This is a genomic window from Plantactinospora veratri, assembly GCF_036421995.1.
Lineage (GTDB): Bacteria > Actinomycetota > Actinomycetes > Mycobacteriales > Micromonosporaceae > Plantactinospora > Plantactinospora veratri.
Map to the genome: position 1 here is coordinate 513,627 of NZ_JAZGQL010000001.1, position 52,634 is coordinate 566,260.

At 71.9% G+C, this 52,634-nt stretch carries 56 protein-coding genes and 1 tRNA gene (1 of these 57 only partly in view); 33 read left to right on the top strand and 24 right to left on the bottom strand.

Annotated elements, in window-relative coordinates; all coding sequences use genetic code 11:
• Window positions 1–171 carry the 3' portion of a hypothetical protein gene (locus tag V1634_RS02305; RefSeq protein WP_331206029.1) on the top strand. Its footprint begins 264 nt before the window's first position, so only the last 171 of its 435 coding nucleotides appear in the window; its start codon lies beyond the left edge, outside the window; its stop codon occupies window positions 169–171.
• Window positions 172–226: 55 nt separating this feature from the next.
• On the opposite strand, the gene V1634_RS02310 is transcribed toward V1634_RS02305, so the two are convergent.
• Window positions 227–745, bottom strand: coding sequence for a GNAT family N-acetyltransferase (locus tag V1634_RS02310; RefSeq protein ID WP_331206030.1), 519 nt, complete (start codon window positions 743–745; stop codon window positions 227–229).
• A gap of 211 nt (window positions 746–956) precedes the next feature.
• Window positions 957–1,790, bottom strand: a complete 834-nt coding sequence (locus V1634_RS02315) for a hypothetical protein (RefSeq protein ID WP_331206031.1) — start codon at window positions 1,788–1,790, stop codon at window positions 957–959.
• Between the two features lie 264 nt (window positions 1,791–2,054).
• Here V1634_RS02315 and V1634_RS02320 point away from each other — a divergent pair, with 264 nt between their 5' ends.
• Complete coding sequence (locus V1634_RS02320; RefSeq protein ID WP_107257510.1) at window positions 2,055–2,267, top strand: hypothetical protein; 213 nt, start codon at window positions 2,055–2,057, stop codon at window positions 2,265–2,267.
• 13 nt (window positions 2,268–2,280) lie between these two features.
• Here the strand turns inward: V1634_RS02320 and V1634_RS02325 are convergent, their stop codons facing one another.
• The 4 genes from V1634_RS02325 to V1634_RS02340 all read right to left on the bottom strand — a co-directional run bounded on the left by V1634_RS02325 (window position 2,281) and on the right by V1634_RS02340 (window position 5,914).
• Window positions 2,281–2,655: a DUF3263 domain-containing protein gene (locus V1634_RS02325; RefSeq protein WP_331206032.1), complete on the bottom strand. Its 375-nt coding sequence runs from the start codon at window positions 2,653–2,655 to the stop codon at window positions 2,281–2,283.
• 234 nt (window positions 2,656–2,889) lie between these two features.
• Window positions 2,890–3,906 carry an ABC transporter permease subunit gene (locus V1634_RS02330; RefSeq protein ID WP_331206033.1) on the bottom strand — a complete coding sequence of 339 codons (1,017 nt, stop codon included), beginning with the start codon at window positions 3,904–3,906 and terminating at the stop codon, window positions 2,890–2,892.
• On the bottom strand, window positions 3,903–4,916 hold the full coding sequence (locus tag V1634_RS02335; protein ID WP_331206034.1) for an ATP-binding cassette domain-containing protein: 1,014 nt from the start codon (window positions 4,914–4,916) through the stop codon (window positions 3,903–3,905). Before V1634_RS02335 ends, V1634_RS02330 begins: the two co-directional genes overlap by 4 nt.
• 98 nt (window positions 4,917–5,014) lie before the next feature.
• Window positions 5,015–5,914, bottom strand: coding sequence for a hypothetical protein (locus V1634_RS02340; RefSeq protein ID WP_331206035.1), 900 nt, complete (start codon window positions 5,912–5,914; stop codon window positions 5,015–5,017).
• 153 nt (window positions 5,915–6,067) lie between these two features.
• On the opposite strand from V1634_RS02340, the gene V1634_RS02345 reads away from it, so the two are divergent.
• Window positions 6,068–7,258 carry a sensor histidine kinase gene (locus tag V1634_RS02345; RefSeq protein ID WP_331206036.1) on the top strand — a complete coding sequence of 397 codons (1,191 nt, stop codon included), beginning with the start codon at window positions 6,068–6,070 and terminating at the stop codon, window positions 7,256–7,258.
• The gene (locus tag V1634_RS02350; RefSeq protein ID WP_331206037.1) at window positions 7,255–7,905 is read left to right on the top strand and encodes a response regulator transcription factor; all 651 of its coding nucleotides are present in this window, start codon (window positions 7,255–7,257) and stop codon (window positions 7,903–7,905) included. The genes V1634_RS02345 and V1634_RS02350 overlap by 4 nt, the downstream gene beginning before the upstream one ends.
• Before the next feature lie 18 nt (window positions 7,906–7,923).
• On the opposite strand, the gene V1634_RS02355 is transcribed toward V1634_RS02350, so the two are convergent.
• The 3 genes from V1634_RS02355 to V1634_RS02365 all read right to left on the bottom strand — a co-directional run bounded on the left by V1634_RS02355 (window position 7,924) and on the right by V1634_RS02365 (window position 10,114).
• Window positions 7,924–8,439 (bottom strand): hypothetical protein, encoded by a 516-nt coding sequence (locus V1634_RS02355; RefSeq protein ID WP_331206038.1) that lies wholly within the window; start codon window positions 8,437–8,439, stop codon window positions 7,924–7,926.
• A gap of 142 nt (window positions 8,440–8,581) precedes the next feature.
• Window positions 8,582–9,259 carry a hypothetical protein gene (locus V1634_RS02360; RefSeq protein WP_331206039.1) on the bottom strand — a complete coding sequence of 226 codons (678 nt, stop codon included), beginning with the start codon at window positions 9,257–9,259 and terminating at the stop codon, window positions 8,582–8,584.
• A 69-nt stretch (window positions 9,260–9,328) separates the two neighbouring features.
• Window positions 9,329–10,114, bottom strand: a complete 786-nt coding sequence (locus tag V1634_RS02365) for a DeoR/GlpR family DNA-binding transcription regulator (RefSeq protein WP_101369278.1) — start codon at window positions 10,112–10,114, stop codon at window positions 9,329–9,331.
• 224 nt (window positions 10,115–10,338) lie between these two features.
• On the opposite strand from V1634_RS02365, the gene V1634_RS02370 reads away from it, so the two are divergent.
• Genes V1634_RS02370 through nagA form a run of 3 tightly spaced genes read left to right on the top strand, consistent with a single transcriptional unit; the run spans window position 10,339 to window position 13,378 of the window.
• Complete coding sequence (locus tag V1634_RS02370; protein ID WP_331206040.1) at window positions 10,339–11,268, top strand: SIS domain-containing protein; 930 nt, start codon at window positions 10,339–10,341, stop codon at window positions 11,266–11,268.
• A gap of 11 nt (window positions 11,269–11,279) precedes the next feature.
• Window positions 11,280–12,260, top strand: a complete 981-nt coding sequence (locus V1634_RS02375) for an ROK family protein (RefSeq protein ID WP_331206119.1) — start codon at window positions 11,280–11,282, stop codon at window positions 12,258–12,260.
• Window positions 12,257–13,378: an N-acetylglucosamine-6-phosphate deacetylase gene (gene nagA, locus V1634_RS02380; RefSeq protein ID WP_331206041.1), complete on the top strand. Its 1,122-nt coding sequence runs from the start codon at window positions 12,257–12,259 to the stop codon at window positions 13,376–13,378. Before V1634_RS02375 ends, nagA begins: the two co-directional genes overlap by 4 nt.
• A gap of 34 nt (window positions 13,379–13,412) precedes the next feature.
• Here nagA and V1634_RS02385 read toward each other — a convergent pair whose 3' ends face one another.
• Entirely contained in the window at window positions 13,413–14,834 is a 1,422-nt protein-coding gene (locus V1634_RS02385; RefSeq protein WP_331206042.1) for a WGR domain-containing protein, read from the bottom strand.
• A gap of 184 nt (window positions 14,835–15,018) precedes the next feature.
• The gene (locus V1634_RS02390; RefSeq protein WP_331206043.1) at window positions 15,019–16,230 is read right to left on the bottom strand and encodes an EI24 domain-containing protein; all 1,212 of its coding nucleotides are present in this window, start codon (window positions 16,228–16,230) and stop codon (window positions 15,019–15,021) included.
• Window positions 16,231–16,654: 424 nt separating this feature from the next.
• On the opposite strand from V1634_RS02390, the gene V1634_RS02395 reads away from it, so the two are divergent.
• Entirely contained in the window at window positions 16,655–18,064 is a 1,410-nt protein-coding gene (locus V1634_RS02395; RefSeq protein ID WP_331206120.1) for an FAD-dependent oxidoreductase, read from the top strand.
• A gap of 97 nt (window positions 18,065–18,161) precedes the next feature.
• Here V1634_RS02395 and V1634_RS02400 read toward each other — a convergent pair whose 3' ends face one another.
• The gene (locus tag V1634_RS02400; protein ID WP_331206045.1) at window positions 18,162–18,470 is read right to left on the bottom strand and encodes a DivIVA domain-containing protein; all 309 of its coding nucleotides are present in this window, start codon (window positions 18,468–18,470) and stop codon (window positions 18,162–18,164) included.
• A gap of 151 nt (window positions 18,471–18,621) precedes the next feature.
• The gene (locus V1634_RS02405) at window positions 18,622–19,236 is read right to left on the bottom strand and encodes a hypothetical protein (protein WP_331206046.1); all 615 of its coding nucleotides are present in this window, start codon (window positions 19,234–19,236) and stop codon (window positions 18,622–18,624) included.
• A gap of 135 nt (window positions 19,237–19,371) precedes the next feature.
• Here V1634_RS02405 and V1634_RS02410 point away from each other — a divergent pair, with 135 nt between their 5' ends.
• From V1634_RS02410 to V1634_RS02425, 4 genes are all read left to right on the top strand, one after another.
• A complete protein-coding gene (locus V1634_RS02410) occupies window positions 19,372–19,575 on the top strand; it encodes a helix-turn-helix transcriptional regulator (protein ID WP_331206047.1) in 204 nt (67 codons plus the stop codon).
• A gap of 215 nt (window positions 19,576–19,790) precedes the next feature.
• Window positions 19,791–20,756, top strand: a complete 966-nt coding sequence (locus tag V1634_RS02415) for a DUF3105 domain-containing protein (RefSeq protein ID WP_331206048.1) — start codon at window positions 19,791–19,793, stop codon at window positions 20,754–20,756.
• Window positions 20,757–20,823: 67 nt separating this feature from the next.
• Window positions 20,824–21,159: an ArsR/SmtB family transcription factor gene (locus V1634_RS02420; RefSeq protein WP_331206049.1), complete on the top strand. Its 336-nt coding sequence runs from the start codon at window positions 20,824–20,826 to the stop codon at window positions 21,157–21,159.
• Window positions 21,156–21,638 carry an SRPBCC domain-containing protein gene (locus tag V1634_RS02425; RefSeq protein WP_331206050.1) on the top strand — a complete coding sequence of 161 codons (483 nt, stop codon included), beginning with the start codon at window positions 21,156–21,158 and terminating at the stop codon, window positions 21,636–21,638. The genes V1634_RS02420 and V1634_RS02425 overlap by 4 nt, the downstream gene beginning before the upstream one ends.
• Window positions 21,639–21,698: 60 nt before the next feature.
• On the opposite strand, the gene V1634_RS02430 is transcribed toward V1634_RS02425, so the two are convergent.
• From V1634_RS02430 to V1634_RS02440, 3 genes are all read right to left on the bottom strand, one after another.
• Complete coding sequence (locus tag V1634_RS02430) at window positions 21,699–21,950, bottom strand: hypothetical protein (RefSeq protein WP_331206051.1); 252 nt, start codon at window positions 21,948–21,950, stop codon at window positions 21,699–21,701.
• Between the two features lie 89 nt (window positions 21,951–22,039).
• Entirely contained in the window at window positions 22,040–23,323 is a 1,284-nt protein-coding gene (locus tag V1634_RS02435; protein ID WP_331206052.1) for an APC family permease, read from the bottom strand.
• Window positions 23,324–23,333: 10 nt separating this feature from the next.
• Window positions 23,334–24,086, bottom strand: a complete 753-nt coding sequence (locus tag V1634_RS02440; RefSeq protein WP_331206053.1) for a phosphatase PAP2 family protein — start codon at window positions 24,084–24,086, stop codon at window positions 23,334–23,336.
• A 74-nt stretch (window positions 24,087–24,160) separates the two neighbouring features.
• On the opposite strand from V1634_RS02440, the gene V1634_RS02445 reads away from it, so the two are divergent.
• Window positions 24,161–25,417 carry a DUF4032 domain-containing protein gene (locus tag V1634_RS02445; protein ID WP_407951697.1) on the top strand — a complete coding sequence of 419 codons (1,257 nt, stop codon included), beginning with the start codon at window positions 24,161–24,163 and terminating at the stop codon, window positions 25,415–25,417.
• Between the two features lie 124 nt (window positions 25,418–25,541).
• Here the strand turns inward: V1634_RS02445 and V1634_RS02450 are convergent, their stop codons facing one another.
• Window positions 25,542–27,554, bottom strand: a complete 2,013-nt coding sequence (locus tag V1634_RS02450; RefSeq protein WP_331206055.1) for an NAD-binding protein — start codon at window positions 27,552–27,554, stop codon at window positions 25,542–25,544.
• A 114-nt stretch (window positions 27,555–27,668) separates the two neighbouring features.
• Between V1634_RS02450 and V1634_RS02455 the strand changes: the two genes are divergently transcribed.
• Both V1634_RS02455 and V1634_RS02460 read left to right on the top strand, forming a co-directional pair.
• Window positions 27,669–28,169, top strand: coding sequence for an MSMEG_6728 family protein (locus V1634_RS02455; protein ID WP_331206056.1), 501 nt, complete (start codon window positions 27,669–27,671; stop codon window positions 28,167–28,169).
• Complete coding sequence (locus tag V1634_RS02460) at window positions 28,169–29,647, top strand: hydroxysqualene dehydroxylase (protein ID WP_331206057.1); 1,479 nt, start codon at window positions 28,169–28,171, stop codon at window positions 29,645–29,647. The genes V1634_RS02455 and V1634_RS02460 overlap by 1 nt, the downstream gene beginning before the upstream one ends.
• 89 nt (window positions 29,648–29,736) lie before the next feature.
• Here V1634_RS02460 and V1634_RS02465 read toward each other — a convergent pair whose 3' ends face one another.
• Window positions 29,737–29,973 (bottom strand): hypothetical protein, encoded by a 237-nt coding sequence (locus V1634_RS02465; protein ID WP_331206058.1) that lies wholly within the window; start codon window positions 29,971–29,973, stop codon window positions 29,737–29,739.
• 80 nt (window positions 29,974–30,053) lie between these two features.
• Window positions 30,054–31,262 carry an L-2-hydroxyglutarate oxidase gene (gene lhgO / locus V1634_RS02470; RefSeq protein ID WP_331206059.1) on the bottom strand — a complete coding sequence of 403 codons (1,209 nt, stop codon included), beginning with the start codon at window positions 31,260–31,262 and terminating at the stop codon, window positions 30,054–30,056.
• 208 nt (window positions 31,263–31,470) lie between these two features.
• On the opposite strand from lhgO, the gene V1634_RS02475 reads away from it, so the two are divergent.
• From V1634_RS02475 to V1634_RS02515, 9 genes are all read left to right on the top strand, one after another.
• On the top strand, window positions 31,471–32,295 hold the full coding sequence (locus V1634_RS02475; protein WP_331206060.1) for a hypothetical protein: 825 nt from the start codon (window positions 31,471–31,473) through the stop codon (window positions 32,293–32,295).
• A gap of 69 nt (window positions 32,296–32,364) precedes the next feature.
• Window positions 32,365–32,607 carry a hypothetical protein gene (locus V1634_RS02480; RefSeq protein WP_331206061.1) on the top strand — a complete coding sequence of 81 codons (243 nt, stop codon included), beginning with the start codon at window positions 32,365–32,367 and terminating at the stop codon, window positions 32,605–32,607.
• Between the two features lie 71 nt (window positions 32,608–32,678).
• Window positions 32,679–33,290 (top strand): hypothetical protein, encoded by a 612-nt coding sequence (locus tag V1634_RS02485; protein ID WP_331206062.1) that lies wholly within the window; start codon window positions 32,679–32,681, stop codon window positions 33,288–33,290.
• 552 nt (window positions 33,291–33,842) lie between these two features.
• Window positions 33,843–34,526 (top strand): class I SAM-dependent DNA methyltransferase, encoded by a 684-nt coding sequence (locus V1634_RS02490; protein ID WP_331206121.1) that lies wholly within the window; start codon window positions 33,843–33,845, stop codon window positions 34,524–34,526.
• Window positions 34,523–35,164, top strand: coding sequence for a 2OG-Fe(II) oxygenase (locus V1634_RS02495; RefSeq protein ID WP_331206063.1), 642 nt, complete (start codon window positions 34,523–34,525; stop codon window positions 35,162–35,164). Before V1634_RS02490 ends, V1634_RS02495 begins: the two co-directional genes overlap by 4 nt.
• 1 nt (window position 35,165) lies before the next feature.
• Window positions 35,166–35,966: an SDR family NAD(P)-dependent oxidoreductase gene (locus V1634_RS02500; RefSeq protein WP_331206064.1), complete on the top strand. Its 801-nt coding sequence runs from the start codon at window positions 35,166–35,168 to the stop codon at window positions 35,964–35,966.
• 16 nt (window positions 35,967–35,982) lie between these two features.
• Window positions 35,983–36,747: a PAS domain-containing protein gene (locus V1634_RS02505; protein ID WP_331206065.1), complete on the top strand. Its 765-nt coding sequence runs from the start codon at window positions 35,983–35,985 to the stop codon at window positions 36,745–36,747.
• Between the two features lies 1 nt (window position 36,748).
• Window positions 36,749–37,141: a hypothetical protein gene (locus V1634_RS02510; protein ID WP_331206066.1), complete on the top strand. Its 393-nt coding sequence runs from the start codon at window positions 36,749–36,751 to the stop codon at window positions 37,139–37,141.
• A gap of 4 nt (window positions 37,142–37,145) precedes the next feature.
• Window positions 37,146–38,132 carry an agmatine deiminase family protein gene (locus V1634_RS02515; protein WP_331206067.1) on the top strand — a complete coding sequence of 329 codons (987 nt, stop codon included), beginning with the start codon at window positions 37,146–37,148 and terminating at the stop codon, window positions 38,130–38,132.
• 270 nt (window positions 38,133–38,402) lie between these two features.
• Here V1634_RS02515 and V1634_RS02520 read toward each other — a convergent pair.
• Window positions 38,403–38,479, bottom strand: a tRNA-Thr gene (locus V1634_RS02520).
• Between the two features lie 321 nt (window positions 38,480–38,800).
• Between V1634_RS02520 and V1634_RS02525 the strand changes: the two genes are divergently transcribed.
• Window positions 38,801–39,892: an ABC transporter ATP-binding protein gene (locus V1634_RS02525; protein ID WP_331206068.1), complete on the top strand. Its 1,092-nt coding sequence runs from the start codon at window positions 38,801–38,803 to the stop codon at window positions 39,890–39,892.
• Between the two features lie 180 nt (window positions 39,893–40,072).
• Here V1634_RS02525 and V1634_RS02530 read toward each other — a convergent pair whose 3' ends face one another.
• From V1634_RS02530 to V1634_RS02540, 3 genes are all read right to left on the bottom strand, one after another.
• Window positions 40,073–40,348, bottom strand: coding sequence for a hypothetical protein (locus tag V1634_RS02530; RefSeq protein ID WP_331206069.1), 276 nt, complete (start codon window positions 40,346–40,348; stop codon window positions 40,073–40,075).
• A 235-nt stretch (window positions 40,349–40,583) separates the two neighbouring features.
• Window positions 40,584–40,994: a Uma2 family endonuclease gene (locus V1634_RS02535; RefSeq protein WP_331206070.1), complete on the bottom strand. Its 411-nt coding sequence runs from the start codon at window positions 40,992–40,994 to the stop codon at window positions 40,584–40,586.
• Window positions 40,994–41,155 carry a hypothetical protein gene (locus V1634_RS02540; protein WP_331206071.1) on the bottom strand — a complete coding sequence of 54 codons (162 nt, stop codon included), beginning with the start codon at window positions 41,153–41,155 and terminating at the stop codon, window positions 40,994–40,996. The genes V1634_RS02535 and V1634_RS02540 overlap by 1 nt, the downstream gene beginning before the upstream one ends.
• 133 nt (window positions 41,156–41,288) lie before the next feature.
• Here V1634_RS02540 and V1634_RS02545 point away from each other — a divergent pair, with 133 nt between their 5' ends.
• The 8 genes from V1634_RS02545 to V1634_RS02580 all read left to right on the top strand — a co-directional run bounded on the left by V1634_RS02545 (window position 41,289) and on the right by V1634_RS02580 (window position 50,513).
• Window positions 41,289–41,948: a NuoI/complex I 23 kDa subunit family protein gene (locus V1634_RS02545; protein ID WP_331206072.1), complete on the top strand. Its 660-nt coding sequence runs from the start codon at window positions 41,289–41,291 to the stop codon at window positions 41,946–41,948.
• Window positions 41,945–42,448: an NADH-quinone oxidoreductase subunit J family protein gene (locus V1634_RS02550; RefSeq protein WP_331206073.1), complete on the top strand. Its 504-nt coding sequence runs from the start codon at window positions 41,945–41,947 to the stop codon at window positions 42,446–42,448. The genes V1634_RS02545 and V1634_RS02550 overlap by 4 nt, the downstream gene beginning before the upstream one ends.
• Window positions 42,445–42,909, top strand: a complete 465-nt coding sequence (gene nuoK / locus V1634_RS02555; protein WP_331206074.1) for an NADH-quinone oxidoreductase subunit NuoK — start codon at window positions 42,445–42,447, stop codon at window positions 42,907–42,909. Before V1634_RS02550 ends, nuoK begins: the two co-directional genes overlap by 4 nt.
• Entirely contained in the window at window positions 42,906–44,846 is a 1,941-nt protein-coding gene (locus V1634_RS02560) for an NADH-quinone oxidoreductase subunit 5 family protein (protein WP_331206075.1), read from the top strand. The genes nuoK and V1634_RS02560 overlap by 4 nt, the downstream gene beginning before the upstream one ends.
• A complete protein-coding gene (locus V1634_RS02565; protein WP_331206076.1) occupies window positions 44,843–46,366 on the top strand; it encodes a complex I subunit 4 family protein in 1,524 nt (507 codons plus the stop codon). The genes V1634_RS02560 and V1634_RS02565 overlap by 4 nt, the downstream gene beginning before the upstream one ends.
• A gap of 22 nt (window positions 46,367–46,388) precedes the next feature.
• Window positions 46,389–47,996: an NADH-quinone oxidoreductase subunit N gene (locus V1634_RS02570; RefSeq protein WP_331206077.1), complete on the top strand. Its 1,608-nt coding sequence runs from the start codon at window positions 46,389–46,391 to the stop codon at window positions 47,994–47,996.
• 130 nt (window positions 47,997–48,126) lie between these two features.
• Window positions 48,127–49,011: a zinc metalloprotease HtpX gene (gene htpX / locus V1634_RS02575; RefSeq protein WP_331206078.1), complete on the top strand. Its 885-nt coding sequence runs from the start codon at window positions 48,127–48,129 to the stop codon at window positions 49,009–49,011.
• Window positions 49,012–49,247: 236 nt separating this feature from the next.
• On the top strand, window positions 49,248–50,513 hold the full coding sequence (locus V1634_RS02580) for an MFS transporter (protein ID WP_331206079.1): 1,266 nt from the start codon (window positions 49,248–49,250) through the stop codon (window positions 50,511–50,513).
• 282 nt (window positions 50,514–50,795) lie between these two features.
• Here V1634_RS02580 and V1634_RS02585 read toward each other — a convergent pair whose 3' ends face one another.
• Window positions 50,796–52,295, bottom strand: coding sequence for an FAD-binding oxidoreductase (locus V1634_RS02585; RefSeq protein ID WP_331206080.1), 1,500 nt, complete (start codon window positions 52,293–52,295; stop codon window positions 50,796–50,798).
• Window positions 52,296–52,634: the final 339 nt, after the last annotated feature.

The following is a 52,634-nucleotide window of genomic DNA, read 5'->3' on the forward strand; positions in this document are numbered from 1 at the left end:
CGGCTGCTCGACGGTGCCGAGGCTCCCGACGTACGGCCGCTGGATATGGGCGTGGCGGAGTACCAGGACGAGGTGCCGGGATTCTGGCGTACCCTCGTCGCCCCGCACGTGCTGGCCATCCCGGCGACCCTGATCGTGCTGACCCTGGGCTACACGCTGCTGCTCGACTGAACACGCTGCTGCTCGACTGATCCGCCGTCGCGCTCGCGGCGGATCGGGGTCCGGGTCACCAGACCCCGACCGCGTCCTCCCCGACGCCGAGCCGGATCTCGGCCCGGACCGCCCCGCCGTCCTGACCCAGCACCGCGCCGCACCGCCGCAGCAGGTGCAGGGCCGGCAGGTTGTCCGCCCTCGTCTCGGCCACCACCCGCCGGGCGCCGGCCTCGATCGCCTCGGCGAGCAGCAGTCGCAGTGCGATCAGTCCGATCCCCTGCCCCCGGCTGGACTTGCCGAGCCACATCCCGGTCTCCAGGGTGCCCGGCTCGGCGTGCCGGCCCAGCCGGGCCATCCCCACCACGTCGCCGTCCTGGACGATCGCGTACATCAGGCTGCCGGTCGGGCCGCCCAGGCCGCCGAAGTTCGCCCGGTGGAACTCCCGGAACGCGTCGCGCCGGGCCTGCGACCAGCCGGCGGGCGCCTCGACCGGCGGCATCACCTCGTCCGGCTCGGTCTCGGCGACCGCCACCGACAGCAGCGGTTCGAGATTCTGCTCGTCTACCGGCGTCAGCCGTATCTCACGGGTCACGATCCCGATGTTTCTCGCCGCGTCGCCGTCGCGTCCACTGGTTTGGCAGACCCGCTCCGTTCGGGCCACCCCGCCCCGACCGGGCGACCCCCTCACCGACTGGCTGGTCGTGCCGCCCGCGGCGCCGGCCGGCCGACCCGCACCAACCAGGACATCAGTGGCGAAATCGGGAATGGCGGAGCGATCGGTGCCACCCGACCCGGACCGGCGCTCAGTCTTCGAACTCGCAGAGTACGGCGGTCGCGTCGTCGTGCCGCTTGAAGCCGCTGCGGCGCTGGCCGTCCCCGGCCTCGACCAGCCGGACCCGGCGGATCAGCTCGCCCGGCCCGGCCTCGCTGAGCAGGTCGAGCAGGCCACGCCAGTCGAAGAGCCCGAACTGCTCGACCGCGACCGAGGCACCGTCGGTGAGCAGTGCGGCCCGGCGTACCCGCTCCGGCCCGTGCAGCGGCAGGCTGCCGGCGACGGCGTGGTACGCCGCGTCCGGGTTCGCCGCCGCCACCCAGTAGCCGTGGGTCCGGTTCATCTGCTCCCGCTGCAACGCCACCGCCCGGCGGAACCGGGTCGCCGGGTCCGCCTCGCCGCCGACCCGGGCCAGCTCCGCCTTCTGCCGCAGGTCGGCCATTGCCGTCCGCAACCGCTCGTCGGAGATCACCTGGACCCGCGCACCGAGGTCGAGCACCAGCGGGCTGTCGCAGAGCACCAGGTAGTCGACGTGATCGCCACCGTGCCGCAGCAGGCAGACCGTCGCCGACGGGGTACCGGGATGGTCGAGGTCGCAGGCGCCGCCGTGGTCGGCGCGTACCGCCAGGATCGCGGCGGCGAGGTTGCCGGTCAGCGCGGCGCCCGGCCGGTCGGCGGCGGCCAGCCCGAGCCGCGCCGCGAGCCGCCGGACGTACCAGCCCGGTCCGTGTACGCAGCCGGTGTCGAAGCCGTCCGGCACGGTCGCCCCGTCGAGTACGCCGACCAGGTCGCCGTACCGGAAGACGTGGTCCTCGTTCTCCAGCCGCCCCGGCACGGGAGCCGAGGCCGACCGGACCAGCATCATCGGCGCGGCTCCGGCTGGTCCCGGCCTGGCGGTGTCATCGGCGGCTCCCGGCGGTCCGACGGGTGGTTCTCCCCTCCTGTCTACCGCGAATCGACGCCCGGTCCGGCAGGAATCGACGGGTCGCTGCCGGACGCGCGGGCCGACGCGCGGGCCGCCGTGAGACATGGGGCCGGCTGCGCCGACCCATCCGAGCAACTCACCAACCAGCAGCGATTACTGACGGTAGCGTCGGTGACGAGGGCTTGACCGCGAGGGGGGACGCAGATGTTGGAACACCTGCACCGGATGGGCCTGCGGGCCGAACACATGTACATGGCGGGGGCGGCCAGCATCGGGCTGTCGTTCCTGAGCTGGTGCCTGTCGAAGCAGATGGAGAGCGCCGGAATCGACCGGGCCGACCGCTGGGGCATCTTCATCGGCGAGTGGGCGCCGACCTTCATCGCGCTCGGCAACGGGCTGCGCACGTACGAGAAGTAACCGGGCCAGACGCTCAGCGGCGGCGGTTGCGGCTGCGGGCCGCGCGCAGCCGCCGGAGCCGGGCGACCAGCATCGGCTCGGCCTCCAGCGCGGCCGGATTGTCCAGCAGCGCGTTGAGGATCTGGTAGTAGCGGGTGGCGGAGAGGTCGAACGCGTCCCGGATCGCCTGCTCCTTGGCGCCGGCATGCTTCCACCAGCGCCGTTCGAAGGCGAGGATCTCGCGCTCCCGCTCGGAGAGTGCGGGGTCGGCCGGCGCGGCCGGGGCGGGAATCCCGGGTACCTCCGGCGCCTCGGCACCGGGCGCGGAGCGCGGCTGCGGGACGTGCGCGACCTCGGCGTGCCCGGCGTCGTCCGCCTCGTCGTCGGCCGGAGCAGAGGCGTTCCGCATGGCGCTCCTCCGGGGGTAGACACGGCACGACCTGGGATTCACCAGCCTACCGAGGCCCGGCCGGGACCGCACCGGTCGGCACGGGCGACAACCGTCACCTCCGACCGTCCCCGGCCGGAGCGCCGTACCGCCGTTCAACACCCTGCGCTGTTCAACACCCTTCCGAGGCGGGCCGCCGGGGGCGGCGCCCCCCGGCCGCCGCCCCCGTCCCCCGTCACCCGCCGCCGTGCCGGGTCAGGTGATGTCCCGCCGCCGCATCGACCAGATCGCCCCGCCGAGCACCAGCACCAGCCCGACGGCGAGCAGCACCGACGAGTTCTGCCAGGTGATGTCCTTGGTCAGCGGTTCGCAGTCGCCGGTGAACGTCACCTGGCAGGCGTCCCAGTCCTTCAACGTGACCTCCTTGTCCATCCAGGCCAGCAGGTACGTCGGCAGCAGCCAGCTCTCGATGAACCTGACCTGGGCCATCGCGAGTACGACACCGAGGCCGAACTGCCCGACCACCATCACCCCGAGCACCCCGCCGAGCGCCAGCGCGGTGTGCCGGCCGAGCGAGGCCAGGCCGAAGCCGAGTACCCCGGCCACCAGGATCAGGGTGAGCCCGCGCAGCCCGGTCAGCCCGAACGACTGCCAGGTCCCGGAGGTCATGCCCGAGGTGCTGCCCCGGAAGCTGCCGGTCGCCCAGAACGCCGCCGTCCAGAGTGCGCCGGCCAGCACCGTCACGCCGAACAGTGCGGAGAGCAGTGCGGCCAGCTTGGTGAGAAGTACCCGGATCCGCTGCGGTCGCCAGAGCAGCAGGTTCATCATCCCGCCGGTACTCCACTCGGCGCCCACGAACGAGGCGCCCCCGACGAACGCCACCAGCGCGAGTACGGCGGTGAGCGTGGTGACGGTGGCGGCGAACTCCTCGCGGAAGTCGAAGGTGGCCGGCAGGTGCCAGTCGCCCTGGAACGCCTCCCGGGGCGTCGGCTGGATGCTCGCGCAGTCCTCCGGGAAGCCCTCCTTCGTGGCGGTGCCGGCCGCCTTCGACCGCTCGCAGTTCTCCCGGTACTGCTCGGTCATCGCGACGTTCTGCTGGTAGTCCCGGTCCGCCGCGCGCTCTGCCGAGGCGATCTGGGCCGGACCGATCTTCTGGTTGGTGAAGAACATGCCGACCGCGACGGCGACCAGCACCAGCAGTCCGGCCAGGGTCAGATAGCGGACGAAGCGCCGCTTGGCGAGCCGGCGCAGCTCCGTGGTGTAGAGGTTCACACTCCCCACCCCCCGTTCGCCCTGGAGTCGGTCCCGGAGGTTCCGTCGACCACCACGGACTGGTCCACCTGGCGGTGCTGGCCCGGCACCGGCGCGGTGGCGGTCAGCTCCAGGAAGACGCTCTCCAGGTCGACGGTGATCGGGGCCAGCTCGCTGACGTAGAGGTCGGCGGTGGCGAGGGTACGGGTGACGGTGGCCGGCTTGTCCACCTCGTACACCAGCAGGTGGTCGTCGTGCGGGGTGACCCGGGCGCCGGAGCGGCGCAGCAGGTCCGCGGCGGCCGGCAGGTCGGTCACCGCCTCCAGCCGGACCCGCAGCCCGCCGCCGGAGTGCTCGGCCAGCACCTCGGCGACCGGGCCGGCGGCGACCCGGCGGCCCAGCGAGATGATGGTGACGGAGTCGCAGATCAGCTGCACCTCGCCGAGGATGTGGCTGGAGACCACCACCGTCATGCCGGAGGCGGCGAGGTCGCGCATCAGGCTGCGCATCTCCCGGATGCCGCCCGGGTCGAGTCCGTTGGCCGGCTCGTCGAGGATCAGCAGCTTCGGGTTCTTCAGCAGGGCGGAGGCGACCGCGAGCCGCTGCTTCATGCCCAGCGAGTAGGTCTTGACCCGGTCCTTGGCCCGCTCCCGCAGCCCGACCAGCTCCAGCACCTCCATCACCCGGGTCTGCGGCACGCCGCCGGCTCCGGCCAGCAGCGAGAGGGTGTCCCGGGCGGAGAAGTGCGGAAAGAACTGCGGGCTCTCGACGATCGCACCGACCCGGCCGGCGACCGAGGGCAGCGCCGCCGGCACCTCCTGGCCGAGGATCGCCATCCGGCCGCCGTTGGGCCGGATCAGCCCGAGCAGCGTACGCAGCGTGGTCGTCTTGCCGGAGCCGTTGGGGCCGAGGAACCCGTGCACCTGGCCGGCCTCGACCCGCATGTCGAAGCCGTCCAACGCCTGCCGGGTGCCCCGGCGTCTGCTCCGGTAGGTCTTGCGCAGACCTTCGATCTCCAGTACGGCAGCCATTTCGGCCTCTCTGGTCGTGTCCGGCATCCCTCACGTCCGGTAACGACCGACACCGTACCATCGCTTTGCACGCTACCGCGTTATACACGCTACTTCGGTCAGAGAAGTGCTCCCTGCCGGCGCGCCGCCCGCTCCCGGGCATCGGCCGACCGCCCCCACCGGGTACGCGGCCACGGCTTCAGCACGGACAGGATCGTGGCCGCCCAGAGCGCCACGGTGAACGCGGCGAGACAGGCCGTCAGGGCGACCCCGGTGGACCCCGGCACGGCGGCCGGATCGACCGTACGCAGCGCCAACTCGTCGGCGAGCGCGCTCTCCACCGTCCCGGCCACCAGCGGGATGCTCACCGAGATGGCGAACTTCACCAGCACCCACCAGTGCCGGACCAGGCCCCACTTCGTACCGAGCGAGACCACCAGGCCGGTGATGATGGCGAGGAACATCGACGGAATCGCCGCCGCCAGGTCGACGACGTGCAACACCTCGTACGCGCCGTGCCGGAGCGCGTGCGAGTCGGCGGTGCTGCCGACGATCGCCAGTACGGTCATCGTGAGCGCCACGCCGAGCCAGCCGACGCTGAAGCCGACGTGCAGGACCAGCCAGACCTTCCGGGTCCGGGGCGACATCCGGGGAAACCTCGGCCGGCTCACCGCCAGGATCGTCAGCGACAGCGGGATGCCGAGCAGCGCGATCGGGGCCGGGATGCTGAAGACGAACTGCGCCAACGCCATGACCAGGTGCAGCACGACGGTGAGCCGGCGGCCGCGCTCCGGTCCGCGCAGTGCGGCGACCACCGACAGCAGCGCCGCCACCGGATAGCCGACCAGTGCCGCCGCCCGCAGTACGGCGACGTCGGAGCCGCCCAGCAGCGACCCGACGGTCAGTACGCCGAAACCGGCGAAGACCCAGTGCAGCACGGTGACCGGGGCGGGCCGGGACCGGCCGGCGGCGGGGCCGGAGGCAGGGCCGGTGGACTCGGGTCGGATATCCAGAGACATGCCCCGACGCTAGGTTCGGCCGAGCCGGCCGCCATCGGCCGGGATGACCCGGTCCGCCGCCCGATGGTCGCCCGGTCCCGCCCCCGGGCCCTACCAACGGATGAATCCAACGGCCGAGGCGGCACCGCACCAACCTGCATAGACTTCGCCGGCATGGGTCCCCGCCAGCGCCGCGCCGTGGACCTGCTCTTCGCCGCGGTCTGCGCGGTGGCCGGCGTCTGGGACGGGTTCCAGTCCGGGCTGTTCGAGGGCTCCCCGATCGTCGACCACCGCGCCCCGCTGGCCGTCAACGCGTCCCTCGGGGTGCTCACCGGGCTCGCCGTACTCGTCCGGCGCGACCGGCCCCTGCTGCTGTACGGCTCCGCGCTGGTCTGCTGGGCCGTCGTCGGGGCGTACCCGGCGACGATCCTGGCGCAGTACTCCCTCGGCGCCCATCTCCGCTCGGCCCGGCTGCGGGTCGCACTCACCGCCGTCATGGTGACCGCGGTGGCCTGGCCGATCTGGCGGTCCAACGGCGGTGACGCGGGTGCCCCGCTCAGCGTCGCGCTCTGCATCCTGCCGGTGCTGGTCGGGCTCTACCTCTCGTCCCGGCGGGAGGTGCTGGCGAACCTGGAGGAACGCGCCCGGCGCAACGAGCGGGAGGAGCGGCTCCGGATCGACCAGGCCCGGGCCGAGGAGCGGGCCCAGATCGCCCGGGACATGCACGACGTGGTCACCCACCGGGTGGCGCTGATGGTGCTGCACGCCACCGCGCTGGAGTCGGCGCAGGGGCGGGACGCGGTGCGCATCGCCGGCCGGATCCAGGGCATCGGCCGGGAGGCCCTGGCCGAGCTGCGTACCCTGGTCGGCGTGCTGCGGGACGGGGCCGCCGTGCCGCTGCGCCCGCAGCCGGGCCTGGACGACCTGGCCGAGCTGGCGGCCGAGTCCCGGGCGCTCGGGCACGCGGTCGAACTCTCCGTCGAGGCCGGGCTCACCGCACCGGCCCTGGTGCAGCACGCGGTCTACCGGGTGGTGCAGGAGGCGCTGACCAACGTGCACAAGCACGCGTACGACGCCCGCACCACGGTGGCGGTCGGCTCCGACGGCGACGGACTCTGGCTGGTGGTCCGGGACGACGGCGGCACCAGCGCACCGGCTGTGGCCCCGGGCGGCGGGCACGGGCTGCTCGGCATCGCCGAACGGGTCCGGCTGGTCGGCGGCACACTGGACACCCGTCGACTCGCCGACGGCGGCTTCGAGGTGTCGGCCCGGCTGCCACTGCCCGGCCCCGACCTGGCGGTCGGCCCTGATCCGGCGGTTGGCTCGGACCTGGCGGGCGGGTCGGACCTGGAGGGCGGAGCGTGATCCGGCTGCTGGTGGTGGACGACGAGTGGATGGTCCGGGCGATGCTCCGGACCATCATGGACGCCTACGACGACATCGAGGTGGTCGGCGAGGCCGGCGACGGGGACGAGGCGGTGCGCCAGGCGCGCCACCTGCGCCCCGACGTCGTACTGATGGACATCCGGATGCCCCGCGCCGACGGGCTCGACGCGACCGCCGCGCTGGCCCGGTTCGCGGTGCCGCCGAAGGTGGTCGTGCTGACCACCTTCGACCTCGACGAGTACGTGGCGACGGCGCTCCGGCACGGCGCGGTCGGCTTCCTGCTCAAGGACGCCACCGCCGACCAGATGGCCGGCGCGGTCCGCAGCGCCGCCGCCGGTGACGCCATGCTCTCGCCGCAGGTCACCCGCAGGTTGCTGCACCGGTTCGCCGAGCCGGCCGATCCGGACCGCCACGACGCCCTCCGCCGGCTCGACGTGCTGACCGGCAAGGAGCGGGAGGTACTGGTCGCGCTCGGCGAGGGACTGACCAACAGCGACATCGGCCGGCGGCTCCATCTCAGCGAGGCCACCGTGAAGAGCCATGTCAGCCGGCTCCTCGCCAAGCTCCAGCTCACGAACCGGGTGCAGGCGGCGATCCTGGCGCACCGCGCCGGTCTGGTCCGCTGAGCCGGCCGGTGCGTCCGGTCAGAAGGTGCCGATGTCGAACCGGGTGGCCCTGGCGCTCACCGGCCCCCGGTCCAGCTCGTTACCGTCGATGTCGAGCGCCCGGTAGCTGCCCCGGCTGGTCAGCCTGTCACCGCGTACCTCGGCGTGGTGCAGCGCCCGGACCTCGCCGTGGTAGCGCGGCGGCATTCCCTTCAGGTCCTCGGGCAGCACCTGCCAGAGGGTGAACGTGACGGTGCGCCGCCCGGTGGACTCCCAACGCCCGGTGGCGATGTGGATCCCCTGGGCGAAGGAGAGGAAGAAGCCGCCCGGCAGGAAGCTGAAGAGCGCCACCTCCTCCTCGTGCGGCAGCGTGACGACACCACGCCAGGTACCCGCGACCGGGCTCTCCGGCCGGCGTCGCCCGGATGCGGACGCCTCGGCAGCCTCGCCCGTACCCACCGCCATGCCGCTCGCGGTCACCGCCGCGCCGATCGCCACCGCACCGGCACCGGCGGCACGCCGCAGGAACCGCCGCCGGTCGTCGTGTCCGGTCATCGGAAACACCTCGCCCTCAACTCACCCGGGTTGGTCGAGCCGACCGTACGGCGATGCCCGGTTCGTCCACATCGCCCGATGGTGGCCTGAGACGCCCTCCCGGCCCGCCCTCCGGCTGAGTCGATCGGCGGAGCGGTTCGGCCTACCGGGTTTCCGCCCGCCAGAGCTCCCAGGCCAGCCAGGCCGAGCCGATCCCGACCAGTACGCCGTGCGTGATCCGCACCGCGGCGGGGGTGAAGAACTGCGGCAGGAAGAGGGCGAACCCCAGCGCGAACGGGATCCCGCTGTACCGGGCGAGCCTTCCCGACCGCCAGACCGCCACCGCGGCCAGTACCGCGCCGACGCCCAGCGCCAGCAGCCCGAGTACGAAGGTGGCGCTGGCGGCCGGGCCGAAGCGTACGGCCTCGACGACGGCGAGCAGGTCGAACCGCTCGCCGTCGGCGGCTGCCCGGGCGAGGGCGTTCAGGCCGAAGTCCTCGGCGCCGTAGTACGGCAGGACCAGTCCGGCGCCGGTCCACCCGGTCAGCAGCGCGGCGACGGCGGGCCGTTCGCCCGGGGTGCCGTCGACCGCCCGACGCAGGGCGAGGAGCCCGAGCGGCAGCAGGATGAAGCCGATCATGGCGAACAGGTGCGAGGCCACCCATGCGGTGGAGCTCATCGACGCGATCGCCCCGGCCGGGGTGGATTCGTCGTTCCAGGGTCGGCTGGCCGGATAGAGGACGAAGAGCGCTCCGGTGGCGGCGAGCAGCACGGCACCGGCCCGGGTACGGCTACGGCCGGCGGCCGGCGCCGGGAGCACGGCAGACTTAGGACGCTTCATAGCTGTATAGCTAATGAGATTAGCCTTACCGTGTCAAGGCGGCCGAATACCTGTACCACCCTCGGTGGGTCAGGCGCAGACGACGTTGACGCCCGCGTCCCGGAACGCCTGGAGCGTCGCCGGGTCGGCGCCGGAATCGGTGACCAGGGTCTCGACCCGCTCGATCGGGCAGATCCGGGCGAAGGCGTGTCCGCCGAGCTTGGACGAGTCGGCGATGATCACGACCCGCTTGGCCCGGGCCACCATCAGGTTGTTCATCGACGCCTCGCCCTCGTGGTGCGCCGCCGCGCCGAGCTGCACGTCGATGGCGTCCACCCCCAGCAGCGCCACGTCCAGGGTGACCTCGCGGAGCAGCGCACCGCCGAGCGGGCCGACCAGCTCGAAGGACTGCGGCCGGACCACCCCGCCGGCCACCACGATCTTCATCCGGGACCGGACCAGCAGCTCGTTGGCGATGTTCAGCGCGTTGGTCACCACGGTCAGCTGCGCGCCGTCCGCGCTGCTGTTCAGGTCGGGGCGTACGGCCAGCCCGCGGGCGACCTCGGTGGTGGTGGTACCGCCGTTGAGCCCGACCACCATCCCCGGAGCGACCAGGGCTGCGGCGGCGGCACCGATCCGCTGCTTCTCGGCCGAGTGCTTGGCGGTCTTGTAACGCAGCGGAAGGTCGTACGAGACGCCGTTGGCGACCGCCCCACCCCGGGTACGCGTGATCATCTGCTGTTGGGCGAGCTGGTCGAAGTCACGCCGGATGGTCGCCTGCGAGACGTCCAGCCGGGCGGCGGCGTCCTCCACGCTGACCCGACCGGTGTCGGTCAGCAGTTCGAGCAGCGCATTCCATCTCGCATAGCGGTCCACCCCGGGCCTCCAGCTTCGTCGCGGAGATTCCGTGCACAATAGTGCGCGAAACGCGCGGCCGCAAAACTTTGTTCTGCGCAAAGCTGCGCGCGGTTGCCACGACCGATGTCTTTCGCGCAGAATGACGCGCGAAAGATCGTCAAACCGAGCCGTATTGCGCAGGCCGGTCCGCCGTCACATGGCGCCGCCCCGCCAGTGCGGTCTCCCGCCCGCGAGGAGCTGCGATGGGCCACGTCGACGCGGAGATCGCCAGTCAACCCGAGTGCTGGCGACAGGCCACCCCGCTGGCCGCCGACTCGGCCGCCGCACTGCCCCGGCCCGGCGAGCGGGTCGCCGTGATCGGCTGCGGCACCTCCTGGTTCATGGCGATGGCGTACGCCAGCCTGCGCGAGCACGCCGGACACGGCGAGACCGACGCCTTCCAGGCCTCCGAGTTCCCGCTCGACCGCCGGTACGACCGGATCGTGGCGATCACCCGCTCCGGCACCACCACAGAGGTGCTGGACGTCCTCTCCGCGCTGCGCGGGCGCCGGCCGAGCACCGTGATCGTCGGAGATCCGGAGTCGCCGGCCACGGAACTCGCCGAGCAGAGCGTCGCGATGCCCTTCGCCGACGAGCGCTCGGTGGTGCAGACCCGGTTCGCCACCACCGCCCTGGCCCTGCTCCGGGCCCACCTCGGCACCGGCATGTCCGCGCTGGCCGCCGACGCCGAGGTCGCGGTACGCGCCCCGCTGCCGTTCGACCCCGCCCGGGTCGAGCAGATCACCTTCCTCGGCCGGGGCTGGACGATCGGGATCGCCCACGAGGCGGCGCTCAAGTGCCGCGAGGCGGCCGGCGCCTGGGCCGAGGCGTACCCGGCGATGGACTACCGGCACGGCCCGATCTCGATCGCCGGACCGGGCCGGCTGGTCTGGGCGTTCGGCGAGGTACCCGACGGGTTGGCCGAGGACATCGCGGCCACCGGGGCGGCGTTCGTGCACAGCCGGACCAGCAACGTGCACGCCGTGATCGGCGGCTGGGCGGCGGGCCGGCCGCCGCTGGACCCGATGGCCGACCTGATCCTGGCGCAGCGCTTCGCGGTCGCCCTGGCCAAGGGGCGCGGCCTCGACCCGGACGCGCCCCGGCACCTGCGCCGGTCCGTGGTGCTCGCGTGACCGACCCCGCCGTGCCGGCGACCACCGGCGCCGGCACACCGACCGGTGGCGACGGCCAGGACGGCAGTGTGGTCGTCGCGCTCGACGTCGGCGGGACCGGGATGAAGTGCGCCCTGGTCCGGACCGACGGCCGGGTCGCGCACACCGAACGGCACCACACCCTGGCCGAGCACGGTCCGGCCGCCGTGGTGGAGCGCATCCTCGACATCGCCGAAGGGCTCGCCGGCAAGGCCCGGGCCGACGGGCTGACCCCGGTCGCGGTCGGGCTCGCCGTGCCCGGGGTGGTCGACGAGGCCACCGGCCGGGCGATCTGGTCGGCCAACCTGGGCTTCCGGGACGTACCCCTGCGGGAGCTGGTCACCGCGCGGCTCGGCCTGCCCTCGGCGCTCGGCCACGACGTGCGGTCCGGTGGGCTCGCCGAGGCCCGGCTCGGCGCCGGACGGGGCACCCGGCACGTGCTCTTCCTCGCCATCGGCACCGGGATCGCCGCCGCGCACGTGGTCGACGGGTCGGCCTTCGCGGGCGCGCACGGCGCCGCCGGCGAGCTGGGCCACGTCGTCGTACGCCCCGACGGGCCGCGCTGCGGCTGCGGCCGGCTCGGCTGCCTGGAGGCGGTCGCCTCGGCCGCCGCCGTCGGCCGGCGCTACACGGCGCTGACCGGTACTCCGGCGACCGCCGCCGAGGTGGTCACCCGGGCGGCCGGCGGCGAAGAGACCGCGACCCTGGTGTGGCGGGAGACGGTCGACGCCCTGGCCGACGGGCTCGCCATCGCCCAGGCGCTCTACGACACCGAGGTCGTCGTGCTCGGCGGCGGGCTGGCCGAGGCCGGCGCCGACCTGCTCGACCCGCTCGGCGTGGCGCTGCGGCAACGACTGACGTTCCAGACCGAGCCCCGGCTGCTCCGCGCGGCCCTCGGCGACGAGGCCGGCTCCCTCGGCGCCGCCCTGCTCGCCCTCGACACCCGCGACCAGCACAGCGAGGAGACGACATGACCGTCCGGGTCAGTGGCAAGGTGGTAACCCCGACCGGCGTGATCCGGCAGGGCTGTGTGGAGCTGGACGGCGAGCGGATCTCGGCGGTCGCCGAATATCCGTCGATCCGCGACGGGCACTGGATCGTGCCCGGCTTCGTGGACATGCACAGCCACGGGGGCGGCGGGCACACCTTCACCACCGGGGACGCCGACGAGGCCCGGGCCGCCGCCGCATTCCACCTCTCGCACGGCACCACCAGCATCCTGGCCAGCCTGGTCAGCTCGCCGTACGAGTTGATGCGGGACGCCACCGAGGCGTTCGCCCCGCTGGTCAAGGAGGGCGTACTGGCCGGCGTGCACTACGAGGGCCCCTATCTGTCCGGGGTGCGCTGCGGGGCGCAGAACCCGAAGTTCCTCCGCGACCCGTCCCTGGAGGAGCTGACCGAACTGCTCGCCCTCGGCGACGGTACGGTCCGGATGGTCACCCTCGCCCCCGAGCTGCCCGGCGCGCTGGCCGCGATCGAGCTGCTCGTCTCCCGGCGGGTCGTCGCGGCGATCGGGCACACCGACGCCACGTACGAGCAGACCGGTGCCGGGGTGACCGCCGGGGCGACCGTGGCGACCCACCTCTTCAACGGCATGCCCAGCGCGCACCACCGGGAGCCGGGGCCGGTCTTCGCGCTGCTCGGCTCCGCCAACGTGGTCTGCGAGCTGGTCGCCGACGGCGTACACCTGCACCAGGGCACCCTGGCCTTCGCCGCCGGGGTGGCCGGCCCGGACCGGGCCGCGCTGATCACCGACGCGATGGCGGCGGCCGGGATGCCGGACGGTGAGTACGAGCTGGGCGGCCAGCCGGTGGTGGTGGCCGACGGGACGGTCCGGCTGGCCACCGCCGACTCGGCACCCGGGGCGATCGCCGGCAGCGTGCTGACCATGGACGCGGCGCTGCGCGCGGCGGTGGCGGCCGGGATCCCGATGGTGGACGCCTGCCGGATGGCCGCCACCACCCCGGCCCGGGCGGTCGGGCTCGGCGACCGGATCGGTGCGCTGCTGCCCGGCTGGCGGGCCGACCTGGTGGTGCTGGACGACGACCTGAACGTCGTCCAGGTGATGCGCGGCGGCGAGTGGGTCGAGTAGCGGCTTCGGGCAGGCGCACCCACCATGCTCGCAGTCAGACGAGCCGGCGGATGTCGCCGTACGCCCGGTAGAAGCCGCCCCGCCCCGCCTCGCGTACCTCGCTGACCAGGTAGCGCGCCCTCGGCTCGCGAATGCCCTTGGGGAACTGCACCAGCCAGTCCCGGCGGTAGCCGTCGGAGAGCACCCGGATCCGCAGCCGGCCGCCGTCCTCGACGCACTCCACCAGTACGCCGTCGCCCGGGTCGTGGGTGATCTCGACCGTGGTGGACGGCACCACCGTCGGCAGTCGGGGTGGCGCCTTCACGTCCAGCACGTCCGGCACGCTGCCCTGCTCGGCCGCGCGGATCGCCGGCTCGCTGGCGTCGATGCAGGCCAGTGCGCCGGTCGTGGTGACGATGTAGAGCCGCTGCTCGTGGTATTGCATCGAGTAGGCCGAGCCGCATCCGGTGCCCAACTTCCACAGCCGGTTGCCGGCGGCGTCGAAGCAGTAGACCGAGGACGAGCTGTCTCCGGCGAAGACGTACTCGCCGCCGGGGGCGGTGGCGCAGGAGTAGATCGGGGCGTCGCACCGGTAGATCCGCTCCGACTGGCCCTGCTTGCTCAGCCGGGTCACCTGGTTGGCCACCGTGCCGGCGTAGACCGCGCCCGGCTCCTGCCAGCCGAACAGCACCGCACTGGTCGGCCGGTGCCACTGCTGCTGCCCGGTACGCCAGTCGTAGCTGGTCACCCCCTTGGAGGCGCCGTGATAGATGGCGTCCGCGTCGCAGCGCACCATCCAGCCGGACCGGCCGTGGCCCTGCCGACGCCAGATGAACTCGTCCTCGTGGTCGATCGCCGCGATCCCGCCGCCGGAGTCGGAGACCCCGAGCACCCCGTCGTGGATGTCGAGCCAGTAGATGTCGATGTCCGGGGCGATCCGGTAGGCGAGCCGGGGCACCTTGCCGGAGATGTCGTAGACATTGCCGTCGTCGCAGCCGGCGTAACGCCAGTCGTCGTCGGCGACGATGCACTTGACCCCGTCGGGCAGCCGGTATTGTTGCACCACCTCGGCGTCGTGGCTGAGCGTGGTGATCACACCGAACTCGTTGCCGACCATGCAGCCCTGCCGGTCGACGAAGATCCCGAACGCCGGGGCGCCCGAGTCGTAGCGCCAGAGCACCGGTGCCCGGCGGGCGGTGGAGCGGGTGCTGACGATCTGCCGCCGAGAGACCGCGCGCTTCTGCCGCACCCCGGGCACGGCCGGCGCGTAGCCCTTGCGCACCTTCTCGCCGATCTTCTTGGCCGCTTCCTTCCGGGCCCGGTCGACATTGGTGAAGACGTTCCGCTTCACCTGCCCCGGGTCCCCGATCCGGCCGTACCGAACGGTCAGCTCGGGGCCGTCGACGGTCACCTCGTAGAACTTGTGCGAGCTACCGTCCACTTCGGACAGTTCGAGGTAGGTCGTTTCCTGTGCCATAGGGGTCTGTGCCTCCGGGGTGGGGGTGACAGCCGCCGGCAGGAACACCAGCGGTGGCGACGGACGAGACGGTAGCCGCCGGGACCGACAGAATCCGGCGATCGGTCCCCGGCGTACGCCGATGCCGGTAAGGATCGGGCGCGCGCCGTCCGAAGTGGAGCTGTTGCACTTCCCCCAGGGCAGGCTATCCGGGCGGAAGTGCGGGTCGTTCCCACTCCGGCGACGGCACCGGCGCCGGCACCGCCGGCACGGGCACCGGCTTCGGGGCGGCCCGATCGGGCGCCGCGCCCTCGACCCGGCGCATCCGGCGGTGCAGCAGCACCGCGCCGACGAAGACCATCGGTGCGACGACGGCCCGCAGCGGGGTGAACGGCACGCCGAGCAGCAGCCCGCTGGTGGCACCGAACCCGATCGCGCTGGCCCGGTGCCGCCAGACCGCCCGGAGCTGCCCCCGGAACGTCGCCGTCCCGTGGTGGTGCAGCGGGATCGCCAGCATCAGCAGCCCGACCAGGAAGCCGTTGAAGACGGCGACCGCGCTGATCGCCACGAACACGTTGAGCCCCGGCACGAGCAGCAGGGGCACCAGCAGCAGCCAGCCGAGCTGCACCACCAGCGTGACGAGTACGGCCTGCCGGACGGCGACCCCGGACGCCCGCCACAGCGAGGGCGCCCGGCCGGCGGCGTCGCCCCCGGCGAACGGCTCGACCGCACCGAGCCGGCGCTCCATCCGCCGGGCCAGCAGCACGTAGCAGGGCGCACCGAGCACGATGCTCAGTGGCAGTACGAGGTAGCCGAGGACGAAGTGCACACCGATCCGTACGCCCCAGAGCAGGATCGCGCCGAGCGTGTCGTGGATCCAGGGCCAGCTCTCGGCGAACGAGGTGAGCCAACCGATCACGGCGGCGGCAGCGGCCTCGACGGTGTGCGCGAGGCCGAGCATCGCCAGTGGCAGCAGCACCAGCGGCGCGACGGCGTAGGGCCAGAGCGTCGGGCTGGCGAGGAGCCGCCCGACGCCCCGGAAGAAGTAGCCAATCCCGGCACCGAAATTCACGATCGGCCGGGTGCCCCGGTAGGCGGCGGTACGCGCCGTCCGGGCCGCTCCGGACGCCACCGTGGCGGCGGTCTGCGCCGCACCGGACGCCACGGAGACGGCGGTCTGGGCGGCTCCGTCGGCTACCGCGCGGCCGGCCCGGCGTACCGCCTCGAGGTCCGGGACCGGCATCTGCGGGGGAGCCCACTGCCGCTGCGGGCCGACGAGAGGCGGTTCCACCGGAGCCAGCATCGCCGCCTCGGCCGGGACGACCTGCTGGCCGAGGAGGTCCGGTACCGGGGCGGCAGGGTCGTCGACTCCGGTCGGACGGTGTCGGATCGGGGGTTCCGGCTCGGGCGTACGCATCTGCCTCGACGACCCTTCGCGTATCGGGGACAGCCGTGACCGTCGAGGCGGAACGGCCGACCTGAAGGGGTGGGGACAGCCGCTCGGCCCCGAGATCTCGCGCAGTCTAGTTCCGATCCCGGATGCTGACAGTCCCCTTCGGCCGGCGCGGGATCAGGTTCGGGCCCGCTCGGGTCGGCCCGGCATCCGCACCGGGCGGCGGTAGGGGTAACTCCACCGTCGCCCTTGTGGGCAGCGGGATGTCGCTTCCGCGTGACCGCTTCTAGGGTCGAAAGATCGACAAAGGGAGAGTGTCATGAGCGTCCACAGTCGACGGAGTGTGCTTCGTCGCGCCGCGGTCACGGCGGGTGCGCTGGCGGCGGGAACGGCGGCAACCACCGCGGCGACCGCGGCCCCGACCGCCGATGCGACCATCGGCGGCCCGATGGTCCATGTCGGGCCAGCCGACCGGCGGTACGCGTACCTGGCCGGGCGCGGCTACAACGAGCGGTTTCTCGGCTCGCCCGACCATATCCGGCTGGTCGGCTCGACGGACGACGTGGTGCGCGCGGTGAACGACGCGGTACGTGCCGGCAAACGCGTCGCGGTGCGCAGCGGCGGGCACTGCTTCGAGAACTTCGTCGACGACCCCGCCGTGCGGATGGTCATCGACATGAGCGCCATGACCAGGGTCTCCTACGATCCGGCGCGCCGGGCGTTCGCCGTGGAGGCCGGTGCGACCCTGGGTGAGGCGTACCGGCGGCTCTTCCTGGGCTGGGGCGTGACGATCCCCGCCGGGTGGTGCCCCGAGGTGGGTGTCGGCGGCCACGTGGCCGCAGGAGGATACGGCCCCCTGTGTCGCCGTCATGGCCTGGCGGTCGACCACCTGTTCGCGGTCGAGGTGGTGGTCGTCGACGGCGCCGGCAACGCCCGCAGCGTGGTAGCGACGCGGGAGCCGACGGATCCCCACCGCGACCTGTGGTGGGCGCACACCGGCGGCGGGGGAGGATCGTTCGGCGTGGTAACCCGTTACTGGTTCCGGGATCTGCCGGAGCCGCCCGCCGAGGTGTTGTCGTTCACGCTCCAGTGGACGTGGGAGGGGCTGCACGAGCCGGCCTTCACGCGGCTCGTGCAGAACCACGGACGCTGGTTCGAACGGTACGGCGACCGGTACCCCGACCTCTACACCGAGTTTCTGTTGTTCCGCCGCCAGCAGGGCATGATCATGCTGATCGGGCAGGCATCGGGCGCCGACGCGGAGCGGGTACTCGACGAGCACGTCGCGGCGCTCGGCGACGGCGTGGGCGCTCCCACCTCTCGAACCCAGGAGCGTGGGCCCTGGCTCGCGGCGGCGCTCAAGGGCTCGGACGAAACGTTCGGGTGGCGGTTGAAGGTGAAGTCGGGATACCTGCGTCGCCCGTTCACCGACCGGCAGATCGCCGTCGCGTACCGCCATCTGACAATGGACGACCCCAACTTCGTCAGCGGCGCGGTCAGCCTCAATTCCTACGGGGGCAGGGTCAACGCGGTGGCACCGGACGCCACCGCCACCGCGCATCGCGACGCCATGCTAAAGCTCTTCTACCTGTCGGCGTGGGCGGAACCGGCGGACGACGCACGGCACCTGGCGTGGATCCGCGAGTTCTACCGCGACATGTACGCCGACACCGGCGGCGTGCCGGTCGACGGTGGCGCGTACATCGGCTACCCGGACACCGACCTCGCGGATCCGCGGTGGAACACGTCGGGCCTGCCGTGGTCCACGCTGTACTACGGCGACAACGCGGCGAGGCTGCGCGCGGCGAAGCGGCGGTGGGACCCGCGGAACGTGTTCCACCATGCGCTGACCCCGTGATCGAACGATAGCTACGCTGAGCTGTCAGGCGATGACTGAATCAAGGTCATAGATCCTGAACAACATTGCCACCCCAGCAGATCGAGCCCGGTTGCGCTCACCACGGCCCCCGGTTCGGCGTACGCCGGGCCGGGTCGACGAACCAGCATCGGGCGTGCCGGGACTGGCAGTGTCGCAGCCCCTGCCGGATACGCTCCGCCTCGGCGCGGGCGGCGCACTCGGCCCGCCGCAGGTCCTCCAGTTCGTCGGCGAGGCGGCGCAGGTAGGCGTACACCTGCTCCGGGTCGAGGCCGCGCCACCGCGAACGGAACGTGGCCGCACGGACCTGGACCGGCTGGACAGCCTGCCGGGCTGGATGGCTCGGCGTGGCCCCTCGGGCCGGTGCCGACACTTTCTCGCGTCCCACGTTGGTCCTTCCGGAAGAGGTAGGGGGTGGGCGGCGCCGAGGCGGACGGGGTCGGCCGCCGACTGTTCGGACAGCCGGCCGGAGCCCGGCATCCGCCCCGGGCCCTTTCCCACTCCCGGCCGCCGTGCCCCCACAGCGGCCGGAAGAGGCTCTAGCTGGTCGCGCCGGTCAGCCGATCGGTGTACGAGGCCAGCGCGCCGGCCGCCTCGGTCAGGCTGGCCGTCATCAGGCCGAGTTGCTCGGCAGCCTGCGACCACTGCTCGGTCACGGCGTCGGTGGAGTAGTCGGAGTCGCCCGCGTCCCGGAGCCGCTGCCCGGCGCCGCGCAGCCGGTCGGGCAGCCCGGCGATCCGTTCGGCCACCTCGGCGAACTGGGTCTGTGCCACGCCCAGCGTGCCGGCGACCTCGCCGATGCTGGTCACGTCGGCCCGGCCGAGGCGCTCGTGCAGCCGCCGGATCCCGCCACCGAGCAGTTGTTCCGCGTGATTGGCCAGGTCGAGGGCGTCCTCACCGCAGCGGCGGGCCTGCCGCAGCTCCGGATGCACCGAGCCGGCACTGGTCCGCTCCAGCAGCGCGGCCGCCGCCGCGACCGTCAGGTACGCCTCCCGCAGCTCGCCAGTGACCTGCTCCGCCGCCCACGCCGCACTCGCCTCCGGGGCATCCATCGGTACGTCCTTCGTGAGTACCTCTTCCGCCGGCATGTCCGCCGCCCGCGTCGCTTCCGGGCTCGGCGTGGTGGGGGTTGGCTCCAAGTCAGCGCTGAACATCGAAAACCTTCCGCTAGCCGCACAGTCGACGGGAACTACCTTGACTCGTGACTACAGTACTCGTCAAGAGCACTCCGCACGATGACGTACGACAAGTTGACTTGTGCCTCTTGACGGGCGCCTACGGTCGCGTTCATGCGACTGATGGGCGCGCACGAAATCCGGATGCGACTGGGTGGGATCAGCCGGCAACGCGTGTACGCCATCACGTCCCACCGGTCGTTCCCGGCGCCGATCGCCGAGTTGCAGCAGGGCAAGGTGTGGCGCGCCGCCGACGTCGAGAAGTGGATCGCGAAGCACCGCCCGGAACTGGTCGGCGAGGACGACGAGGAGCGATGACGCGAGCGCCTGCCTCCAAACCGACGTCCCGGAGATAGCCCGCCTCGGACTGTGGGCCCGTCAGGCGAAGTCTTCGCTCGTACGCCGTCCGTACGCCGCGCCGTCGAGAATTCCTCGACCCCGCCAACTGGCACCCGCACACCGCCGAAGCCGTCCCCGGATCGCGTCTCGGTACGATCGGGTCCCACACCCCTGGCCGGGAGGCGTAGACAGACATGGGCAACCCGGAACCGCCGCAGCCGCAGCAACCCAGTCCGCCGCCGGGACCGCTGCCCCCGCAGCCCGGGTACGCACCGCCACCCGTTCCGCAGCAGCCCGGATATCCGGCACCGCCGCCACCCGCGCAGCCCGGCTACGGCCAGCCGCCGCAGCAGCCACAGCCCGGCTACGGCCAGCCGCCGCAGCAGCCACAGCCCGGCTATGGACCGCCGGCCACCGGCGCTCCCCCGGGTCACGGGATGCCGCCGGTCCCGCAGCAGGGCTACCCGGCACCCCAATCCGGGTACGGCGAGCCATCCGGCTACGGACAGCCGGGATATCCGCCCCAGGCTGCCCAGCCCGGGTATCCGTACCAGGACGGCCAGCCGGTGCCGCCCGCGAAGTCGGGACCGCGTACCGGGCTGATCATCGGGATCGTGGCCGGTGGGGTGGCGCTGCTCCTGCTGCTCGTCTGCGGGGTGGGCGGCTTCGTCTGGTATCAGCAGCGCGACGACGCAAGCGGCGGGGACCTCTCCGGCGTGATCAACTATCGGCAGACGAACCCGGGTGCACTCTCGACGGACCACGTCCAGGATCCGGTGACCTATCCGATGACCCCGCCGGCCGGCGGACCGCACTTCCAGCGGTGGCAGAACTGCAACGGCGACGTCTACACCGCGCCGATCGAGGACGGCAACGCCGTACACAGCCTGGAACACGGCGCGGTATGGATCACCTTCCGGCCGGGCCTGCCCCCCTCCGAGGTGGGCAAGCTCATCGATCGGGTACGCGGGCTGTCGCACATGATGATGAGCCCGTACCCGGGGCAGTCGGCACCGATCTCGCTCCAGGCCTGGGGTTACCAGCTCGCCGTCGAGGAGGCGGACGACCCGGCGATCGGCGCCTTCATCTCGGCGTACCGGGTGACCGCCGCGATCGAGACCGGCGCGCCCTGCGGCGGCGGGATCACCACCACCCGGTAGCGACCAGCCGCCGCCCGCGAACACTTTGCCCTTGCGCTAAGTGTTCTGGCGAGCAATGCTTAGCCGCATGGCACAGTATTCGGCGGAGCTCGACGGCGTCTTCGTCGCCCTGGCCGACCCGACCCGGCGCGACGTCATCCGACGGCTCGGCCGTGGTGCGACGAGCGTCGGCGACCTCGCCCGCGAGTTCCCGATGACCCTTCCCTCGTTCATGAAGCACGTACGAACGCTTGAGGCGAACGGCCTGATCCGCACGGTCAAGTCCGGCCGGGTGCGCACCTGCGTGCTCAACCGCGACCGCCTCGCCCTCCTCGACGACTGGCTGGCCGAACAGCGCCGGATCTGGGAGGAGCGCACCGACCGCCTCGAACGGCTCGTCACCGACCCGGAGGAGAAAGAATGACCATGAACCCCGACCTTGACCTGACCCTGGGGCGGATCATCCGCGCTCCCCGTGCCGTCGTCTGGCGCGCCTGGACCGATCCGTCCCGCTTCGCGAAGTGGTGGCTTCCGGCTCCGACGCTGTGCCGGGTCGACCGCCTGGAGGTCCGGCCCGGCGGCGGCCTGGTGACCCGGATGAGCGACGACGGGGCGGAGTTCGTCCCGCACATGGACGCGAGCTTCCTCGTCGTCGACGAGCTGGAGCGGATCGTGTTCACGAACGCCATCGACAGCGAGTGGCGACCGACCCAGCCCGCCCCGGTCGCAGTGACCGCCGAGATCATCCTGGGCGATCATCCGGACGGCACCGACTACCGGATTTTGCTCCGGCACGGCGATCCTGCTGCCCGCGCTCGCCACGAGGAACTCGGCTTCGCCGAGGGCTGGGGATCGGTGACCAAACAACTCGCCGGGCTCGCCGAGGCCGAGGCGGCCCGGTAAAGACCGCTCTCACCGACGTTCGTCACCCTGGACGGATTCAGTCGGCGGCCCGGCTCGCGCTCACTCGCCGTCCCGGCCGGGTCCGGACGCCGCCCGGCGCCGCCACCGCGAACGCGCGGCCAGCCCGATCAGCACCGCAGAGACGACACCGGGGCCACAGTGGACCAGCAGCACCCCGGCCAGGCTCGGCCCACCCCAGTCCCGCTGGTACGTCGCCGGATCGGACATGTCGATCACGAACGGCTCGGCGATCGCCCGGACGATCAGGTAGAGCCCGAACAGGATCCCGACCACGGCGAGTGCCTTCTTCATGCGCTCGACCATAGGAGGAGATCACTGAAATCCGCGTCGCCCTGCGGTAGCACCGCCGCGCTCGTACCTGGGTATGACCCGCCCGCCACTCACCGCGACCCGCTGTCGTCGCGGGAGTGCCGGCTGAGCCGCGCGAGCCGGCGGGCGGCGTAGCCGAGCGCGCCGACGGCGAGTACGGCGAAGCCGGCCAGCACGCTGCCGGCCGGCAGGGTGACGGCAAGCAGCAGGCAGCCGGCCAGCCCGAGACCGGCCAGGAACCGGACCGGCAGCCGGCGGCCCGGATCCCGGCCCAGGGTCAGCGCGGCGGCATTGGTGATCGCGTAGTAGACCAGCACGGTGCAACTGGAGAAGCCGATCGCGTCCCGGACGTCGCCGAGCGCCACCAGCAGGACCACCGCACCGGCGACGGCGAGTTCGGCCCGGTGCGGCACCCGGTACGTCGGATGCACCGCGGCCAGCGCACCCGGCAGGTCACGGCGCCGGGCCATCGCCAGCGCGGTCCGACCGACCCCGGCGACCAGCGCCAGCAGCACCCCGAGCACCGCCACCGTCGCACCGGCCCGGACCAGCCAGCCCAGCGCGGAGAGCCCGGCGGCGTCCACCACCTCGGCGAGCGGTGCGGCCGAGTGCGCCAGCCGGGCCGGCCCGAGCACCGAGAGCGCGATCACAGCCAGCCCCAGATAGATCACCAGCACCATCCCGAGCGCGAGCGGTACCGCCCGGGGAATGGTGCGCTCCGGGTCGCGTACCTCCTCGCCGAGGGTGGCGATCCGGGCATATCCCGCGAAGGCGAAGAAGAGCAGCCCGGCGGCGGTGAGTACGCCGGCCCCGGCCGGCCCGCCGACGGCGTCACCGAGCCGTACCGGCCGGAACTCCCCGCCGAAGAGTCCCACCAGCGCCACCAGGGCCAGTACGCCGAGCGTCACCGCCACCAGCCACCGGGTGACCCGGGCCGTCTTCTGCACCCCGCGCAGGTTCACCCCGGTGACCGCCAGCACGGCCGCCACCGCCACCGGTCGCGCGTACCCCGGCCACAGGTACGCCCCGATGGTCAGCGCCATCGCCGCGCAGCTCGCGGTCTTGCCCACCACGAAGCCCCAGCCGGCGAGAAACCCGGCGAACGGGCCGAGCCGCTCCCGGCCGTAGACGTAGGTGCCGCCGGACTCCGGATAGCGGGCGGCGAGCCGGGCCGAACTGGTGGCGTTGCAGTAGGCGACCAGGCTGGCGACGGCCAGCGCGCCGAGCAGGCCGAACCCACTGCCGGCGGCGGCGGCCGCCGGGGCGAAGACCACGAACACCCCGGCCCCGAGCATCGACCCCAGGCCGACGACGACCGCATCGGGTACGCCCAGCCGGCGCTCCAGCTCCTGCACGACGTCGAATCTAGAGGTCGTCGGTGAACACTCCGCGTCGGTGCACCCCGCCTGGCAGGGCCGGCAGCGGTACGTCGTCCCACGGCACCCGGTCGAGCAGCCGGCCGAGGAAGAGCCCGAGCAGCAGCCCGGCGACCGAGTCGGTGATCCAGTGCCAGCCGAGGTAGGTGGTGGTGCAGAAGACGATGACCGGGGGCGCCAGCCGGATCGCGGCGTACAGGGCGGGCGGGGCGTCCGGCCGACCGAGGGTACGCAGCAGCGCGGCGAACAGCAGCGCGATCGCCGCGTACCAGACGATGGCGTTCGCCACATGCCCGGACGGGTACGCCGTGCCGCCCGCCGGGTCGCTGAACAGCTTCTCCGGGTGCGCCAACTCGAAGTTGTGCGGGTAGCCCCGGTCCAGCCACAGCTTCATCGGGCCGATGGTGAACGAGGTCAGCACGAACGCGCCGATCGGCACCAGCAGCGGCCGGACCGACCGGGTGCGCCAGCCGACCAGCGCCGCCAGGCCGAACGCGATCGGCATCAGGAACCAGCCGCCCTGACCCAGCGAGTTGAAGACCCGGGCCACCCAGTACGCCGGCTCGGGCCGGTGCGCGTCGACCCAGTCCCGGACCGCCAGGTCGAGTCCGAGCAACTGACCGGCGGCGAGCGCGGCGGTCAACGCCACCACCGCCGCGACCAGTACGCCGTCGAGCCACCAGCCGGCCGGACGGACGGGGCGCAGCCGCAGCGGTCGGCGTACCGTCGTGGTCTCCCGCATTCCGACCACGCTACCGGGCCGGCCTCGTGGAGCCGGCACAGGACGGCGGCCGCGATCGGGCGGGTCGACGATGTGTGCCCGCACACGTGAGGCGGCGCGACGCGGCCCGGACCGGCATGCTTGTTGCCGTGCGGATCACCTCGGCCCTCGTCGACCCGGCGCTGCTCGACCTTCCCTGGTCGACTCCGCTGGAGCAGTGGCCCGCCGACCAGTTGGTGGCGCTACCCCAGGGAATTTCCCGGCATGTCGTGCGATTCGTCCGGCTCGCCGGCACCGTCTACGCGGTCAAGGAGACCGGCGAACGGGTGGCCGAGCGGGAGTACGACCTGCTCCGCGCGCTGGAGCGGATCGACTTCCCCTCCGTGGAGGCGGTCGCGATCGTCGCCGACCGGCACGACGAGCGGGGTGAGCCGCTCGACCCGGTGCTGATCACCCGGCACCTCCAGTTCTCCCTCCCCTACCGGGCGCTCTTCTCGCACACGCTGCGCCCCGAGACGCTGAACCGGTTGCTCGACGCGCTGGCCGCACTGATCGTCCGGATGCACCTGACCGGCTTCTTCTGGGGCGACTGCTCGCTCTCCAACACCCTGTTCCGGCGGGACGCCGGTGCCTTCGCCGCCTATCTGGTCGACGCCGAGACCGGCGCGCTGCACGCCCGGCTCTCCAACGGGCAGCGGGAGGAGGACCTGGAGATCGCCCGGGTCAACATCTTCGGCGAGGCGCTGGACCTGGAGGCCGCCGGGCTGCTGCACCCCTCGATCGACCCGGAGGTGGTCTGCGAGGAGGTGGTCCTGCGCTACCAGCGGCTGTGGCACGAGATCACCTACGAGCAGCAGATCGAGCGGGAGGCCCGGCACGACATCGAGGGCCGGATCCGGCGACTCAACGAGCTGGGCTTCGACGTCGCCGAGGTGGCGATGTCCCTGGTGGACGGCGGGCGCTACCTGGTCCGGCCCAAGGTGGTCGACGCCGGCTACCACAGCCGCCGGCTGCTCCGGCTGACCGGGTTGGACGCCGAGGAGAACCAGGCCCGGCGACTCCTCAACGACCTGGACACCTACCGGGCGGAGAGCGACCTCACCGACGAGCAGCAGGCCGCGCACCGCTGGCTCACCGAGGTCTTCGAGCCGGTGGTCCGGGCCGTGCCGGCGCACCTGCGCGGAAAACTCGAACCGGCCGAACTCTTCGCCCAGGTCATCGAACACCGCTGGCGGCTCTCCGAGCGGGCCGGCCGGGACGTCGGGCTGGCCCCGGCCGTGCAGTCGTTCCTCGCCGACGAACTGGTGCACCGCCCCGACGAACAGGCCGTACTCGGCGTCGAGGTCGGCTGAGCGGCAGGGGCACAGCGGTCGGCTGAGCGGCAGGGGCACAGCGGTCGGCTGAGCGGCAGGGGCACAGCGGTCGGCTGAGCGGCAGGGGCACAGCGGTCGGCTGAGCGCCAGGGGCACAGCGGGCTCAGTGCGGCGGATCGGGCCGGCGGACCGGCGGCGGGTTCGGTTGGCTCCGCCGGGCGGTCCGACCCGGCTGACTCCGGGTACCCGCCCGCCCCGGCTGGCCGGACTGCTCGCCGGTGCGGTCCCGGGCCGTCGACCGGCCGGCCTGCCGGGGTACGGTCCGCCGACTGGGCCGGCTCGGATCCGACGACGACCGGCCCGCCGGTTCACCGGGTCGACCGGTCGTCCCCGCTCCCGACTCCGGTGCCGCCGGAAGCGGGGTACTCGCCTCCCTGAGCAGCCGGTTCAACCCGGCCCGCCGGACCACCACGGTCAACACGTCCCCGGGCCGGAGTTGGTGCCCCGACGGCGGGGCCCACTCGGCACGCCGCTGGCCGGCGCCGGTCAACGCGAGCACCCGGACCCACTCCGCCTGGCCGACCACCCCGAGTTCCTGCCCGGCCAGTGCCGCGCCGGAGGCGATCGGCACCTCCGCGACCAGCAGCGCGTGCCGGGCGACCGGGATGGTCGCGATCACCGCCCGGTTGAGCAGGGCCGCCGAGAACGACGGCGCGGCCAGGTAGGAGACGCTGCGGGACACCCCGATCCGGAACGTCTTCTGGATCCGCTGCGCGAAGTCGCCGTCGAAGAGCCGCAGCACCACCTGTAGGTCGCTGCGGAGCGCCCGGGCGTTCAGCGCCGCCTGGAGGTTGGTCACGTCGTCGGTGGAGACCACCACCAGTGCCTGGGCGGTGCCGACCGAGGCGTTGTCCAGGGTCTCCTCGCGGGCGGCGTCACCGACGATCAGCGGGATGTTCAGCCGGCGGGCGACCGCCGCGCCCCGGGCCTCCGGATCCTTGTCGATGGCGACCACCTCGATGCCGAGGTCGTGCAGCTGCCACATCACCCGGGTACCGACGTTGCCGAGCCCGACCACCACGACGTGCCCGCTGCGCTCACTCGGCAGCAGCCCGGCGTCCAGCGCCAGCCGGGCCTTGACGATGCCGTCCACCACGGCGGCGGTGATCAGCGGGATCAGCGCCAGCCCGGCCAGGTTCAGCACCACCTGGAGCACCTGGGCCGCCGCCCCCTTGTCGGTGTCCGGGTCTGCGCCGACGATCGTGGTCACCATGGTCAGGTAGATCGCGTTGCCGATGCTGGTGTGCTCGGCGAAGGAGAGCAGGAAGCCGAGCACCACCACCACGATCAGCACCGCGATGGTGGCCATTCCGATCTTGCGGGTGGCGAACGAGCGCAGCGCCCGGAGCAGCACCGCGATCCGGCGCCGCCGCCACCGCTGGGCGCGCAGCAGCCGCCGCCGGGTGGCCTGCTCGGTGGCCTGCCCCGCCTGGCCGACCGCCTCGGCGAGTACCAGATCGGCATCCGCCGGGTCGGCGGGCAGCACCACCGGGTGGTTCGGGTCCCGGGTGTCGGCCAGGCCGCAGACCACCTGTTCCGGCCGGACCTCCGCCCGGGGGGCGACGAAGAGGGTACGACCGCCGTGCCGGAAGTACGAGGGTGCGACCTCACCGAGCGCCGCCGCGACGAACGCGGGCGCGGCCATCGAGGCGTCGGAGAGTACGGCGCTGTTCGGGAAGAGCTGCCGGATCCCGTGCCCGAGGCTCATGTTGAACATCCGCAGCACCACCCGGAGGTCCGGCTCGACCTCCTGGGCGCAGAGCGCCGCGTGGATGTTGCCCACGTCGTCCTGGTGCAGCAGTGCCAGACCGGCCGCTCCGACCAGCCCGGCGGTCTTGAAGGTCTCCTCGTCGAGCCGATCCGACCGGATCACCCGGACGCCCCGGATCGCGCGGATGTCCGGCCCGTCCGGCCGACGGCGGTACGGCACGATCACGGTCACCCGTACGCCGCTGCCCTGCGGATCGTTGCCGAGCAGTTCGCTGACGAGGTGGACGGCGAGGGCGTCCTGGCCGCAGACCACGTAGTGCGGGCGGTGATCCCCGTTGGTGCGCAGGCCGTCCCGCAGTCGGGTCTCGAACGCGCGCCGGGCCCGGGTCCGCCAGAGATCCGCCATGCCCGGATGGTAGTCACTGTGATCAGTACGCGGGACCGTCCGGGAAGGGACGGGGCGACACAATCACCCAGCGTGTCGATGAATGGAACCGCCGGTCACGGGTAGTGCATCCGGGTGCAGACCTTCCTGCCGTACCCGGACTTCGGGCGGACCGCCCGGAGCCTGGACCCGCTGCGGCTGGGCAAGCAGCGGGTCGAGGCGATCCAGGTGCTGCGTGGCCTGGTCCGCCCCGGCTACGGCTGGCGCCACCACCCGGCGGTGAAGATGTGGGCCGGCTACGAGGAGGCGCTGGTCCGGTACGGCCTGGACATCTGTGCCGAGTGGGTCTCGACCGGCCGGGCCGACACCTGCGCCGGCACCCTGGTCGCCGACCTCGCCGCCGGCTGCGGCCTGGATCGGGTACGCCGGCAGGACGAGCTGGCCGCCGCCGGTGAGCTGCCGCCCTGGCTCGGCCGGGAGGAGATGCACCTGAGCCACCGCTCGGCACTGCTGCGCAAGGATCCGGCGCACTACGGGCCGATCTTCGGCGAGGTGCCGGAGGTGCCGTACGTCTGGCCCGCCTCCGACCGTCCACCGCGCTGCCGGCCACCGACGCCGCCAACCGGACAGTCCTGATGGGACCCTCGCCGGGGCGGGTGCGCCGCGACACCGACGCGCTGGTGGTCGGTGGCGGTGTCGCCGGGATCTCGGCGGCGGTCGTCCTCGCCGAGCGGGGTGTCCGGGTCACCGTGCTGGAGGCCCGTCCCCGGCTCGGCGGCCGGCTCGACACCCGCCCCGAGACGCTGACCGACGGCACCGTCGCACCGGTCGACCACGGCTTCCACGCCTTCTTCCGGCAGTACCACAACCTGCGGGCGATCCTGCGCCGGATCGATCCGGCGCTCACCCTGCTCCGGCCGGTACCCGGTTATCCGGTGCTGCACGCCGACTGGCCGGCCGAGGACTTCGGCCGGCTGCCGGCGAAGCCACCGTGGAGCCTGCTGGCGCTGCTCGCCCGCAGCCCGAGCCTGCGCCTGCGTGACCTGCGCCGGATGGACGGCCGGGCCGCCCTGCCGCTGCTGGCCTACCATCCGCGGCACACGTACGCCGCGCTGGACCAGACCACCGCCGAGGACCTGCTCGACGGGCTGCGGTTGCCGGACCGGGCCCGGGCGATGCTCTTCGACGTCTTCGCGCACTCGTTCTTCAACCACGAGGCGGACCTCTCCGCGGCGGAGCTGGTCGCCAACTTCCACTTCTATTTCCTCGGCAACCCGGAAGGGCTCGGCTTCGACGCACCGGACCGGGACTACGAGTCGGCGATCTGGCAACCGCTCGCCGCGCACCTGCGCCGGCACGGTGCCCGGATCCTGCTCGGGCGGCCGGCCACGGCGGTGCTGCCCGACGGCGACGGCTGGCGGCTGGAGACCGGCACCGGGGAGCGGCACCGGGCCGGGAACCTGGTGCTCGCCGTGGACCCGCCGGCCCTGACCGCGCTGCTCGCCGGCTCGCCGGAGCTGGCCGCCCGGGCACCCGTACTCGCCGCAGGAGCGGCCCGGCTCGGCGCCGGCCCGCCGTACGCGATCGCCCGGTACTGGCTGGCCGGCGACGTGGCACCGGACCGGGCGGTGTTCAGCGGGGTGTCCCGGCAACCCACCCTGGACTCGGTGACCCTCTACCACCGGCTGGAGTCGCAGGCACGCCACTGGGCCGACCGGACCGGCGGTGCGGTGGTGGAACTGCACGCGTACGCCTGCCCGGAGGGCGTGCCCGCGCCGGAGCTGGCCCGGCGGATGCACGCCGAGCTGGCCGGGCTCTGGCCGGAGGTCGCCGACCTGCCGGTACGGGACCTGCGCTGCCGGGTCGAGCGGCGGGCCCCGGCGTTCCGGCCGGGCTGCTCGGCCGACCGGCCCGGGGTGCTCACCGACGCGGACCGGCTCTATCTGGCCGGCGACGGGATCCGCACCGAGCTGCCCAGCGCGCTGCTGGAGCGGGCCGCCCTGACCGGGATGCTCGCCGCCAACCACATCCTCCGGCGGGCCGGCGCCGCCACCGAGCCGATCCGGACGATCCCCCGGCACGGCCTGCTGGCCCGCCGGGTACGCCGCGCTTAACCCGGACGCCAGCGCACTCCGCGCGTGACCGGACGTCGGTGCTCGCCGCGCTTAACCGGACGCCAGCGCACTCCGCGCGTGACCGGACGTCAGCGCTCGCCGCCGGCGGCGGCCCAGCCGACGGCGACCAGGCAGATCAGCAGCACGATGCCGCCACGGCTGGTAGCGATCCGGGTCACCGTCCACGCGGTCCTCCGGAGCCCGGGCAGGCTCGCCCTGGTCTTGCGGTAGTCCACCCAGGCCCGCCGGGCCACCGCGTACGCGGTGCCCGCGAACAGGCCGAACGCCACTCCGACCAGCAGGATGGCGACACCGGGACGTTCCACCCGGCCAGTGTCACCGGCACCGGTCGACCACCACCATCACCCGATCCGGTGACGCACAGTGATGGAGTGATCGACACCGGTCAACGGTCGGCGGGGAGCCGGCCGACGATGTGCCGGGCGATCTCGAAGGAGCTGGTCGCGGCCGGCGACGGCGCGTTCAGCACGTGCACCTGCCGATCCGCCTCGACGATGAGGAAGTCGTCCACCAGTCCCCCGTCCGGGCGTACGGCCTGGGCGCGTACGCCGGCTCCGGCGGGGGCGATGTCGGCCTCGGTCAGCTCCGGCACCAGCCGGGCCAGGCTGGCCGCGAAGCGTTTCCGGGACAGCGACCGGGTCACCTCGGTCAGCCCGTACCGGTAGTGCCGGCGGGCCAGCGCCCAGAGGCCGGAGTAGCCGACCTGCTCCCAGACGTCGCGCGGGTCGAACCGGCGCCACGAGTAGCCCTCCCGGGCGGTGGCGAGTACGGCGTTCGGGCCGGCGTGCACCGTACCGTCGATCATGCGGGTCAGGTGTACGCCGAGGAACGGGAACTGCGGGTCGGGCACCGGATAGATCAGTCCACGCACCAGCTTCCGCCGCTGGGGCACCAGTTCGTAGTATTCGCCCCGGAACGGCACGATCCGGGCCGGCGGGTCGATGCCGGCCAGTGCGGCGATCCGGTCGGCGTGCAGGCCGGCGCAGTTCACCAGCACGTCGCCGGTCACCTCGCCCGTACTCGTGCCCACCACGACGCCACCGGCCCGGCCGTGGCTCCCGGTGACCCCGTGGATTTCGGTGACCCTGGTGTTCAGGCGCAGCTCGGCACCACTGGCGGCGAGGAGTTCGGCGAGCCGCCGGCAGACCGCGCCGAAGTCGACGATCCCGGTGGAGGCGACCCGCAGCGCGGCGACGGCGGCGACGTGCGGCTCGTGTTCGGCCGCCTCGATCGCGTTGAGCAGGCTGACCGGCAGCCCGTTGGCGAGCGCCCGCTCGTGCAGCTTGTGCAGCCGGGGCAGTTCGGCCGCCTCGGCCGCGACGATCAGCTTGCCGCAGACCTCGTACGGCAGCCCCTGCTCGGCGCAGAACCGCACCATCGAGGCGCTGCCGGCCCGGCAGAGTGTCGCCTTGAGACTCCCCGGTTTGTAGTAGACCCCGGCGTGGATCACGCCCGAGTTGTGGCCGGTCTGGTGGGCGGCCCAGCCGGACTCCTTCTCCAGCACGGTCACCGTGTCCCGGGGGCGGTCGGTACGCAGCCGGTGCGCGACCGCGAGCCCGAGGATCCCGCCGCCCACGATCACGTACCTGGTCATCCGCGCTCCCCGGCCGCTGGCATCGCCAGCGATGGTATGCGCCGCACCCGGCCTGGGACGGCGTCGCGTAGTCGCCGGTCAGGGCGTGTCCCGGTACGACACTGTCGGGTTGACGACTGTCTCTTCCGTAATACGGCAAGTCACGACAAATATCAATACTAGCCCGTAGTACCCCAATTCAGAGAAGTACTCACAATAGGTAGGTTCGATGCCGACCTCTGCGCAATTACGAGCTGAATCATCGTGGGGTCGGGAGATCGTCACGCCGGAACTCGACTGGCTCGGCGACGAACTGTGCCGGCGCACCAAACGCCCCCGGGCCGCCTTCGGGGTCAAGGGCGACAACAACCACCTGCGGGGCGCCCACCGCTCCCAGGAGTGGATCCTCAAGTCCCGGTACTGCACCTCCCGGACGTACACCGTGCAGTCGGGCCTGAGCGCCGTCCAACAGCGACACGTCGCCGGAGTCGACTTCACGCCCGGCTCGGCCGGCCAGATGGTCGCGCAGTGCAAACGGCTCTACGCCGCGCTGCGCGCCGGTCAACTCGAGGAGGTACGCGAGTTCTACGGCAACGTCGACGGCGACAAGGTCGTCGACGGCTGGGACAACGTGCGGAACCGGGCCGCCAGCAGCGATTCCAGCCACCTGTGGCACTGGCACCTGACCCTCGACCGGCGCCACTGCGCCAACAGACGCGTGATGGAGCGGATCCTCGCGATCGCGCTCGGAGACCCGACGGAGGAAGACGTGGACGACGCGACGATCGACAAGATCGCAACCCGTACCAGGACCAAGGTGATGGCCGACGGCGCCATCCAGCAGTTGTTGACCCGGGTCCAGCAGTTGACCGTCAACCAGGCGGCCCTGCTAGACGCCGTCGGCCGGGACACGACCGACGAGAAGGCCATTGTCGACGGCGTACTGGCCGGGCTCGGCCAGCGCGACATCGACAGCGTCGTGGCGGCTCTGAAGTCCGCGTTCGGCGACCGAACGGCGGAACTGGCGGCGAAGTTGGGCACTCCGGCGAGCTGACGTGTGGGTGAACTGGCAAATTTCCTCCCCACCGGCGGTTTCGGAGCCGTCGGCGTCGGAGGGCTGCTCGTGACGATCGTGGCGTACCTGCTCAACGCCAACCGGGCCGATCGCAAGGAGTACCAGGAGGCGATCGACCGCGCCGAGAGGCGCGCGGACGACGCCGCACGCCGGACCGATGCCGCCGAGCAGCGCGCGGAGGGGCTGCAACAGGCCATCGACGAGGCCCGCCGGGCGCGGCGGGCCGCCGAGGACGCGCTCGCCCTCGTCGAACGCGAGTTGCACCGCTACCGCCCGAACGGTCCGGCGTGACCGCCGGGCTTGACGGCTCTCCGGAGTGACCCATGCGGATCGGCAGGCCGGATCGCCGCGAGGAGGGCGCCATGACCGAGGAGACGGAGACCTTCCGCCGCCGGATGGACCGACGCATCCGGCGCCGGCTCATCATCGTGGTGGTGGCGACCGCGCTCATCGCGGCGGTCGGCGGCTGGGCCTGGGCCCAGCTCGGCCGGCGGGCCGCCGTCGAGCAGCGCCGGGCGGCGACCGCCGTCTCCGGCGCCGAACAGCTCTGCCAGCAGGTACGCCAGCTCGGCGGCGAGTGCGTCGTCGACCCCGCCGACCTGCGCGGCGCACAGGGCCCGGCCGGTCCGGAGGGTCGACCCGGACCGCCGGGGTTGCCCGGCCGGGACGGCCGACCCGGTGATCCGGGGCCGCCCGGTGCACCCGGGCCGCCGGGCATCCCGGGTGCGGCCGGCGCGCCGGGCCCGCCGGGCGGACACGGCGAGCCCGGTGCCGCCGGCCCGGAAGGCCCCGCCGGCCCGGAAGGCCCCGCCGGCCCGGTGGGCGAACCCGGTCCGTCCGGCGAGCCCGGCCCGCCCGGCCCGATCTGCCCCACCGGTACGACCCTGGCGACGCTGCCCGTGGTGACACCCGATGGGCCACGGCAGATCGCCGCCTGCGTCGTCGACCCGACTCCACAGACTCCCGCCCCGTGACCGCCCACCACCGGCGCCCACTCCGGCCGCCGCTCCCGCGATCGGGTACGTGACGGGGCAGGACGTGCGCAGGATGCCGTCAACGGGGCGCCGCCGCTGAAGAGGCCGCGCCGCTCCGACGTGACCTGTCGGCACCTGTCCGGTAACCACCCGGTGGTAGGCGGGTAAGCCTGATCGGCAGCCCCGCTCCGCCCACGGCGGCAGACCGCGCTGCCGGATTCGCCGCACGGCGACCGAACGCCGGACGAGCTCATCGTAGGTTCCGTCCGTGGGTCTGACGGGACGGCGCGGCGTTTTGCCCGCGTGGGTGGGAGAAGGCGGCGATTCTCCAGACTGTCTGATTACCGACAAAGCCGGTGCAGCGTGACTGATAGAACGTGAGGACGTTCACGCCAGTGGATTTGTGTAGCCCCGCTCGTCTGGCGCCTTGGAGAGGTAGACCCTTTGGCACACACCTCCAAAGCAGGGGGCGGACTGGCCGACCCGGCCCCCGGGCGACGAGGGGAGCACACCACGGCACCTTTCGACACGCTGGCCGCCGGTTACGACCAGATGTACACGGGAGCATGGAGCAGAGCCGAGGACCGAGCCGTACTCGAACTCTTGGGTCAGATGACTCCGCACCGGCCTCCGAGAGTACTGGACCTCGGTTGCGGAACCGGCTTGGGATACGAGTTGACGTCGGCCGCCTTCGCCGATATCTCCTACACGGGACGGGACATTTCGACCGGCATGCTGGGCGTATTGGGAGGCAAATACCCCCACGTCAGCCTCAGTCGAGGGCCCATGGACGATCTGCACGATCTGCCTCGACGATATTTCGATCTGGTCACCGCGTTTTCCATGTCGGCGTCGTACGCCGGCGACCTGGGACGGCTGTTGACGGAGGTCGAGGCCGTACTCGCGACCGACGGATGGGTCTACCTGTCATTCCTCAACCGGACGGCGCTGCGGAGAATCATCCGCGGCAGGTGCCGGCCGACCGAGGTCTATTGGACACGCGGCGTCTCTCGTGTGGCCGACCTCGGCGCACCGACTCACACCGTCGCTCGCCGACAGATCGTCCAGTTGCTGTCGTCGGCCGGACTCCAACGAGTAGCTGTCGAGAACAGGGGAACGTTCTCCGGGGTCGTCGAGTGGCCGCCTCTGTGGCAACTCAGCACCCTCTTGGACCGGGCAGTACCGTTCCTTGGCCACACCTACGAGGTTGTCGCTAGAAAGCGGGACCAAAGATGACCCTGAAAGGACTGCCGAGACGCTTCGCTCGACTAGATCTCAACGCCCTGGACGTACTGCCGACGAATTGGACGGCCGAGCTGCTCGAAGCGGTCGAAACGCATGCGAGACCAGCGCGGCTGGACGCGAGCGACGGCAGCAGTCTGGAGCCACCCGGCACGGTGATCGAGTATGAGTTGCTCGACGGGGCCCAGGTCGCGCAGACAGTACCGTGGCTGGACCGGCTGTACCGTAACGAGTTTCTCCAATTGGCAAGCGAAACATGGGGCGGGCAACTCCTGGCCTCCGACGACATCCGGAACGGAGTCAACGTCAACATCCTTCGGGGCAGGGGAAGCAAATACGAGTGGCACGTGGACACGAATCCACTGACGGGCCTTCTCTTCGCCACGAGCCATGACCTCGAAGACGGCGGCATGCTCACTTTCAGGGGAGAGTACGACGATGCCGTCTGCGTCCCGTGCGCCGGACACCTGCTCCTCTTCGACGCGAGGGAGGCGCCGCATCGCGTGACTCCGCTCAAGCGGCGAGGAATTAGAGTGAGTGTACCGATGAACTTCTTTACTGCCGAAACGCTGGCCGAGCGTTCGCCAGCACTTGACGGCTATCTCTACAGTAGGACCAAGGTCGATTCTTGAGGTGGGAGCAGTGGTGGCTGGTTCTTTTGTTGACAAAGTAGTCGTGGTAACCGGCGCTTCGCGCGGCATCGGGGAGGGCATTCTGCGTCTCCTGGTCAAAGAGGGAGCCACCGTGATCGGTGCCTTCAACACCGGCCAGGAAGAAGCAGACAAGCTGCAGGAGGAGTTGGGGCAACGGGTACGGATGTTGCACGTCGACCTCGCGAACACCTCCAGCCTTCGAAGCTTCGCGGCCAAGGTGAAGGAAACCGGGCGGATCGACGGCCTCGTAAACAACGCCGGCGCGATCGATTTCCAGATGTGGAAGGACTTCTCTGTCGAGGAGTGGCGCGGCACCTTCGCCGTCAACGTCGATGCGGCCGTGGCCCTCACACACGCCCTGTACGAGAACATGAACACCGGCGGCTCGGTCGTGAACATCGCAAGCACGGACGGCTTCACGGGATCCTTCGGAAGTATTGCCTACTCCGCCAGCAAGGCAGCCCTGGTCAACGTGACCAAAAGCCTGGGGAATCTCCTTGCGCCAGCGGGAATCCGCGTGAACGCGGTCTGCCCGGGCTGGATCGATACGGGCATGTCCACCGATGCGTCCTACGCCGCGGCAGGCAACACGCCGCTGGGACGGAACGGAACGCCCGAGGACGTCGCCAGGACCGTGGCGTTCTTCCTGGGTCCAGACTCGGGTTATGTCACTGGATCCGCTTTGGTGGTGGACGGGGGCTACACCAATGTGGACGTCATCATGAGGCAGGAATACGTCGATCTGGAAAACGAGTCGAGTGCCCCGGGCGCTCCGGAGTGAGCGGGAGCATTTGTGCGTGGACGAAGTGTCGGAGCGTCTGGTTCTTGAACTGTTCAACGAGTCTCACGTGGCGATATGGGCCTGCGACCGCGACTTCCAGGTCGTCCTGTGGAACCGGGGCGCCGAGGAGATCTATGGATTCACATCGGAAGAGATAATCGGGCGGAACTACCTCGACATGTTCGTGGACGAGGCGGAACGTGACGCCTCGCTGGAGGACTGTCGACGGATAATCGACACGGGGCGCCGTTACAAGAACCTCCTCGCCTACGACGCCGATGCCGGCGGCCGTGTGCGCTATATGTTGACGAATTGCTTCCGAATCACCGACAGAGAGACCGGCAAGCGATTTCAGGCCGAAATTGGCGTCGAGATCAGCGACCTCGAACTCAGGAAGGACGAGCACCGTACACTGCGCGAGCTGGGCATCGCCCGGAGGGAGAGCCGAAGGTATGCGCTCGAACGCGACCGCGACGAGGCTGTCCTCCGGGTGGGCCGTATCCGGGACGAAGTCAAATACATGAGAGATCGCACCATCAGGGAACTGGACGAGTTTGTCAACAGCGCCTCCGAGCGGACCAGGAACCACGTCCAGCAACTGTATGAGCGCGAGTTTTCCAGGGTGACGACGGCCGCTAGAGCGGTCGACCTCGAGCTCGAAAACATAGAACTGCGGTGTCGGTCGGCAGAGACGGCGGAGGATTTGAGGGCCGCCCTGGAGCGGGTCGGCGACGACATCAGGGGCTGGACGGATCGCGTACGAAGTAAAGACGTGGATTGAGGTGTTGACCCGCATACGATCCCTGGGATCGATCTTCTTTGCATTCATCGGCGGCGGAGTGATCGGCACCTCGACCAACATCGTGAGTTCGGTGTTCCTGGGCGATGATCTTCCCCGTGCCTGGCCAGTACTGCTCGTCAGTTGCGGCCTCCTGCTGGCAGGCTCGGTGGTCTTCTGCAACCTGGCCGTCGCCCTATCCGAACTCGAGGTTGCGCTCGCCGCTGTTCCTCGCAGCCTCGGCAGGAGAGAACAGGAGAGCGCACGCAACGAACTCACCAGGAACTGGCGCCGCCGCGCGCACCTTCTGTTAGCCGTGAGCCTGTTCCTCACAATGGGCGGAGTACTGGCACTGCCACTGCGGCTCTACCTGGTTACGCGGCATGGATGGAGGTAGTGGGATGTTGACCTTTCCCCCGGAGTGGGAACGACACAAAGCTACTGTCGTAAGCTGGCCACGACGTCCTGAAGTGTGGGGATCCGTCCTTCCCGACGCGCGAGCCGAGTACGAGTCACTGATCAGGACCATCAGTGAGTCGGAGGAGGTGCTGTTGGTCGTTCACCCTGCTGACATGGCGTCGGTCACCTGGGCGGCGAAGCTTCCTCGCCTGGCTGTTCTCCGTCACCCGATCGACGATGGCTGGGTCAGGGACAACGGTCCACTCTTCTGCCTCGACGACGCCAGACCGGTCGCCGTGGACTTCGATTTCAACTCCTGGGGCAACCGGTTCAGGCCCAGCGATGGCGACAGAAGCCTCGGCCGCGCGGTCAGCGGGTACTTCGGCGTACGGCGGACCTGGGTGCCATGGGTTCTCGAAGGCGGAGCCGTGTCCACCAATGGATCGGGAGACCTGCTTTCCTCAGCGGAGAGTGTGCTGCACCCGAACCGGAACGGTCGGACCACCCTTGAAGAGGCCACGGGGATCCTGTCGTCCAACCTGGGAGTCGACCGTCTCATCTGGATTCCACACGGCCTGCTCGAGGACTTGAAGAACACGGACGGCCACGTAGACAACGTAGCCGTCTTCTGCGACAGCGAGACGGTACTGGTTCAATCCGCGACGGGGGACAACCCGAACTGCGAGAGACTTGCCGGGAACACCGAAGCGATCCGTTCCCAGGCCCCCGACCTGACGGTGGTGCAGTGCGACCGGCTGCCCTACGTTCGGCTCCCCGACGGATCGAACCAGCCAGCGCCGTATCTGAATTTCGTGCTGACCCGAGACTCGATCATCCTACCTACCGTGGGAAGCCAGAGTGACGCTTGGGCCCGGGGGTTCTTCCGGGAGGTGTTTCCGGGGAGAGAGGTGACCTTCACTCCCTCGTACGCACTCACCTACGGCGGAGGTGGGCCACATTGCGTCACGATGCAGGTGCCGTACTTCTAGGTCGCGTGCTCGGGGTCCGGTCCTGTGTCAGCCCGCCGCGCGGCGGTGCCCCCTGGCCGGGGAGCCGTCGGCGGCTCCCGACGCTGTTCTGCTCGGCTCGGCCGGCCGTGCCCGCAATGGCCAGCCGCACCCGTCACGGACCATGTGTCCCGCCGACGGACCCTCCGGGCGCCAGCTCGTCGCCCCGGCCGGCGTTCCGGGTCGCGCGGCTCGTGGTGGCGCCACCCGGCCGGGGTGCCGGCCCGCACGTCGGTGAGCGGCTGATGTAGTTGGAGCCCCCGGCCGGGCTCGAACCGGCGACATCTCGCTTACAAGGCGAGTGCTCTGGCCAACTGAGCTACAGGGGCGCGATGTTCGTGGTCAGCATAGCGACAGATGCCCTCCTACCATGGGCGGCACTGATTCCGATACCCGACACCGGTCGACCCCTGACGCGCTTGGTGGCGGACCATGCCCGGATGCCCGAAATGTTCGTCAGGTACATCCCAGAAATGCCGCCTCACCTTGGCATGTGAGAAAAACCCGTTTACCGTGGCGTGACGCGGATGACACCCGACGCTGCCCACGGCCGCCCGGATGCCCTCCACGGACCGGTGCGGTAGCGCGCCGGTCGCTCTTTCACTCGGATCGTCCGGCACGTTCCTGCCGGTGGAAGGAAGCGCTGCACCATGGCTACGGTTACCTACTCGAAGGCCACCCGGATCTACCCGGGTACCGAGCGCCCAGCGGTCGACCACCTCGACCTGGAGATCGGCGACGGCGAGTTCCTCGTTCTCGTCGGCCCCTCCGGCTGCGGCAAGTCCACCAGCCTCCGCATGCTCGCCGGGCTGGAAGACGTCGACGACGGCTCGATCTACATCGACACCCGGGACGTCACCCACCTGCCGCCGAAGGCCCGCGACATCGCGATGGTCTTCCAGAACTACGCGCTCTACCCGCACATGACGGTCTACGAGAACATGGCGTTCGCGCTGAAGCTCCGCAAGACCTCGAAGTCGGAGATCGACCGGCGGGTCAAGGAAGCGGCCGCCCTGCTCCAGCTGGAGGACTACCTCAGCCGCAAGCCCAAGGCGCTCTCCGGCGGTCAGCGCCAGCGGGTCGCGATGGGCCGGGCGATCGTCCGGGAGCCGCAGGTCTTCCTGATGGACGAGCCGCTGTCGAACCTGGACGCCAAGCTCCGGGTGCAGACGCGTACCCAGATCGCGACCCTGCAGGCCAAGCTCGGCGTCACCACCGTCTACGTCACGCACGACCAGGTCGAGGCGATGACCATGGGCCACCGGGTGGCGGTCATGCTGGACGGCGTGCTCCAGCAGGTCGACACCCCGCGTGAGCTCTACGACACCCCGGCCAACGTCTTCGTCGCCGGCTTCATGGGCTCCCCCGCGATGAACATCAAGACGGTGCCGCTGATCGAGAGCGGGGCGATGTTCGCCGACCTGGCCATCCCGCTGACCCGGGAGCAGGTTGCCGCGGCCAAGGCCGAGGGTGGCAACGGCAAGGTGACCGTCGGCTTCCGTCCGGAGGACTGCGACCTGGTCTCGCAGAGCGAGGGCGGCCTCGCCCTCGTCGTCGAGCTGGTCGAGGACCTCGGCTCGGACGCGAACGTCTACGGCCACGCCGCGATCGACGGCACCTCGGAGCGGTTCGTGGTGCGTACCGACCGGCGGAACATGCCGAACATGGGCGACACCGTCTACGTGAAGCCGCGTACCGGTCGGAACCACGCCTTCCACGCCGTCACCGGCAACCGGATCTGATCCCTCCGAACCAACCGCGTCGGGGGGGGGGGGGGGGGGGGGGGGCCCCCCCCCCCCCCCCCGTCCCCCCCCCCCCCCCCCCCCGGGGGGGGGGGGGGGGGCGCGGCCGGGGGGGGGGGGGGGGGGGGGGGGCGGCCCCGCCCCGCCCCCCCCCCACGACCCCGGGGGACCAGCCACCCGTCACGCGGATTCAGGGGTGCCGGGAGCGGACTGATCGAGAAGCGTCATCGGGTTTTGCCGGCACCATTCCACCGCTATCGCGGCTTTGAAGCACCGGCCCTCCGGACCGGCCCGCTCGCCACACGCCTGACACAATCCGCCGATCATCCGATGCAGCCGGATCGTTTCGACCAGGCGTGTCCAGACAACTTCGTGGGGTAGCGGCGGACCGCTCGCCGCGACGTCCAGGTGGCCGCTGAGGATCAGTGCCTCGCGCGCGTCGAGTTCCACCGCCATCCCCCTGTCTGCTCGTCGCGGTGCGCCCGGGGGTGACCGGGCGGGAGCAGACAGCTCCGCCCGGTCGCCGGGCCGACCGCGCCGCAGCGGCGGATCGGGGTAACGGCGCCTGGCGACCACGTCGCCGGGCGTCAGCCGGATCCGTTCCGCAGCGCTCTTCCGAGCAGTGTGTGGCCGCTCACGACGCCCACCCCACCCTCGATGTCCGTCGTCGGCGGGCGGGACTTCGGGGCGGCTAGAGGTGGCGGGGGGTCAGCCGGCTGACCGGCAGGTTGACCGGCCAGGGCTCGCCGGTGTCGACGGCCTCCGTCCACCGGCCCGTCTCGACGTAGATCTCCTCGACCGGGTCCAGCCGGTTGGTGTGTACGACCAGGCCGCCGTCGGTCTCGATCCGCCAGTAGTAGGGGATTCCGGCCTTGGCGTACAGGGCCGGCTTGAGGATCCGGTCCATCGACTGCGAACCCGCGGAGACGATCTCCCCGGCGAGTACCACCTCGTGTGGCTCGTACCTCGCGGTCCGGCGGGCCGCCGCGGTGGCGGTGGTGACCAGCACGTCGGGGATGAAGGATCGCCGCTGACTGATCCGCACCTCGACCGCCTGGGTGACGTCGTACCCGTCCGGGCAGCCCTCTTCGAGCGCGACCATCAGGCGGCCGGCGATGGTCTGGTGTGCCGCGGTGGGGAGGGCGACATGATCAGGACTCCGTCGAGAAGCTCGCGGCGGTGGCCGTCGTCGGGCATGGCGTCGAGGTCGTCCGTCGTCCACCCGCCGGCCGGCGGGTACGGATCGTTCAGGGCCGCGGTCATGACTTCCCTCTCGCGGATGGCGGACTTACGTCACCCGATGCCACCGTACCGCCTCAACTGGCCGGGGGTGGTCGCGCTGGAACCGCCGACACGGCAGGATAAGGCCCATGAGCGAGCGCGGCGGAGTGCTGGCATGAGCGTCCCGGGCGAGGGGTTGGCGAAAGGGCTGGCCGTCACCCTCAAGACGATGACCCGGCGCTCGCACACCCAGCAGTACCCGGACGTCGCCCCCGAGCTGCCGCCGCGATCCCGGGGCGTGATCGCGCTGCTGGAGGAGAACTGCACGGTCTGCATGCTCTGCGCCCGCGAGTGCCCGGACTGGTGCATCTACATCGACTCCCACAAGGAGGAGGTGGCGGTCCCCGGTGCGGCCCGGCCGCGCCAGCGCAACGTACTGGACCGCTTCGACATCGACTTCTCGCTCTGCATGTACTGCGGCATCTGCATCGAGGTCTGCCCGTTCGACGCGCTCTACTGGTCGCCGGAGTTCGAGTACGCCGAGTACGACATCCGGGATCTGCTGCACGACAAGGAGCACCTCGGGGAGTGGATGGCGACCGTGCCGCCGCCACCCGCGCACGACCCGAACGGCGAGCCGGCCAAGGAGGAGGCCGCCGCGCGCAAGGCCGCCGCCCCGGGTGCGGCCGGGGACCGCGCGGCCGGTCCGGCGGTACGCACCCGTCGCCCGGCCCGCCCGGCACCGACCCGCCCCGCCCCCGACCCGCCTGCCTCCGCCCCGCCCGCGGCTGACCGGACGACCTCCGGCTCCCCGGTCGACGAGGAGCCGCCGTGAGCGCCGTCGACGTGCTGATGCTGGCCCTCGGGGCGGTGGCGGTCGGGTCCGGGGTACTCGTGGTCTCCACCCGGCACCTGGTCCGGGCCGGGCTCTACCTGGTGGCCTGCCTCGGTGCGGTCGCCGGGCTCTATCTGGTACTCACCGCCGAGCTGGTGGCCTGGGTGCAGTTGCTCATCTACGTCGGCGCGGTGGTGGTGCTGCTGCTCTTCGCGGTGATGCTGACCCGGGCGCCGATCGGTGCCGCCGACGACCTGGACCGGCCCGGCTGGCCGGCCGCGCTGATCGGCGGCGGGACCGGGCTGGGCCTGGCCGCGCTGCTGGTCGACGCGTACCGGTGGTCCACGGTGGAGCTGCCGGAGGCCGGTACGGCGGAACGGATCGGCACCGAGATCTTCCGCTCCTGGGTGCTCCCGTTCGAGGTGCTCTCGGTGCTGCTCCTCTCCGCTCTGGTCGGAGCGATCGCGATCAGCGTACGGATTCCGGGGCGGCGCCAGTGAGGCCCGCCATCCCGTACGTCGTCGCCGCCCTCCTCTTCGGCCTGGGCGTCTACGGCGTGCTCCGCCGCCGCAACGCCGTACTGGTGCTGATGGCCGTCGAGCTGATGCTCAACGCCGTCAACCTGCTGCTGGTCACCGCCGACGCCGCCCCGCTGCACGCGGCACTGGGCCACCCGGCCCCGGGCGTCGACGGTGCCCCGCCGCTGCCGCTCACCGGGCAGGCGTTCACGCTCTTCGTCATCGTGATCGCCGCCGCCGAGGTGGGAGTGGGGCTGGCGATCGTGCTCCAGCTCTACCGGCTGCGCGGCACGGTCGCCATCGACGACGTACGCCTCGACGCGCACATCCCGGACGCCGGGCCGCAGGCGATCGTGGCGGCTCCGGCGCTGACCGGGTCGGGGCCGACGACACGGGCGACGACGACAGGTGCGGCGGGACAGGCACCGGGAGCGGATCGATGACCGCCGCACAGACGCTCGCCGCGCTGCTGCCGGCCGTACCCTTCGGAGTGGCCCTGGTCGGGCTGTTGCTGCCGCAGCGGTCCCGGGCCGGCGCGGCGGCGCTCGGCATCGGCGGTGCGGCGGTGGCGCTGGCGGCGGCGGTCGGGCTGGTCTTCGCGCTCGACGGCCGGGGCACCGAGGCGAGCGCCGAGTGGGTCGACTTCGGCGGGCTGCCGGTCACCCTCACCCTCCGGCTGGACCCGGCCGCCGCCCTGGTCGCGATCGCCGTCGCGGCGGTCGCGCTGGCGGTGCAGGTCTACTCGGTCGGCTACCTGCACGACGACGACCGGTACGCCCCCTACGCCGCCCAGGTCAGCCTCTTCACCGCCGCGATGCTGCTGGTGGTGGTGGCCGGTGACCTGATCATGCTGCTGGTCGGCTGGGAGGTGATGGGCATCTGCTCCTACCTGCTCATCGCCCACGACCGCCGGCTGCCGGAGGCGCCCGCCGCCGCCGTGAAGGCGTTCCTGGTCACCCGGGTCGGTGACGTCGGCTTCCTGCTCGGCATCGTGATCCTCGGCGTGCGGGCCGGCAGCTTCCGGATCACCGACGTGCTGGCCCACGACTTCGATTCCGGCACGCTGACCGCCGCCTGCCTGCTGCTGCTCGCCGGGGTGGCCGGGAAGAGCGCCCAGTTCCCGCTGCACACCTGGCTGCCGGACGCGATGGCCGGCCCGACCCCGATCTCGGCGCTGATCCACGCCGCGACGATGGTGGCGGCCGGGATCTACGCGGTGACCCGGCTCTTCCCGCTCTTCGAGCGGGCCCCGGTCGCGCTCGCCGTACTCGGCGTGATGGCCGCGGTCACCCTGCTGCTCGGTGCGCTCGCCGCCACCGCGCAGGACGACATCAAGCGGGTACTCGCCTGGTCGACGGTCTCGCAGCTCGGCTACATGGCCGGGGCGCTGGCGGTCGGCTCGCCACCGGCGGCGCTCTTCCACCTGCTCAGCCACGCCGCCTTCAAGGCGCTGCTCTTCCTGGCCGCCGGTGCGGTGATCCATGCCGTCGGCAGCAACCTGATGTCCGCGATGGGCGGGTTGCGCCGGCCGATGCCGGTGACCTTCTGGTGCACGGCGATCGGGCTGGCCGCACTGGCCGGGGTGCCGCCGCTGGCCGGCTTCTGGAGCAAGGACGGGATCCTGGTCGTCGCCGAGCGGGCGGCCCTGCACCATGCCGGCCCGACCGCCGCCTGGGTGGGCTGGCTGGTCTGGCTCGCCGGGCTGGTCGGGGTCGGGCTGACCGCCTGGTACGCCACCCGGCTGCTGCTGCGCACCTTCCTCGGCACCTCCCGGGCGCAGACCCATCCGGTCGACACCCCGGCCGCGCACGCCAGCCCGGCGTCGGCGATCGACGCACCGGCCGGATCCCCCGCGCACACCCCGGCCGGCCCGCCGCACGATCCGCCCGGGCTGCTGCGCTGGCCGGTGATCCTGCTCGCGGTGCCGAGCGTGGTGCTCGGACTGGCGGTCTTCGTCACCCCGTTCCGGGACGCGCTGGCGCTGGACGAGACCCACCTGGACAGCTTCGTGATCATCCCGGTGGCGTTGCTGGTGGCCGGTGCCGGCCTCGCCTGGTGGCGCTGGCGGGCCGACCCGGCCGCCGACCCGGCGACCGGACCGGGTCCGCTGCGCCCGGCCTTCGCCCGGGCCTTCTGGCTCGACGAGGTCCAGCACGCCCTGGTCGTACGGCCGGTGCGGGCGCTCGGCCGGCTGGCCCGGCGCGGCGACGAGGGGCTGGTGGACGGGGCGGTCGAGGGGACCGGCCGGGGGACCAGCGGACTCGGCGGCGGGATGGAGCTGCTGCACCGGGCCGGGATGCCCCGGGCGGTGGTGGCGGTGCTCGGCGGTGCCCTGCTGCTCGGCCTCGCCGCCGTACTGGCCCTCGGGGGGACGACGTGACCCTCGGCGGGATCGGCCTGGTCGCCACGCTGGCGGTGCCGGCGCTCGGTGCGGCGGTGCTCGCCGTGCTGCCGGGCCGGTTCGACCGGGCCGCCCGGATCACCGGTACGGCCTTCGCCGCGGTGACCCTGGTGCTGGCCGCGCTGCTGGCGGTCGGCGCCACCGACACCTGGGTGGTCTACCAGCCGGAGGGTGCCGGTGCGCCCGGGATCCGACCGTGGCACGAACTGGACCTGACCTGGGTGCCCGGCCTCGACCTGCGGTTCCAGCTCGGCGTCGACGGGGTCTCCTATCCACTGGTGGTGCTGACCGCGCTGCTGACCCTGCTCTGCTGCGCGTACACCTGGTGGCGGGTGCCGGCACCGGGCCGGGGCCGCAGCCTCGTCGCGCTGCTGCTGGTGGTCGAGGTCGGCATCCTCGGCACCTTCCTCGCCCTCGACCTGGTGCTCTTCTTCCTCTTCTTCGAGGTCGTGCTCCTGCCGATGTACGCGATCATCGCGGTCTGGGGTGGCGAGGACCGGCAGCACGCGGCCCGGAAGTTCGCCCTCTACACCCTCTTCGGCTCGGTACTGCTGCTGGTCGGCGTCTTCACCGTGGTCACCGCCGCCGGCACCGCCGACCTGACCGAGCTGACCGGCGGTGCGGGACTGTCCCGGGGCACCCAGATCGCCGCGTTCATCCTGCTGGCGATCGCGTTCGCGGTGAAGAGCCCGCTCTGGCCGCTGCACTCCTGGCTGCCGGACGCGCACACCCAGGCGCCGACGGTCGGCAGCGTGATCCTGGCCGGCGTACTGCTGAAGATGGGCACGTACGGGCTGATCCGGGTGGCGGTCGGGGTGGCGCCGGAGGGGGCCCGGGCGGCAGCCGGGGTGCTCGGGGTGCTGGCGGTGGCGGCGATCATCGTCGGCTCGCTGGTCTGCCTGGCACAGAGCGAGCTGAAGCGGCTGATCGCCTATTCGAGCGTCGGGCACATGGGGTTCGTGCTGCTCGGCATCGCCACGCTGACCGCCACCGGCATCCAGGCGGCGCTGATCGGCAACATCGCGCACGGCGTCATCACCGGCCTGCTCTTCTTCCTCGCCGGGGCGGTGAAGGACCGGGCACACACCGGGGCGCTGGCCGAGCTGGGCGGGCTGCGCGAGAGTACGCCCCGGCTCGCCGGGCTGCTCGGCTTCGCCGCCATCGCCTCGCTCGGGCTGCCCGGCCTGGCCGGTTTCTGGGGCGAGGCCTTCGCGGTGGTGGCCGCCTGGCGGGTGGGCGGTCCACTCTGGACCACACTGGCCGTGCTGGCCGCGCTCGGCGGCGCGCTGACGGCGGCGTACCTGCTGCGGCTGCTGCGCCGGGTCACGCACGGGCCGGCCAACCCCAACGTGCTGACCCTGACGCCGGGACTGCACGGTGCCGAGCTGCTCGCCTGGGGGCCGCTGGTGCTGCTCGCCCTCGCCATCGGGCTCGCCCCGACCCTGGTGCTCGGCTACGCCGAGGTGCCGGTCGGGGCACTACTGGAGGCGATCCGATGAGCCGCGATCAGCGGGCCGGGCGGTGGGCGCCGTGATCCAGAGCGTGGACAACGTGGCGCTGCTGCCGGCGTACCTGGCGGCCGGCACCGCCGTACTCGTGCTCCTGACCGACCTGCTGATCGGCCGGCGCGGCGCGACGGTGGCCGTCTTCGCGGCCGGGGCCGCCGCCACCGCGCTCGGCGCGGTGCTGGTCGGTGCCGCCGGATCCCGGGGCACGTTCTGCGCCGGGACCGACTGCTCCTATCTGGCGAACGGCCGGGCGGCGCTGGTCGGCTGCCTCTTCGCGCTGCTCACCCTCGGGGTGCTGGCGCTCTCCGCCCCGCTGCTGCGCTCCGGGCAGGTGCCGCCGGGGGAGTACTGCTTCCTGCTCGCCTGCTCGATGACCGGCGGCGTGGTACTCGGCGCGGCCGGCGACCTGATCACCCTGGTCGTCGCCCTGGAGACGCTGACCCTGCCGCTCTACGTGCTGGTCGGGCTCCGGCACCGCAGCGTCGCCGGTGCCGAGGCGGCGCTGACCTTCTTCGTGGTCAGCGTGGTGGCCACCGCGATCACCCTGCTCGGCGCCGCGCTGCTCTACGCGGTCACCGGGGCGGTGCACCTGAGCCGGCTCGACGCGGTCTTCACGGCGGAGGCGAACCGGCCGGTCCCGCTCGGCGGCGACTTCCCGACCGGCCCGGCGCTGCTGAGCCTGCCGCTGACCGTGGTCGCGGTGGCGCTGATCGTGCTCGGGCTGGCTTTCAAGGTGGCGGCGGTGCCGTTCCACGCCTGGGCGCCGGCCACCTACGACGGCGCCCCGGTGCCGGTCGCTGCCTACCTGTCGACCGCCTCCAAGCTCGGCGGGGTGGTCGCGCTGCTCGCGGTCACCGCCGCCGCCCTGCCGGCCCGGCTGACCGGTCCGCTGCTGGCCGTGGTGGCGGTGCTGACCATGACGGTCGGCAACCTGGTGGCGCTCCGGCAGCGCCGGATGGTCCGGCTGCTGGCCTGGTCGTCGGTGGCCCAGGCGGGCTACATCGTCGCCCCGCTCGGCGCGCTGGCGCTGTCGTCGGGGCGGAGCGCGGAGGCGATCGACACGGCGGTGGCGGCCGCGGTGGCGTACACGGTCTTCTTCGTGGTGCTGGAGCTGGCCGCGTTCGGCGCGGTGGTGGCGCTGCGGCCGGCGGTCGCCGACGGTGGCGAGATCGCGGACTACCGGGGCGCGGCCCGGCGCCGGCCCTGGGTCGGGGCGGCGTTCGTGCTGGCCCTGGTCGGGCTCGCCGGCCTGCCGCCCGGACTGGCCGGGCTCTTCGCCAAGGTCACCGTCGTGCGCTCGCTGCTTGCCGGGGAGGCCGGCTGGCTCGCCGTGGTGGTGGCGCTGAACGCCGTGGTCGGGCTCGCCTACTACGTACGGGTCGCCGCCACCCTCTACGCTCCGGAGCCGGCCGCCGAGCGGGCCGGTGACGCCGCCGCCGCGCCGGTGGTGGCCGCCGCCGATCCGGGTGCGCCGGCCGCTTCCGGTGACGGCAGTCCGGTGCCGGCCGCCGAGCCGGCCCGTCCGGCCTGGGCGGTTGTCGCCGCACTGGCCCTGGCGACCCTGGTCGCGATCGTCGTCGGGTTCGCCCCGCAACTGATCCTGGACGTCGCCGCACTGTGAGATTTGCCGCCTCGGGCGGCTGTTGGGGCCCTTTCTCAGGTAACTCACAGTCATATCCGGATTGTTGAGAGGGTATCCCGGTGTTGGACCGGTCAGCGGGTCCACCGGCCCGCGCACCGAAGGAGTTATCGTGCATAGCCATCACAACCGGCTCAAGACAGCCGCGCTTCTTGGCCTGCTCACCGCTCTCATCCTCGGCGTCGGTTACTGGTTCGGCGGCAGCGGCGGTCTGGTGATCGCCGTACTGGTCTCGCTGGGCATGAACGCCGCCAGCTACTTCTGGTCGGACAAGCTCGCGTTGCGCGCGATGCGGGCCCAACCGGTCACCGAGGCCGAATTCCCGGCGCTCTACCAGATGGTCCGGGAGCTGGCGACCGAGGCGAAGCAGCCGATGCCCCGGTTGTACGTCAGCCCGACGATGCAGCCGAACGCGTTCGCGACGGGGCGTAACCCGCAGAACGCGGCGGTCGCCGTGACCCAGGGCATCACGCAGATCCTGGACTACCGGGAGTTGCGGGGCGTCATCGGTCACGAGCTGTCCCACGTCTACAACCGGGACATCCTGATCTCCAGTGTGGCGGCCGGCCTGGCCGGCATCATCACCATGCTGGCCAACATCGCCTGGTTCATCCCGCTGGGCGGCGGGGACGACGAGGACTCGCCGAACCCGGCCGTACTGCTGCTGACGCTGATCCTCGGCCCGATCGCGGCCACCCTGATCCAGCTCGCCATCAGCCGTAACCGGGAGTTCCAGGCGGACGCCTCGGGTGCCGCGCTGACCCGGGACCCGCTGGCACTGGCCAGCGCGCTTCGCAAGATCCACGCTGGTACGAAGGCGCTGCCGCTGCCGGCCGACAACCGGCTGACCAGCACCGCCCACCTGATGATCGACAACCCGTTCCGGGGCGGCGGTGTGGCGAGCCTCTTCTCCACCCACCCGAAGATGGAGGAGCGGGTACGCCGCCTGGAGCAGATGGCGCGCACCGACGTCGGCCCGGTCCAGTACCAGCGCTGACGTCTCCGGCCCGCAGGCCAGTAGTCGACCGGCCCCGGCTCCCCGTGACGGGGGTCGGGGCCGGTTCGTCGTGCCTGCCCCAGGTACCGATGCGGACAAGATCGTGACTTCGCACTAATCGGGTTCATCGCGTCGGTCGGTCGCGTTAGTGTCGGAACGTCTTCCAGTCGTTACCTGCGACGACCAGTCGTTAGCTGCGACGACCTACCTGCGACGACCCGAGGGGGTTCTGACCCGTGACCGCGCTGCGGCAGTACCTGGGAGTGTGGCGCATTCCCGGCGCGCCGATGCTGTTGATCGCCGGCATAGTCGGCCGGCTCGGCATCGGCATGACCCCGCTGGCGCTGCTGCTCGTCGTCGAGCAGGTCACCGACCGGTACTCCCTGGCCGCCGTGGCCGGCGGGGTGTACGCGCTCGCCGGTGCGGCGCTCAGCCCGGTCGCCGGCCGGATCGCCGACCGGGTCGGGCCGAGCCCGGTACTGCTGGTCACCGCCGTGGCCCACCCGGTGGCGCTGGTCGGGCTGCTGCTCGCCAGCCGCGCCGGCTCGGACGCGCTCGCACTGATCTTCACCGCCTCGGCGGTGGCCGGCGCGACGTACCCGCCGCTGACCGCCGCGATCCGGGGCGCCTGGAACGACCTCACCGACCCCGCCTCCGGCCGGTACGCCCTGCGCAACACCGCGCTCGCCGCCGAGACCACCCTCTTCGAGGTGGTCTTCGTGGTCGGCCCGCTGCTGGTCGCCGCCTTCGTACTGCTGGCCGACGCGGCGGCAGCGCTGCTCGGGGCAGCCGTGGTGACCCTGGTCGGCACGATGACGGTGGCGCTCGGCCGGGTGATGCGCGGCTGGCGGCCACACCCCCGGGACAGCCACGCCAAGGGACTCGGCCCGCTGCGGGTCGGCGGCTTCCCGGCGCTGCTCTTCTGCGTCGCCGGCCTCGGCATCGCGTTCGGCGCCGCCGGGGTGGCAGTGCCGGCGTACGCCTCCGCGCACGACCCGGCCAACGCGGAGAGCGTCGCCGGAGTGCTGCTGGCGATGTGGGGGACGGGCAGCGCGCTCGGCGGCCTCTGGTTCGGCACCCGCAAGCCGGCCCGGAACGCCGCCCGCCAGTTCGGGCAGCTCCTCGGCCTGCTCGCCGCCACCTTCGTGGTCTTCGCGGTGATGCCCAGCCCGATCGCGCTCGGCGTGGCACTGGTGTTCGGCGGGGCCACCATCGCTCCCGCGCTGACCGTGGAGAACACCATGGTCGGCCGGATCTCCCCGGTGAGCATGCTGAACGAGTCGTACACCTGGGTGGTCACCGTGGCGGTCGGGGCCAGCGCTGCCGGCGGCGCCGTGGCCGGGGTACTGGCCGACCAGGTCGGCGTACCGTGGGCCTTCATCTTCGCCGGGCTGGCGGTGGCGGCCGCCGCGGTGGTCGCGGCGCTACCCACCGGCTCGATCGCCCGCGCCGAAGCCCAGGCCGAGGTACGCCTGGAGCAGGCGCTCGCCACCGAGAGCTGAGGAGTCCCGGCCGGTCAGAGGCGCTAGCGAAGCGGGTGCCTAGCACCGGGAGTGCGTGTTCAGGGGCTTGTGCACAGGGCGGCGGGTCATCCACAGCTCGGCTTTCTGCCCTGGTGTCGCGGCGACGACCCGGGGCAGGCTGCCGGGCAGGCTGTCGTCGTCCCTGGCGCCACACCGACCACCGACCATGGTGGTGGCCGGCGGAGTTGGGTCTGACCGGCGGCATCCAGCCAGGAAGCAGCCCGGGCATGGACCCGTCGGGTGCCGAGTTCTTCGAGTAGTTCAGCAGGTCGCGGGTGGGATGCTCTGCTCGTACTGGAAGACGTTGTAGGGGTCGTACTTGCCCTTGATCCTGCGCAGCCGGTCGAAGTTGGACCCCCAGTAGGCGGTCTCCCACTCCGACATCCCGATGTTCGGCACGTTGACGTAGGCGCCGCGCACGTAGGGGCGCAGTGCCTGGCTGAACTCGGCGATCCAGGTCTGCGCGACCGGGGTGGTGGCGTCGCCGCTGTCCGGCTCTCCACGGGTACCCCAGCCGACGCCGGGCTCGGAGTAGAAGAGCGCGTCGCGGTGCGGGAACGCCGAACCGCCGGGCGGTGCGGTCCTCTGCGCCCCCGTGCCGAAGGCCTGGGTGAAGAAGTTGCTGTCGTCGGACGGTGCGTTCTCCATGAACGCCCGGATGATGCTGATCGCCTCTGTCGGGAACGGTTCGGAGGTGAACTGCGAGAAGAACTTCCAGTTGGCCGGTTCGTCCTCGGTCGGTATCTGGAACGCGGTGTATATCTCGCCCCAGCCCCCGATCTGCACGCTGACCTCGGGGTTGCCGACCGAGAGGACCGGTTCCAGCAGCGCCTTCACCCCGGCATCCGACCCTTCGGTGAGCACCCCGAACAGCAGGATCTGGGATTTGTGGATTTCGAGCTGCGTTCCGAGGCGGAAGTCGGCGAGCGGTGCCGTGCGCTGCCAGGTGTCGAAGACCCCGTGCAGGTCGTCGAGGCCCTCCCAGGTCGCCTGTAGGTATGCCACCCGCCTCAGCGGAGTCACCTTGTATGTGAGCGAGGTGACGATCCCGAAGTTGCCGTTGCCCGCTCCACGCAGCGCCCAGAGCAGGTCCGGATTGTGCCTCCGGTCCACCTCGATCGCCTTCGCGCCGTCGGCCCCCGAAGCGATGACGATCTCCGCTCCGATCAGGTTGTCGCAGGCCATGCCGAGGTAGCGGGTGAGGAAGCCGAAGCCGCCGCCGAGGGTGGCGCCGGAGAGGCCGACACTTCCCTCGGTCCCGGTCGTCACCGCGAGGTCCTGCTGCCCCAGCGCGGTCACCGCCTCCAACTGGTTGAGGCCGGCGCCGACTGTCGCGGTGCGGTTCGCGGTGTCGATCCGGGTCGACTTGAGCTCGCTCACGTCGATCACGATGCCGTTGTCCACGTTGGACCAGCCCTCAAGGCTGTGCCGGCCACTCCGTATCCGCAGCGCGACGTCGTTCTGTCGCGCCCAGGTGAGGGCGTTGACCACGTCCTGGGTCTCCTGGGCGAAGACGATGACCAGCGGATAGCGGACGAAAAGCTCGTCCCAGCCGAGGCTCGCCTCGGCGTATCCGGGGTCCTCGGGACGGACGATGCGGCCGGTGAGTTGCGCGGGCGTGCTCTTCGTTTCGAAGGACGTACCCGAGCCGTCGTTGGCGTGGCTCGGAGTGCCCCCGGCCATGACGCCCGGGAGCACGACCGCCCCGGCGCCGACGGCCGCCGTCGCCTTGAGCAGGTCGCGACGAGAAAGGTCGTGCATGGTCCGCATCCTCTCGATCGGGTACGCCAGCATCGAGGAGGGACCGTTCCCCTCCGCATGGCGTGTAACCGACGGTATTACGAGAGGCTTGTCCGGATATCTGAAACTTTGTCTCGAAACTCGGCCGGGTGACCCGGAACTACCCTTCCGGGCGGATCAGGCATCGTGGTCCGGGTGGCCTGGTAGCCGCCCTAAGCCCAGGTCGGGGGCCAGGCGGTGCCGCAGGGAGTCGGGTCGGTCGTCGTCACCGGGCCGTCGTGGGTCGATCGTTATCGACCGACGACGACCGACGGTGACGACAAAAGGCCCCGTGCCCCCGCGGCGGGGTGTTCCCAACCC

What these genes read in the sequence shown, in the direction of transcription:
- V1634_RS02315 (WP_331206031.1), bottom strand. Translation starts at nt 1,790, where the DNA reads ATGATGCTGGTCCGGTCGGCCTCGGCTCCCGTGCCGGGGCGGCTGGAG.
- V1634_RS02320 (WP_107257510.1), top strand. Translation starts at nt 2,055, where the DNA reads ATGTTGGAACACCTGCACCGGATGGGCCTGCGGGCCGAACACATGTAC.
- V1634_RS02325 (WP_331206032.1), bottom strand. Translation starts at nt 2,655, where the DNA reads ATGCGGAACGCCTCTGCTCCGGCCGACGACGAGGCGGACGACGCCGGG.
- V1634_RS02335 (WP_331206034.1), bottom strand. Translation starts at nt 4,916, where the DNA reads ATGGCTGCCGTACTGGAGATCGAAGGTCTGCGCAAGACCTACCGGAGC.
- V1634_RS02340 (WP_331206035.1), bottom strand. Translation starts at nt 5,914, where the DNA reads ATGTCTCTGGATATCCGACCCGAGTCCACCGGCCCTGCCTCCGGCCCC.
- V1634_RS02345 (WP_331206036.1), top strand. Translation starts at nt 6,068, where the DNA reads ATGGGTCCCCGCCAGCGCCGCGCCGTGGACCTGCTCTTCGCCGCGGTC.
- V1634_RS02355 (WP_331206038.1), bottom strand. Translation starts at nt 8,439, where the DNA reads ATGACCGGACACGACGACCGGCGGCGGTTCCTGCGGCGTGCCGCCGGT.
- V1634_RS02360 (WP_331206039.1), bottom strand. Translation starts at nt 9,259, where the DNA reads ATGAAGCGTCCTAAGTCTGCCGTGCTCCCGGCGCCGGCCGCCGGCCGT.
- V1634_RS02370 (WP_331206040.1), top strand. Translation starts at nt 10,339, where the DNA reads ATGGGCCACGTCGACGCGGAGATCGCCAGTCAACCCGAGTGCTGGCGA.
- nagA (WP_331206041.1), top strand. Translation starts at nt 12,257, where the DNA reads ATGACCGTCCGGGTCAGTGGCAAGGTGGTAACCCCGACCGGCGTGATC.
- V1634_RS02385 (WP_331206042.1), bottom strand. Translation starts at nt 14,834, where the DNA reads ATGGCACAGGAAACGACCTACCTCGAACTGTCCGAAGTGGACGGTAGC.
- V1634_RS02390 (WP_331206043.1), bottom strand. Translation starts at nt 16,230, where the DNA reads ATGCGTACGCCCGAGCCGGAACCCCCGATCCGACACCGTCCGACCGGA.
- V1634_RS02395 (WP_331206120.1), top strand. Translation starts at nt 16,655, where the DNA reads ATGGTCCATGTCGGGCCAGCCGACCGGCGGTACGCGTACCTGGCCGGG.
- V1634_RS02405 (WP_331206046.1), bottom strand. Translation starts at nt 19,236, where the DNA reads ATGTTCAGCGCTGACTTGGAGCCAACCCCCACCACGCCGAGCCCGGAA.
- V1634_RS02410 (WP_331206047.1), top strand. Translation starts at nt 19,372, where the DNA reads ATGCGACTGATGGGCGCGCACGAAATCCGGATGCGACTGGGTGGGATC.
- V1634_RS02415 (WP_331206048.1), top strand. Translation starts at nt 19,791, where the DNA reads ATGGGCAACCCGGAACCGCCGCAGCCGCAGCAACCCAGTCCGCCGCCG.
- V1634_RS02420 (WP_331206049.1), top strand. Translation starts at nt 20,824, where the DNA reads ATGGCACAGTATTCGGCGGAGCTCGACGGCGTCTTCGTCGCCCTGGCC.
- V1634_RS02425 (WP_331206050.1), top strand. Translation starts at nt 21,156, where the DNA reads ATGACCATGAACCCCGACCTTGACCTGACCCTGGGGCGGATCATCCGC.
- V1634_RS02430 (WP_331206051.1), bottom strand. Translation starts at nt 21,950, where the DNA reads ATGAAGAAGGCACTCGCCGTGGTCGGGATCCTGTTCGGGCTCTACCTG.
- V1634_RS02440 (WP_331206053.1), bottom strand. Translation starts at nt 24,086, where the DNA reads ATGCGGGAGACCACGACGGTACGCCGACCGCTGCGGCTGCGCCCCGTC.
- V1634_RS02450 (WP_331206055.1), bottom strand. Translation starts at nt 27,554, where the DNA reads ATGGCGGATCTCTGGCGGACCCGGGCCCGGCGCGCGTTCGAGACCCGA.
- V1634_RS02460 (WP_331206057.1), top strand. Translation starts at nt 28,169, where the DNA reads ATGGGACCCTCGCCGGGGCGGGTGCGCCGCGACACCGACGCGCTGGTG.
- lhgO (WP_331206059.1), bottom strand. Translation starts at nt 31,262, where the DNA reads ATGACCAGGTACGTGATCGTGGGCGGCGGGATCCTCGGGCTCGCGGTC.
- V1634_RS02475 (WP_331206060.1), top strand. Translation starts at nt 31,471, where the DNA reads ATGCCGACCTCTGCGCAATTACGAGCTGAATCATCGTGGGGTCGGGAG.
- V1634_RS02485 (WP_331206062.1), top strand. Translation starts at nt 32,679, where the DNA reads ATGACCGAGGAGACGGAGACCTTCCGCCGCCGGATGGACCGACGCATC.
- V1634_RS02490 (WP_331206121.1), top strand. Translation starts at nt 33,843, where the DNA reads ATGTACACGGGAGCATGGAGCAGAGCCGAGGACCGAGCCGTACTCGAA.
- V1634_RS02495 (WP_331206063.1), top strand. Translation starts at nt 34,523, where the DNA reads ATGACCCTGAAAGGACTGCCGAGACGCTTCGCTCGACTAGATCTCAAC.
- V1634_RS02515 (WP_331206067.1), top strand. Translation starts at nt 37,146, where the DNA reads ATGTTGACCTTTCCCCCGGAGTGGGAACGACACAAAGCTACTGTCGTA.
- V1634_RS02525 (WP_331206068.1), top strand. Translation starts at nt 38,801, where the DNA reads ATGGCTACGGTTACCTACTCGAAGGCCACCCGGATCTACCCGGGTACC.
- V1634_RS02530 (WP_331206069.1), bottom strand. Translation starts at nt 40,348, where the DNA reads ATGGCGGTGGAACTCGACGCGCGCGAGGCACTGATCCTCAGCGGCCAC.
- V1634_RS02535 (WP_331206070.1), bottom strand. Translation starts at nt 40,994, where the DNA reads ATGGTCGCGCTCGAAGAGGGCTGCCCGGACGGGTACGACGTCACCCAG.
- V1634_RS02540 (WP_331206071.1), bottom strand. Translation starts at nt 41,155, where the DNA reads ATGACCGCGGCCCTGAACGATCCGTACCCGCCGGCCGGCGGGTGGACG.
- V1634_RS02545 (WP_331206072.1), top strand. Translation starts at nt 41,289, where the DNA reads ATGAGCGTCCCGGGCGAGGGGTTGGCGAAAGGGCTGGCCGTCACCCTC.
- V1634_RS02560 (WP_331206075.1), top strand. Translation starts at nt 42,906, where the DNA reads ATGACCGCCGCACAGACGCTCGCCGCGCTGCTGCCGGCCGTACCCTTC.
- V1634_RS02585 (WP_331206080.1), bottom strand. Translation starts at nt 52,295, where the DNA reads ATGCACGACCTTTCTCGTCGCGACCTGCTCAAGGCGACGGCGGCCGTC.